This is a genomic window from Arcobacter acticola, assembly GCF_013177675.1.
Classification (GTDB): Bacteria; Campylobacterota; Campylobacteria; order Campylobacterales; family Arcobacteraceae; genus Aliarcobacter; species Aliarcobacter acticola.
The window spans coordinates 1,672,099-1,729,769 of record NZ_CP042652.1; the positions used below are offsets into that span (position 1 = coordinate 1,672,099).

Genomic DNA, 57,671 nt, shown 5'->3' on the forward strand with positions numbered 1-57,671 from the left:
AATTAATTGAATATAAAATAGTTTATACAGATCACAGAAATAACAAAGAATACCCAATCTTTCAAATAATCGCAAAAGTTAAATAAAAAATAAATATATTAAAAGGAAAAACAATGGAAGAAAAAAATAATGGATTTTTAAAAAGAGCAGATGCACATATTGCACTTGCAAATGAGCAATTAGCTCAAAAGTTAACACAAGGTGAAATAAGTGCTTCTTTTATGTATGGTTCTGCTAGATTTAGCGCATGGATGGCTGCAACTTCTTTTGAAACATCAGCAGATATGAAAGCTGAGAAACAAAAAGTTGTTGAGTATTTTATGAAAGAGTATAAACTAGCATTAGAAGAGCACTTAGATAACCATATAGAAAACTTTGATTTTTCAAATAACAAAATTTAAAATTAGGGAATATATATCTATGAAGAAAAAACAATTTGTTATATTTGGAAATCCAGTCTCTCATTCAAAATCACCACAAATGCATAATGCAGGGTTAAAATATATTAACTTTGATGGTGAATATATAAAACATCAATTAATAGATGGAAATACTATAAAAGAAGTTTTTTTACAAAACAATTATAGTGGAGCAAATATAACAGTTCCCCATAAAGAATATGCCTATGAAAATGCAGATGAAGTAAGAGGATTGGCAAAAGAGATAAAAGCTGTAAATACTTATATAAATGAAAATGGGAAAATAATAGCTTATAACACAGATGCTCCTGGATTTTTAAACGCAATAGAGAGTTTTGGTGAAGTTAAAAATGTACTACTTTTAGGAGCCGGTGGAACTGCTAAAGCAATCGCCCTAGCCTTACAATCAAAAAATATAAAAGTTACAGTATTAAATAGAAGTGAAGGGAAACTAGACTTCTTTAAAGAACACAAAATTTCATGTTTTTCATGGGAAAACTTCAAAGCAGAAAATTATGATTTGATAGTAAACTCAACAAGTGCTGGCTTAAAAGATGAAGAATTACCATGCCCAAAAGAAATACTAGAAAATATCCTAAAAAATGCATCTTTTGCTTTTGATTGTATATATGGAAAAATCACGCCATTTTTAGCACTTGCTAGAGATAATAATCTAATGACTAAAGACGGTGAGGACATGCTTTTATTCCAAGGGGTATTGGCATTTGAATATTTTACTAATACAAAAGCCGATAATAGTGTAGTTGAAGCTATGAGAAAAGGTTTAAAAGAAGAATAAAGTTTCTATAAATATCTACTTAGCTACGCAGATTATGCGTAGCCAAAAAGTGAACTTGTAGTTGTATTTTGTAGGTATGTATTTATTTGACTATTGTTATTTTGATTATTAATAGCTTTTAATATTCCATCAAAACTTTTTGTATCAACAGAAGAAGTTCCATCTTCACTTGAAGTATTAGATTTTAATACATTCATTAAAGTACTTAAATTATCTAAAGCATTTTGTTGGTTTGAAGTTAATGATGTTGTACTATCAGTACTACTTGTACTGCTACTACTATATGCCGCTTGAAGTTCTGCAATCGAAACTACACCATCTTCATTTGTATCCATTTCGTCATATACTTCACTTGAATCAGATGATGACATTTGTTGTCCACCACCACCGCCACCTTGAGGACCAACACCTGCTAGTGTTCCTACTTCTTTAGCATCAAAACCAGCTTCTTCCATGGCGCTTACAAGTTCTTCTGATGGTTCAATTCCTGCTTCTTGAAAAGCTGCAACAATACTTTTAGCATCACTCTCACTTAAATTATCAGCATCATATTCTGCTAAAATTGAAGAAATAGTTTCTGCTTGAGAAGAAGATGAAGACGTAGTTGTACTAGTACTTTCACTTCTTGATGGTACTTCAAAACCAAAAGAAGAAAGCATAGATTGAAAATCTTCTTTAGATGGCATTGTTCCATCATATTGTGACATTGCAGTCTCAATAGCAGTTGTTAATTCAGATTTACTAACTAATCCATCTAAATCGGAATCATAAGACGAAAATATATCATCGCTAACACCCATCTCTTCAATACTAAGAGCTGAATCAGCGTCAGAATCTTTTTTTGATATCATCTGTGTTGAAACGTTAGAAGAAGTTGGTTGAATAAAATTCGCCATAATTCCCATATTTGCTGTGTCTATCATGATATCTCCTTTATATAATGTAAATTATACTATTTCAAAGTAAATATAAAGTAAATGTAATTTAATTATTTAAAAGAATTGTTATCATTTTCTGGATATTTACAATATTATTATTTTATAATAGAAATTTATTATTACATGAAATTTAAAAGTAAAATTTATAATTTTTTGATTATTATAAAGCAATTAGATATAATACTGACGATTTCTAAAATAGTCATAATAAAAATATAAAAAAACTTTAAAAGTATATTTAAAAAAGGTTAAAAAATTGAAAAAGAAAAATCATATTAAAAAAATATCAGATTATGCAATTGTTGGTGGACTGGGATCATTACTTGTTGTTGGTCTTATAGGTTGTGGAGATAGTTCAAATAACAATCAAGAACAACAAAATCAAGGGCAAAGTGATGCTTTTTCAAATGCTAGTCAAAAACAAAATGCCTTTGTAGTAATAGAAGAATCAGCTGATGGTAAATATGCAATTATTGATGAATTTCCAGCTTCAAAAACTACAGTTGTTTTAAGAAAACCAGATGGAACTGAAAGAATTTTAACGCAAGAAGAAATAGATAAATTAGTTAAAGAAGAAGAGAAAAAAATTGATGCAGGAACATCACCTCTTACAAATCCAAATGCTGAAGTAAGTAGTGGAGGTATGGGTCTTGGTGGAGTATTATTATCTTCAATTGCAGGTGCAATGATTGGTTCTTGGCTTGGTAATAAACTATTTAATAATCAAAATTTCCAAAATCAAAGACAAACTCAATATAAATCGCCTCAAACTTATAGTAAATCACAAAGTTCATTTAATAAAACTCCTGCAACTACAGGATCAAACAGCTCAAGTAGTAAAAAAAGTGGTTTTTTTGGAGGGAATTCGAATTCAAATTCAAAATCTAGTTCTTCTTCATTTGGTTCAAAAAGTTCAGGATTTGGGGGATAAATGAAATTAGAAAAATTAAAACCATTAACAGATAATTATTTAGAATCAATAGGTTTTGTATGGCATACAGATTCTGATAATTCATCATACGTAAGTGATGAGATTGTAGTAATAAATGAAGATGAAGCAAATGGATATTATGAAGCTTGTAATGAGCTATATGATATGTTTGCCGAGGCTGGGCAATATGTTATTGATAATGATTTATTTCATGAAATAAATATTCCATTTAATCTAATAGAGATGATAAAAGAATCTTGGGAAAATGATGTTCATTGGCATTTATATTCAAGATTTGATTTAGCAGGTGGAATAGATGGAAAACCTATAAAATTAATTGAATTTAATGCAGATACACCAACTTCACTTTTTGAAACAGCTATTATTCAATGGGCTATGTTAAAAGCAAATGGTTTAGATGAAGCAAGTCAGTTTAATAATCTTTATGAAGCTTTAAAAGACAACTTCAAAAGAATTATTACCCTTGATACTGATGTTGAAAAGTTTGAAGAGTATTATGCAAATTTAGGATGGAAAATATTATTTTCATCAATTTCAAGCTCAAGTGAAGATATAAATACAACAAAACTTTTAGAGCATATTGCAAACGAAGCTGGATTTAATACAGATTTTGAATTTATAGAAAATGTTCAATTTAATGATGATGGTATTTTTAAAGATGAAGAGAGTTTTGAATTTTGGTTCAAACTTATTCCTTGGGAAAATATTGCTATTGAAGAGAGTGAATTAGCATTAATTTTAACAGAAATCATAAAAGAAAAAAGAGCAATTATTTTTAATCCTGCATATTCACTTATGTTTCAATCAAAAGGATTTATGAAAGTTTTATGGGATTTATATCCAAATCATCCCCTACTTTTAGAAACATCATTTGAGCCTTTAGAAAACAAAAAACAAGTTGAAAAAAGATGTTTTGGAAGAGAGGGTGCTAATACTAAAATCATAAATAGTGATGGAAGTATAGATGTGCAAACTGATGGCGATTATGAAGGTCATAAGGCAATTTATCAAGAATATGTTGAACTTCCAACGGATTCAATGGGTAATTCTTACCAAGCAGGTGTGTTTTATGCATATGAAGCTTGTGGATTAGGATTTAGACGTGGTGAAAAAATTCTAAATAATATGTCAAAATTCGTGGGTCATATTATAAAATAAACTCTTACTTTTAATAATTATTATCAAGATAGTTATATTTAAAAATATAACTATCTTACTTAAATGGGAAAAATGTTACTTTTTTCCATATTTTCATATTCTCCTAAACTATTTTTATAAATTGCTACGCTTATACTACTAATTTGTTTTATAATAGGTGATATTTCAATAATTATAATACAAGGTTTAAAAATGAGTGAAGAAGTAAAAAGAGAAAAATCTCTAACAATGACTATGTTAATGACACCAGATAAAGCTAATTTCTCTGGAAAAAATGTTCACGGTGGTGAAATTTTAAAAATGTTAGATCATGTTGCATATGCTTGTGCAGCAAGATATACAGGTATGTATGCAGTAACATTATCAGTTGACATGGTTTTATTTAAAGATCCTATTAAAATTGGTTCTCTTGTTACTTTCCATGCATCTGTTAACTACACAGGTAGAACCTCTATGGAAATTGGTATCAAAGTAATATCAGAAGATATTAAAGATCATACAATTAAAAATACAAATGTATGTTATTTTACAATGATTTCAGTTGATGAAGCTGGAAAACCAGCAGCCGTTCCAAAATTAGATTTACTTACAGAAGATGATAAAAGAAGATACAACGATGCTATTCAAAGAAGAGAAATTAGAATGTCATCAAGACATGCTAAATAAATATCTTTTATTTTCTTAAACATAAAAAAAGGGGAAGATTTTAAATCTTGCCCTTTTTTATTCTTTCTTATATATGAAATTTATTAAGCCTCTTTAGACTCAATAAATTCTTCATAACTTCCTTTAAAGTCAACGATAGTTCCACCTGGTTGGATTTCAATAATTCTATTTGCGAACGCATCTAATAGTTCCCTATCGTGAGAAACACAAATTACAGAACCAGGATAATCAAGTAATCCCTCACCTAAAGCAATAATAGCTTCAAGATCCAAGTGATTTGTAGGTTCATCTAAAACTAAGAAGTTACCTTGCTCTAACATAATTTTAGAAAGCATCATTCTATGTTTTTCTCCACCTGAACAAGAAGTTACTTTTTTCTCTTGCTCTTGACCGTTAAATAACATTCTTCCTAAACAGTTTCTAATTTCAGAAATATCAGCATCTCTATCACAATTTCTTAACCAATCATATAAAGTGAAATCACCTTCAATTAAGTCAGTTGTATTTTGTGGGAAATACGAGTTTTGAATAGTTGCACCCCATAAAACTTCACCACTATCAGCTTTTACATTTCCTTCTAATATTTCACATAAAGTAGTTTTACCAATACCATTTGTACCAATTAAAGCTATTTTATCACCTTTTTCAACTGTAAATGAAATATCATTTAATACAACTTCACCATCATAAGATTTAGAAATGTTTTTTGCTGTTAATAACTCTTTACCAACTTCTCTTTTTTGTTTAAAAATAATAGAAGGATCACGTCTACTTGATACTTGAATAGCACCAACATCAAGTTTGTCAAGTTGCTTTTGTCTAGAAGTTGCTTGTTTTGCTTTTGAAGCATTAGCACTAAATCTAGCGATGAATTTTTCTAATTCATCTTTCTCTTTTAATTTTTTACTAACATCTTTTTCATTTTGTTTAGCAAGTACTGTTGAAGCAATATACCAATCATCATAAGTTCCTGTAAATTCTCTAATTTGTTTAAAGTCAACATCTAAAATATGTGTACAAACTGCATTTAAGAAGTGTCTATCGTGAGAGATTACAACCATCGTTCCATCATGGTGTTGTAATTGGTTTTCTAACCAACCAATTGTTGCGATATCTAAATTATTCGTAGGCTCATCTAAAAATAAAACATCTGGTTTTGGATATAAAACTTGTGCAAGTAAAACTTTAAATTTATCTCCACCTGTTAATGTACTCATTAAATCTTGATGAGATGCAGCAGGAAATCCTAAATCTTCTAGTATTCTCGTAATTTTTACATCATATTCATAAGTTGGATCTTCTTCACAACAAATAATTTCAAGCTCTGCTAATCTATCATTTATTTCATCTGTAAATTCAGGACTCATATAAAGTTCTTCTTTTTCTTTTACAGCATCATGTAATTTTTTATTACCTAAAAGTACTGCATCAAAAATTGTATTATTTTCATATGCAAATTGATTTTGAGATAAAGTTCCTACTTTTTTACCATTTTGAATTTGTACTTCACCCTCAGTTGCTTCTTCTTGTCCAGATAAGATTTTTAAGAACGTAGTTTTTCCAGCACCATTAGCACCGATTAATCCATATCTTTTACCAGTATCTAATTTTACATTTATATCTTGAAATAAAACTCTTGGACCAAAAGATTTTTTAAGATTGACAGTTTGAACCATATTATAATTATCTCCATTTATTTTTTATTTTGTGTATTGATTCCGCGATTATATCAAAAAAATCATATTTAAGACTTAATTCTTCTTTTCACAACTCTTGTTCAAAAGCTAATTTCATAATATCATCTTCACTTAATGCATCATTTTTTTCATCACTAGGAGGATATTTAATCCATAATACTTTTGTTTTTAATTGATCAAGTTGATATTTAGTAAGATTTTTAATCAATGCATCTGTTACCATTTCTTTTGTTAGGCTTCCAGCATTTAGCATTTTTTTAATAACTTTTTCTAAATTCTTTTTAGTTGCTTCAAATGTTTTTTCTTCATCTGTTAAAGCGATATATTCTTGATCTAAATACTTCATAACTAAATCACCTGGATACTTATAAGTCGTCACTCCCTTATAATTGTATTTTTGGCACTTTAATCTAGGAATATAAACACCTGTAAAAACATATCCTATTACATTATTTAAACCTTCTAAATCTCTTAATGGATTATGAGAACAAATAAAATCTTCTTTGACCAAAGATGGAGCATTTTGTAGTGATGTAACATTATTATGTAAAATTATAAAACTTCCACCAACTTCTTTAGGTCCACCTTTTAATGATGTTAATTCATTTTTATGAGCTAAAAAACTTCCAGTAACTTTCTTAGGACTTCCTTCAAGAGTAGTTAATTCATTATTACTAATATCAAAATCACCTTCTATAATATTAAAATTAAGTGGCAATTTAACCAAACTTGTAAGTTTGTCAGAAAGTTTCACATCTCCATGAACATCTACTGAATTATCTTTTAAAATACTAAAATTTCTAATATCATGTTTTCTAAGCCATCTATTTATATCATCAAGAGTCGTTAAAGCAACAATTGGTTTATAAATGTGAGCAATAACTTCATTACCCTTATATCTCCAATATTTCTCCTCTTCATTATAAGAGCTTGTTACATGATTTAACCTAACATCTGTTATTAAATCCCAACCAATTTCATCAGCAATGCTATCTAAATCTGTTAAATTATTTCCATTACAAATATAATCCTGTCCAACAGAAACAGGACCTCCTGATAATCTTTCAATAAAATTATGAGAACAGTCAAAAAATGTATCTATATATTGAGGACCACCTCTTAAATTAATTAATCTATTATCAGAACAATTAAAATGCCCTTTTATAGTTCGAGGGCTTCCTTTAATTGACGTTAATTCATTAAAAGAGCAATTAAAACTTCCTTTTACTTCTTTGGGAGCATAAGATAAAGTTTTTAATTTGTTGTTAGAACAATCAAATTCTCCAGCTTCAGAAGGTCCTTCAAATAGTGAATCTAATTTATTTCTAGAACAATTAAAATCTCTAGTTACTATTTTTGGGCATCCTTCAAGGGAAGTAAGATTATTGTTACTAATATCAAAATATCCATCTACCATTTTAAATTTAACAGGTAGTTTTTTTCCATTTAATCTTTCATTTAAGTTAACATTACCTTGGACGGTAATGTATAAATCTTCAGAAATCATATAATTATTTATTGAATGTTCTTTAAGCCAAGCTTCGATTTCTCCAAGATTATTCATCTGGTACCTTTTTATTACTTTTGTTATTTTTTATTTATGATTTTATCATTTTATTTCTTAACCCTTAAATATATTTAAAATTTATTTTTTCAAACTATTTTTTATCAAACTACAAATATTGTATACCAAAAATCTTTTTATTCTCATATAATCATCTTAAGTTAGTACATAACTAGCTTACATAAAAAAGGTTTTTATCATGGAAACAAAAGTTTGGATTATTGGTTCTAGTTCTGGCATCGGTTTAGAGTTAGTTAAACTTTGCTTGCAAAGTAATCATAAAGTAATAGCAAGTTCTAGAAATGCTAAGAAATCAGAAGAACTATTACAACTAAAATCAACTTACACAAACAAACTAGAATTATTAGACATTGATGTTTCAAGTAATGAAAGTGTTACTAAATGTGTGGAGGAAGCATTTACTGTTTTTAATGATTTAGATATTTGTTTTTTCAATGCAGGGGTTTATGATTCTATGCCTCTTGAACAATGGGATATTTCAAGCTTTGAAGCAATGATAAATACAAACTACTTAGGTGCTGTTAGAATTTTAAAACCACTAGTTAGTTATTTAGAAAAACAAAAAAAAGAATCAAGAGTTATATTAAATGCAAGTTTATCAAGCTACTTTGGATTGCCTTATGGTGGAGCTTATAGCGCATCAAAAGCTGCTTTAGTAAATCTTGCACAGTCAATTCAACCTGAATTATTAAGAAAAAATATTTATTTACAAATAATAAATCATGGCTTTGTAAAAACAAGATTGACTGCAAAAAATAATTTTGATATGCCTCAATTAATGCAGCCTGAAATTGCTGCTAAAAAAATATTTGAGCAGTTTAATAAACCATATAGTTTTGAAATTTCGTTTCCTTTTATTTTGTCAAAATTTTTACGATTAATATCTCTTGTTCCGTATAAATTAAGTTTTTCAATAACAAAAAAGTTTTTAAAATGATTACAGTTAAAAATTATGTGAAATATATAACAAATTAGATTTAAATGAATAATAATAACCCAAAAAGCAATGAAATTCTTACATATGGAATATTAGGAATTCCTATTGCTTTTTTGGGATTCCCTTTATATATTTACTTACCAATTTTTTATGTTGAGTATGTAAACTTAAGCGTTGGAACTGTTGGAGTTATTTTATTAATTGCTAGATTATTAGATATGATTCTAGACCCTTTTATTGGTAGTTTTACTGATAAATACAACAAATTTAATATTATATTAGTTTCTACATTTTTTGTATTATTTGGTTTATATTTTTTAATTAAACCCATTTATTTCAACTCATTATGGCTATTTTCTTTTTCACTTATAACTTATATTTCCTATAGTTTTGTAATGATTCCTTATCTTACTTTAAATTCACAAATAAGCAATAATTCAATAAATAATACAAAACTAGCATTTTCAAGGGAAGTTTTTATAGTTTTTGGTGTTTTAATATCTTTATTATTCCCTTATATCTTTTTAGTTGCAGAGGACTCTAAAAAAAGCTTAGAGTTATTACTACATACATGTATGATTATTTTTCCTATTTTTTCAATTATATTTTATTTCAAACTAAAACATTTTGAAAATCTAAAAAGTGTTATTCCTAAAACTTCAAATAATGAATTTTTAAAATCAATAAATTTATTCTTTGAGACTTTTCCCCAACACAAAAAACTATTTTTGGCTTTTTTAATCAACAATCTAGCAAATGCACTACCTGCAACACTATTTTTATTTTTCGTAAAATATGTTTTGATTTTAGAAGAAGAAACAGGTCTTTTTTTAATTGTTTATTTCTTAAGTGCAATATTAACTTTTCCATTATGGATTAAATTATCAATAAAAATATCAAAAAAATCCACATGGATTTTATCTATGATTACAGCATGTGCAGCTTTTTCTTTTGTACCTTTTTTAGAAGAAAATGATTTCATATATTTTTTAATCATTTGTATAATAACAGGGATGAGTTTAGGTGCTGATATGGCACTGCCCTCTTCTATTCAAGCTGATGTTGCTCAAGAAAGTAAAAAAATAAATAATGATATTTCAGGTATATTATTTGGTTTTTGGGCAATGATTACGAAGTTTTCATTGGCTTTAGCAGTAGCTGTTTCATTTATTACTTTAGAGTTTACCTCTTTTGATACCCAAAATATAAATGAAAACTCAATCATGGCAATTATAATTTTATATTCAATAGTACCTATTTTTCTTAAATTAATATCTATTATTTTCTTATGTAAATATAAACTAACATAAATTAACTACAAATATCCCTTTTTTTATAATAAATTACACAATACAAAGAAGGAGTACTTGTGAAATCAATTATATTAATACTAATTATTTTTTCATCACAATTTGCAAGTTCTTCCTTTGATGTAAATACATTTGATAAGAAAAAGTTTTCAGGCCTATGGTATGAGATAGCTAGAACTTATAACTCTTTTCAAGAAAATTGTGTTGCTTCAAGTGTTGAATATATATTAGAAGATGATACTTATGATGTATTTAATAGATGCTTTGAAAATGAACTTGATGGTAAATTAATCCAATACAACGGAGATGCAAAAGTAAGTCAAATTGAAAATAATATTAGCCTAGATATGACTTATTTTTACTTATTTACATCATCTTATAAAATAATATATTTAAACAACTATAAAACAGCAATCATCACAGATGATGATTACTCTAATCTTTGGATTATGAGTAGAGTTCCATCTATAGACCAAAGTGAATTAAAAATGATTTTAAAAAAATTGGAAAATAAGATGGATACTTCTAAATTAATATTTACAAAACTAGATCCAAAAGGAAGATACAAATGAAAATAGCAGTATTAGGAGCTGGAATCAGCGGTCTGGGAAGTGCCTATATTTTAAGTTCTAAACATGAAGTAGATTTATATGAAAAAGATAATCGTTTAGGTGGACATGCAAGAACTACTACTGTAAATGACGAAGATAAGACTTTTGGAGTAGATACTGGATTTTTAGTTTTTAATGAGCCAACTTATCCACTTTTAACAAAATTATTTAAACAACTTGATGTAAAAATAGAGAACTCAGATATGAGTTTTGCTTTTTGGGATAAGATTAAAAATATAGCTTACAACGGCTCTTCTATAAAAGGAATGTTTGCACAAAAAAGAAATCTATTTTCACTTAATCATTATAAAATGATAAAAGATATCTTAGATTTTAATGAAAAAGCAAATAGCGATTTACTTTATAATAATTTAAACCTAGATAAGTCATTGGGAGAATATATAAGTTCTTATTCAAAAGCTTTTAAAGAGAGATATATTCTTCCAATGGGTGCTGCTATTTGGTCAACACCAAGCGATGAAATGAATGATTTTCCAGCAAGAACATTCTTAACTTTTTTTAAAAACCATGGACTTTTGGGTATTGATTCTCATCATCAATGGCTTACTGTTTCTAATGGAAGTATAAATTATGTAAATAAAATAAAAGAGAAGATCTCTGGAAAAATAATTTTAAACTCAAATGTTATTAAAATACAAAGAGTAGAAAATGGTGTATATTTGATTCATAAAAATGGTGAAAAAACTTTTTATGACAAAGTTGTATTAGCTATGCATGCACCTGATGCTTTAAAAATACTAGATGATGCAACAGCAAAAGAAACTGAAATATTAAGTGCGTTTAAATACAAAGAAAACAGCGCTGTTTTACATAACGATAATAATATTTTATATCCAAATAAGAAAATGTATGCAGCTTGGAATTATACAAATTCATATATCAAAAGTGATTTGGTTACTTTAACTTATTGGATAAATACCTTACAAAATTTAAAAACAAAAAAAGATTACTTTGTATCCTTAAATGAAACAAGCCATATAGAGCAAGTAATTGAAAGAATCTCATATGATCATCCACAATTCAATCGCGAAGCTATAAATATGCAAAAACGAAAAAATGAAATTAGTGGACAAAACAACACTTTTTATGCTGGAGCTTATTGGAGATATGGATTCCATGAAGATGGACTTTTATCTGCAAATGAAGTGGGAAAACTATTAGGTTGCGAGTTATGAAAAATCTTACAAAGCATAAATTTTATGAAGGAACTATTTATCATAAAAGATTTCACCCAAAAGTGCATGAATTTAAATATAACTTTTATTTATTAGATATTGATTTAAACTATTTTGAAAATCTAAAGAATAGTTTGTTTTCAATAAATAAACTAAATTTTCTAAGCTTTAAAACAAAAGATCATTTTGGAAAATCTGATGATTTTTTACAAAATGTAGATGAATTATTAGAAAAATTCAGTATTAAAAAAACTAAAAATATGAGATTTTTCACTCTTCCTAGAGTTTTAAATTTTGTTTTTAATCCAATTAGTGCACTGGTTGTTTTTGATGATAACAACCAAGCAACTCATCTTTTAGCAGAAGTTCATAACTACAACAATGGAAGAGTAGTTTATCCAATCCTTTTAGAAAAAAAAGGTAATTCATATGTAGGAAAAGTAAAAAAAGATATGTATGTTTCTCCTTTTTTTAAAACAGATGGAGTATATGAATTCCAACTAAAATATGATGAAAATAAACTATTTTTAAAAATAGATTTATTTGAAGACAATGAGTATAAATTAACAGCTATTTTTAATTCAAAAGCAAAAGACTTTAATAAAAAAAGTAGTTTAAATATATTTTTAAAATATATGTTTAGTACTTTTTTAGTAGTTACAAGAACCTATATTCAGGCTATTAGACTATTTATAAAAGGATTGAAAATTCATAGCCCAAGAGAACAAGACAAAGAAAGGAGATACTAAAATGCAAAGATTATGGAATAAATTAGCAGATAATTTTTTCTCAAAAATAAAAGTAGGAACATTAGAAGTTATCTACACAGATGGTAATAAAAAGTTATATGGCCAAAAAAAAGAAGATGAAAAAATAACAATTACAATAAAAAATAGTAAATTCTTTTATAGAGTTGCATTATATGGAGATATTGGTTTTGCAGAGAGTTATATAGATGAAGATTTTGAAACATCTGATTTAACAAAACTAATAGAACTAGCCCTTTTAAACGCAAAGTATTTGGGAACAACAAGTGAAAATGAAAAAAACAATAAATTTATAAATATAATGCCCGTTTTTAATAAAATCAAACACACTATGAGAAAAAACTCAAAAACAAACTCAAGAAAAAATATTTCTGCCCATTATGACTTGTCAAATGATTTTTATAAACTCATGCTTGATGAAACTATGATGTATTCAAGTGCTGTTTTTTCTCATAAAAATGAAGATTTATATACAGCACAAAAAAACAAATTAGAAAAACTATCAAGTAAGCTAAACCTAAAAGAAAATTCAAATGTTTTAGAGATTGGTTCAGGTTGGGGAGCAATGGCTTTACATCTAGCAAATGATAAAAAATGCAAAGTAACAACGGTTACCTTAAGTACTGAGCAAAAAAAACTATGTGAAGATAGATTTAAAGAACATAGTGTTGAAGATAGAATAGATATTTTACTAAAAGACTATAGGGATTTAAATGGAACTTTCGATGCAATTATAGCTGTTGAAATGTTTGAAGCTGTGGGGAAAGAGTACTTTCATATCTTTTTTAAAAAATGCCAAGAACTACTAAAACCAAATGGACTTTTGGTTTTACAAGTAATTACAATGCCTGATCAAAGATATAAAGATTATTCAAAAGGGACTGATTTTATTCAAAAATATATTTTCCCAGGTGGTCACCTTCCTAGTATTTCAAAAATACTTGAAGTTACAAGTAAACATACAAGATTAAATCTAAATCATCTTGAAGAGTTCACAGAAGATTATGCAAAAACACTAAACATTTGGCATGACAATTTCCAAAATAAATTAGATGATGTAAAAAAATTAGGATTTGATAACTACTTTATAAGAATGTGGAAAATGTATCTGAATTATTGCGAAGCTGCATTTATAACTAGAAATATAAATTTACATCAACTAGTGTTTACAAAAGATCAAAATATTGATTTAAATAAAGGATTAATAGCATGAAAAACTTAATTATTATATTTTTTACAACAATACTACTAACAGGATGTACAGGCATGAAAATAGAAGACTTTAATAACACAAGCCCAGAATTTATTCCACAAGAATATTTTAATGGCAAACTAAGAGCTTATGGTTTAGTAAAAGACAGAAGTGGAAAAATAACAAGAACATTTAAAGGAACAATGATTGGATCTTGGGATAAAGATGGAGTGGGAACACTTGATGAATACTTTGTTTATAATGATGGTGAAGAGATGAAAAGAGTTTGGACGCTAAGACCAACAGCAGATAAAAAATTCATAGCAACTGCAAATGATATAATAGGTGAAAGCCCAATGATTGCAAATGGGAATACAGTAATGTTGGATTATATTATGAGAATTCCTTATAATGACTCAACATTAGATATAGCTGTTCAAGATTGGCTACATTTACAAGAAGATGGTGTTATAATAAACCATTCAAAAATGAAAAAATTTGGCTTTGTAGTTGGAGAACTTGTAATTACAATCATTAAGGATTAAAAATGCCATGCAAATGTAGAGATGTGTTTTATATAAGTGAGAAAAAAAGTAAGATTCATTTTATTACTCAAATAAATGAGTTAATAGTTAAGTCATCGAAGATTTTTAAAAACCTTGGACTTGAAACCCAAAAAATTGAAAATATTGTATCTATTGAAGTGGAGAATCCAAGGGAATTTTTTGAGGAAAATTTTGATTATTTAAATACAAATTTTCATGATTTAGAAAAAGATGAAATAAAAATTTTTATTGAAAATGATGATAATAAATTAACACTTAGCAGCATATTATCTACAAAAGCACTAAATAGATATTTACATTTTATAGAAGATAAAAATTTCTTTGATATTATTGAAAACCATAGTTTAACAGCCTATTTCCAACCAATAATAGATATGCAAACAAATAAAATATTTGCCTATGAAACTCTAACTCGTGGAGTTTTACCAAATGGTGATTTAATGTATCCTGATGTCTTATTTGCAAAATCTGAAAGAAATGATATGAATTTTACACTCGATAGAATGTGTAGAGAAACAGCACTTAAAACAACAGCTGTAAAAAAAATAGATGCAAAGGTATTTATAAACTTTATTCCAACCTCTATTTATGATCCAGAGTTTTGTTTAGCTTCAACTGTAAAATGGGCAAAACAACTAGAGTTTGACCCAAAAAATATAGTTTTTGAAGTTGTTGAAACACAAAATGTAAAAGATAAAGAACATTTAAAATCTATTTTAAATTATTATAGAAAAGAAGGCTTTTTAATAGCTCTTGATGACGTAGGAGAAGGATACTCATCTTTAAATATGATTATTGACATAAAACCAGATATCATAAAAGTTGATAGAAACATTATTGATAATATAGATCAAAGTCCTATGAAACAGTCAATATATAAAGCCCTAAGAGGAATATGTGTTGATAATGGAATAAAAATATTAGCAGAAGGAGTTGAGACTCCCTATGAACTTGAAAAAGTAAAAGAAATTGGAGTAGATTATGCACAAGGTTATTATTTTGCAAAACCTAGTGCTGAAATTATTAGGGTTATTTAATAATTTCATTTATAAGCTATTTTATAGAGTATTTTAAACTTTAAAATATATGTTTTTTCATACATTTTTTGAGATTTTTTTATTATTTTTATATTACAATACTGAATATTTATTCATTAAAGAGGTAATTTTAAAATGCTCTTAAACTTAACTACAAAAAAAAGGTTGTTACTTAATTTACTACTAACTCAACTGGGATTTGCAATAATAAGTATTGTTGCAATATTAAGTGATCATGCAATCACTGCTATAATTACAGTAAATGTGGTCTTTGCCATAATTATTACTTATATAACTGTTTATTCAATGAAAAGAATTGTAGGTGGAATAGAAAGATTAAAATTATATATAGATGATCTTATGGATTTTGCTTTTTATAAAACTAATAGAATAAAAAAAGCTCAATACATAAAAAATGATGATATTGGATTTATTTTAAAAGAGTTAAATTTATATGTTGATAAATTTGATGTAATGAGAAAAAAAGATATGCATGTTTTAGGTGAAGTTGTAATTGCCTTAAATAAAGTTTCTCAAGGAATTTATACTTCAAAGATACATGCGGATTCTGAGAATTTTATGATTAGTACTCTAAAAAGAATTGTTAATGAAATGCTAGAAACTACAAACCAAAATATGGAAGAGTTAGTTAATATCATGGATAAATACACCAATCAAGATTATCGAGAGCAAATGAATATAAACCCTATTTTAAAGGGTAAAATGCTAATAACCATGAAACAAATAAATAAATTAGGAAATGAATTAAATGATAATGCTAAACTTAATTTAAAAAATGGAACCCAATTAGAAAACAACTCTATATCTATGCATAAATCTGTTGAAAACCTATCTGTAAGAGCAAATGAACAAGCAGCATCACTTGAAGAAACAGCTGCTGCTTTAGAAGAAATTACTTCAATTACAAAAAACAATAATGAAAATGCTATGAAAATGGCTGATTTAAGTAAAATGGTAAAAAACTCTGTTGTTACAGGAGAGAATTTAGCCCAACAAACAGCTTTAGCCATGGATGAAATAAATCAAAAAGTACAAGCAATAAATGAAGCCATAACAGTTATTGATCAAATTGCATTTCAAACAAATATTTTATCACTAAATGCAGCAGTTGAAGCTGCAACTGCTGGAGAAGCAGGACGAGGATTTGCAGTTGTTGCAGGTGAAGTTAGAAATCTAGCAACAAGAAGTACACAAGCTGCCCATGAAATTAAAACCTTAGTTGAAAATGCCTCATTTAAAACAAAAGAAGGTAAAAAAATCTCAGATGAAATGAGTCATGGATATAACAACTTAAATCAACTAATTTCTCAAACCATAAATATTATTCAAGATGTAAGCGTTGCCTCAAATGAACAATTATCAGGAATAGAACAAATTAATAATGCAGTATCAATACTAGATAAAGTAACCCAAGAAAATGCAAAAGAAGCTAGCTTTGTTGCAGAATTTGCAGATGAAACACTTTTAATGGCACAAGTTTTAGTAAATGATGCAAAAAGCAAAAAAGTAAAATAGGATAATATAATGGAAAAAGAAATGATTTTAGATGATTTTGCTTTTTTAGTAAGTGAAACTGATGAAAAAGGCATTATTATTTTTGCAAATGATGATTTTTGTAAAATGGCAGAATATAGTGTTGATGAATTAATAGGAAAACCTCATAATATCGTTCGTCATAAAGATATGCCAAAAGCTGCATTTAAAGACCTATGGGATACAGTAAAAAGAGATGAAGTATGGAGTGGTTATGTAAAAAATGCTACAAAATCAGGAAATTATTATTGGGTTTTTGCAACAGTTTTTCCTACAATTACTTCAGATGGTAAAAAAGGCTTTTTATCGTGTAGAAGAAAAGCTACAAGACAAGAAATTGATGAGCATGATGCTTTATATAAGACTTTGATTGCTAAAGAAAAATAAAAAAATAGAAGAAAAAGGTAAATTATCTTTTTCTTCTACTTATCTCTTTTTATACAAATAAATATCTAAAAATAATTTAAATTCACAAAAAAGAACTACAAAACAAAAGATAAAAGCTATAAAGTAATAGTATGAAAATATTTATACTTTACCCAAACCAATTATTTAAAAATGTTGCAAAGCTAAAAGACAAAAAAGTACTTTTAATTGAAGAACCACTATTTTTTACTCAATATGAATTTCATATTCAAAAGTTAGTTCTTCATAGAGCTAGTATGAAATTTTATGAAAATTATCTATTTCAAAATGGTATTGAAGTTGAATATTTTGAAGATGAATCTTATCTTGAAAGATATAAAAATCAAGAGATATTTATATATGAACTTTTTGATAATTATTTAGAAAAAAAAGTTTACAAAAACTTTTCAAATATCACAACAATAAAAAACCCAAACTTTATAAATCCAAATGACTCAAATAAATTTATGCATAACTTTTACAAAAATAGAAGAGTTGAGGAAAATATTTTTATGGAAAACGGCAAACCACTTTTTGGGAAATATAGCTTTGATAGTGAAAACAGAAAGAAACTTCCAAAAGATATAAAAATACCCCCTACTTTTTGTTTTGATAACAAATATATAAATGAGGCAAAAGAGTATTGTAAGAAGTTTAAAACTATTGGAGATATAAACGAAGATTTTTACTATCCAACTAGCTTTGATGAAGCTCAAATACAACTTGATAGTTTTATAAATGAGAAATTTGAAAACTTTGGTGATTATCAAGATGCTATTACAAAAGAGTCAAAACAATACTTTTTATTTCACTCGAATATTTCAAGTTCTTTAAATATTGGACTTATTGACCTAAATGATTTAATAGAAAAAATAATAAACGCAAATGCCCCATACAATGCAAAAGAAGGCTTTATAAGACAGATTATTGGATGGAGGGAGTTTATGCTAAAGATTTATCAAGATGATGGTGTGAAGCTTAGAAACTCTAATTTTTTTGAATTTAAAAATGAAATACCAACTAAAATACTTGAAAGCAAAAGCGGTATAACTCCCCTTGATGATTGTATAAAAAAACTAAATAATAGCTCTTATAATCACCATATAGAAAGGCTTATGATTTTAGGAAATCTATTTTTGCTACTTGAAATAAAACCAAATAGTGTTTATGAATTTTTTATGAGATATTACATTGATGCCTATGATTGGGTGATGGTTGGAAATGTTTATGGAATGAGTGGTTTTAGTGATGGTGGAAGTATTACAACAAAACCATATATTGCAAGTTCTAACTATATTTTAAAAATGAGTGACTATAAAAAAAGTGAACCTTGGTGTGAAATTGTGGATGCATTATATTGGAGATTTTTATTTAAATATTCACCTAAATTTGAGAAAAATCCAAGAATGGCAATGCAAATAAATCTACTAAAGAAAATGCCAAAAGAGAAGCTAGAAAATCATCTAAAAATAGCTGATGATTTTATAAAAAATCTTTTTATTGCAAATTGATATATTTTTAGAAGAAAGGTTTTATTTTTATTAAAATACAAATATGAAAACAGATATTTATGAAAAAATGGAAATCCTAGCTAATAGCGCAAAATATGATGTGTCTTGCTCATCAAGTGGAGTTGAAAGTACTTTTAAAAAAGGTGAAATCGGAGCCACTCACACAAGTGGAATTTGTCATACTTTCACACCCGATGGAAGATGCGTATCCTTACTTAAAGTATTACTTACAAATATTTGTATTTATGATTGTGCATATTGTATAAATCGTGTTTCAAATGACATTCCAAGAGCTGTATTTAGCCCAAGAGAACTGGCTGATATAACTATAAATTTTTATAAAAGAAACTATATAGAAGGACTTTTTTTAAGCTCAGGAATTGTAAAAACAGAAGATCATACAATGACTTTGATGCTAAAAGCTTTGAAGATTTTACGATATGAGTATAAGTTTAATGGATATATTCATGTAAAACTAATCCCTGGAAGTAGTATGGAATTAGTTGAGCAAATTGTAAAACTAGCAAATAGAGTAAGTTCTAATATAGAGCTTCCAAGTGATAAGTCTCTAAAACTTTTAGCTCCAAATAAAACAAAAGAAAAAGTACTTCAACCACTAAAATTTGCAAGGAATTTAAGTCTTGCAAAAGAGCAAAAACCAATAGGAATGAGCACTCAACTAATCATTGGAGCTACTCCTGAAAGTGATAGGGATATTTTAAAACTAAGCTCTGCACTTTATGATAAGGCTTTGCTAAAAAGGGTTTATTATAGTGCTTATATTCCTGTAAATGATAATAAAAACTTGCCCTCAATCATCACAAAACCGCCACTTTTAAGGGAGCATAGACTCTATCAAGCTGATTGGCTACTTAGGTTTTATGATTTTTCTTGGGATGAAATAGTAACAGATGAATTTCCAAATTTGGATGAAGATTTAGATCCAAAAGCTTTTTGGGCTTTAAATAATCTAAAATACTTCCCAATGGAAATAAACACAGCTTCAAAAGAAGAACTGCTAAGAATTCCAGGTATTGGAGTAAGGGGTGTGATGAAAATAATAAATGCAAGAAGATTTAAAAGACTTACTTTTAATGATTTAAAGAAACTAAAAATTTCAATAAAAAAAGCTATGTATTTTATCACTTGTAATAAAGAGTTCCAAAGACAAGTGCCTTTTTATAGGGAAAATCTAAGACTAGCTTTAATAAAACCAGAACCAAAAAAACTAATACAACCATCATTATTTGATATAAGTTCAATTACAGGTGAGTTATGATTTTACTTTATGATAGTACTTTTGAAGGGTTTTTATCTTTAATTTATGAGGTTTATTATAAAAAACTAAAACCCACAAATATATATAAAACCCTTCCAAATGAGATAATATTTGATGAAGTAAAAACTATTGAAACAAATGAAGAAAACTATAAAAAAGTATTAGAAGCCATAAAAACAAAATTTACTAAAAATATACTAGAAAAAATACTAAATATCTTTATGTGTGATTCAAAAGATTTTGAAATGGCACTTTTAGAATACATTATAATTGGTTTCAAAGATGCAAAACAATTAAACAATATCAATAATTCTTGCGTTTTTTATCTAAACAGTCTTGAAAAAGAGTTATTTAAAAATGTTCATAAGATGTATGCCTTTATTAGATTTGAAGAGCTTGAAGATGGCAGTTTATATGCAAAACTTGAGTGTAAATTTAATGTGGTATATTTTTTAGCTAAACATTTTTTAAAAAGATTTAATAATCAAAATTTCATAATCCACGATATAAGTAGAAAACTAGCTTTCATAAAAATAGATGATAACTATAGTTTACAAGAAGTAGCATTTTTTGAAGAACCAAATAAATCGCAAAATGAAGATAAATTTCAAAAACTATGGAAAAGTTTCTTTTCAGGAGTAACAATAAAAGAAAGAATAAATCCAAAACTTCAAACCCAACTTGTTCCTTTGATTTATAGAACTTATATGACTGAATTTTTCAATGAAAGAACATAAAATATATACCAAAAAAACCTATTTATTTGTATGATTAAATAAAAAGAGGAGTTATTATGGAAAAAATATCTAAAAGTCTTATTTTGATTTGTATTATGTTTTTATTCACAGCTTGTTCTTCAAAAAATCCACCTCTACAAACTGTAGAAAAAGTTGATTTAGAGAGATATCTTGGTACTTGGTATGAAATAGCAAGATATGAACATTTTTTTGAAAAAGATTGCAAAAATGTAAGTGCAAACTATTCAATTATGGATGAAGAAACTATTAAAGTAATAAATAAATGTACAAAAATCCAAACAAATGAAAAAAAAGAAGCAATGGGTAGAGCCTATGCAATAGATGAAACAAACAGTAAGCTAAAAGTTAGTTTTTTTAGACCATTTTATGGTGATTATTGGGTTTTAATTCTGGATGAAAACTATGAATATGCAGTTGTTGGTACTCCTAATAGAGAGTACTTATGGATTTTAGCAAGGGATAAAAAACTTCCACTAAAAATTCAAAATGATATTTTAGAGAAACTTCCAAGTTTAGGATTTGATATATCTAAATTACTTTGGACAATGCAGGAAAAATAATGTATTTTGAAAAAAAAGATAGTGAAAAATTAGATTTTACTAAAAAATCTAAAAAAGAAAAACAAGATTTAAGTGAACTTCAAGAAGAGGATTTAAATCGTCTAATAGAAATGGCTTGGCAAGATAGAACAACATTTGATACTATCTTTGAACTTTATGGCTTATCAGAAAATCAAGTAAAAAAGAAAATGCGAACTTTGATGAAAAGAAGCAGTTTCAAAATGTGGAGAAAAAGAGTTCAAGGAAGAGCCACAAAACATAAAAAGAAAGTTTTGCACAAAGTTTCTAGGTTTCAGGGACCTTGGTAAAATCTAAAGTAGCTAAATAAACACTCCAATATAAAATAAACTAAATATTTTAATAAATTAGACCAAATTCAGTTGTCAAGGAATACTTGACAACTGCTAGTGATGAGGGGAGATACAAAGAAATACATAATAATTAAAGTCCTAATGAAAATTCTTACAAAGATTTCCAATTACTTCATTATATTCATTATCTGTTAATTTTGCAATTTTCTCTTTGATTCTAACTTTTGAGAGTGTTCTTATTTGATTTATTAAAATATCTGAATCTTGTTTTAGATTATCCCTTGATTTAATTCTCATTCTATATGGTTGCATATCATCTATTAAATCAGTTGATAAAGGAAGTAAAATAACTGTATCCAAAATAGAATTTTCATCATCACCTGAGATAATTACAGCTGGTCTGATTTTACCAACTTCATCACCTTTTTTAGGATATAAGTTTACAATTACAATATCACCTCTATTTAATTCCATCATCAACTCCAAGTTCTGCAAATTCTAAATCTTGATGTTGTTTTAATTTATTTAACTTTGCTAGTTTTTCTTCTCTATCAATTTTATCAATTAAAGGTCTAATTTGTTTTTCATATTTTGAAGAGATAAAATATCCTAAAGTAGTATGTTTTCTTCTATCAATAATCTGAGCTATATCCATAGCTTTTATTAATGATGGTTTATTTTGAATATCTGTAACACCATAAGTTGTCATATTATATCCTTTTTAATGTTTTAATCTATAAAAATTATATCTTATATTATAAAATATAGCAAATCTAAAAATTTAATAAACAGACAAAAAACAACTACCAAAAAACCTTACTAAGTTATATATTAAATATATAAAATAAAAAAGGATGCAAAATGCTAAAAGAACTTATTTTTACAGGACTTGGTGGAGCTTTGGTTTTAAAAGATAAAATTGAAGATGAACTAAAAAAGTTAGAAGAAAAAGGAAAACTTGATACTAAAGATGTTAAAAGCTTTTTAGAGTCACTGGAACAAAAAGGTAAAGAAAGTGATGAAAAGTTCAAAGCTGAATTAAAAACACATATGAAAGAGATTATAGATGAGCTAGGGCTTGCAACTAAAGAAGATTTAGCAAAACTAAAAGAGGATTTAAAATAAAAGCTTTTTTTAAAAACTTATCTTTATACTCAATTTCAAGGGTTTATAAAGTCTTTTTATTTTTATTAACGATTTATTTGGTTATAAAAAAGAAACAAAGTTTCTTTGGAATCAAACCACTAAAGCCTAAAAAATTAAAAGATACTATTATCACATTGGGAGCAAGTTTTATAAAACTTGCACAAGTTCTAGCAACTCGTGCTGACTTTTTTTCAGCTGATTATTTGGATGAGTTAAAAGAGTTGCACGATAAACTGCCACCAATGAACAAAGATGAATTTGAAGAGATTTTTAATATTGCATTTAAAGAAGATTCGTTTAAAAGTTTTGATAAAACTCCAATAGCTTGTGCATCAATTGGACAAGTTCATATAGGAATTTTATACGATGACACAAAAGTTGCTGTGAAGCTGCGAAGAAAAGGTATTAAAAATAGAGTTAGTGCTGATATAAAAATTATAAACTTTTTTAATTTTTTATTTAATCCCCTATTTTCGCACTATACAAAAAACTCTATTGAAGCTGTAATCAAAGAGTTTTCATCGATGATTTTACAAGAAGTAAGTCTTTCTCAAGAGTTACAAAATCTTAGAAAATTCTCTCAAACTTACAAAGATAGTGGAGTTAAATTTCCTGTTCCATTTCCAACTTTATGTTGTGATGATGCTTTGGTTATGAGTTTTGAAGAGGGATATAGATTTGATGATAAAAAGAATATTCTAAAAGAGAATATTGATTTTAAAAAAATCATTGGTACACTTGTTGGGTTTTATACAACTCAAATGCTTATAAATGGATATTTTCACGCTGATCCACATCCTGGAAACTTGCTTATTACAAAAGAAGGTGAGATAATATTACTAGATTTTGGAATGGTAAAAACAGTTCCAAATAGCTCTAGAATTGCTATTATTGAGCTAATTAAAGCTGCAAATGAAAAAGATTATGAGCTATATATTAGTGCCAGCAAAAGATTAGGAACTATTGCTTATGAAGCACCAACTGGCGAATTAGCTGAGTTTACAAGTAAGATGTTTGATATTTTCTCAAATGATAATCTAAGTAGTGAATCCATGCAACAACTAGCCTTTGATGTATTAGAAGGTACAAGAAATATGCCTTTTAAACTTCCAAGTGATGCAATTTATATCTTAAGAGTTAGTGCTATTATTGAAGGGCTAGGAACAACATATATTGAAAACTTCAATGGTATAAAAGATATTTTACCAATATTGCAAGATAATCTTCCAAAAGCTTTGGGGGCAAAAGATAGTATTATAGAAACAATAATTGATGAAATAAAAGATATTCCATTTACCCTAAAAGATTTAAAATCTGTTATAAAACAAGCAAGTAAAGGTGAGCTTCAAATTGAAGTATCAAATAATCAACTAGAATTTATTTCAAAAGAGATTAAAGATTTTATTAGACCAATTATTTTATCATTCGGATTAATTTTTACATCAATATTTATGATTTTATATGATAAAGAACTAAAACAGATGGCTTTAGCTCTATTTATTGTAGCAATCATTAGACTTATTTATAAATAAAGGAATTTTTATGAAAATAGCAATTATTGGAGCTGGTTTTTCTGGCTGTAATTTATATAATAATTTAAAAGAAAAATATGAAGATATTACTATTTTTGAAAAATCAAGGGGAGTTGGAGGTCGCCTTAGTACTAAGTATATTGAAGATAAATTCATAGACCACGGAACTTCATCTTTGATTCCAATTACAGATGATTTAAAAATGTTTTGTTTAGATTTATCAAGTAATGGTGTTGTAAAAGCAAAATATGATGAGTTTATACCAAAAAATGGAATAAATGCAATTTGTAAGTTTTTAATAGATGAAAAAGATTTAATCAAAAATACAAAAATCACAAAAGCCCAAAACATAGATAACAAATGGATTTTAGAAGATGAAAATCATAATATCTATAAAGATTTTGATTTACTATTTATCACCATTCCAGCACCTCAAATACTACAAATGAAAATAGAACTTTCAAATGAATTTAAAGAAAAACTTTCTCATATAAAATATGACTCTATTTTTTCTTTAATTCTTCACTCAAATGAAGATATAAAACTAGATAAAAGTGTCTTATATGAAAATCCAGATATTCAAAATATTATAAATAACTCAAGAAAATATCAATATAAAGATTTTAGCTCATATGTAATCCACTCTACAAAAGAGTTTGCAAATTGTGTAAATGAAAAAACAAAAGAGGAAATATGCGAGATTTTTTTAACTAATTTTGATGATGACACAAAAGAACTAATAGAAAAGTTTACAATGATTCCACACCTATGGAAATATGCCTTTGCAAAAACTTCTTTAGATATGCCCTACTTTTTAAATGATGAAAAAAATCTAGGAATTTGTGGGGATTTTTTTAATCATTCAAATATGGAAGCGGCACTTTTAAGCTCTGAATTATTGGGAAACATAAAATACTTCTAAGAAATTTAGAAGTATTTTAAAAGAAGTTATTTAATAAACTCAATAGAATCATCTAAAGATTCTCCTGACTTCATCATTCGAGGCACCCAATATGAATATCAATAATATTTTGAATTTTTAGTTGTATTTCATTAAGTTGCAACACTTCAAATTTTTTCTTATGTGTAAGTGGGTTTATATATTCTAATCCATAGATTGTTTTTATCTCTTCGAGGGCTATTTGCACTGACAAATTCTTATCATGAAGTTTAATAATTCTTTCAAGTTCTTTATAAACTGTATATGCAATAAATGATATTGAGATATGAGCTTCTATTCTATGTCTTAGATAATGATGAATTGGTCTTATTTTTAAATCTGTTTTAGAAATTCTAAAGGCTCTTTCTATATGCCACAGATTTGAGTAGTTTTCAATCACTTCAGATGGACTGAGTGTTGTATTTGTGATATAACCTTTAAGACCATCCCAAAGTGCATCTTCATTAAATTTATCATAATCAATTACTACTTCAATTTCATTTTTAAGATGTAAATATTTATTATATCCTCTACTATTGATTTGATCTTTTGTAAGTCTTCCTGATTTGATTTTCTTTTCTAATCTTTTTAAACCTTTTTCTCTATTATATTTATCTTTTTTTGCTCTTTTATCTGTATATGACAACACAAGTGTATCATCACCTTTTGCAACGGTTGCAATAGCATTATTTACATCAAGATTTAAAGATAATATTTTACTTTTTGTAATATGATTTTCATTTTTGATTCTTGCACCTAAGATATATTTATAGTTATGAGTTTTTAGTTGTTCTATATTATTTTTAGATAACAATCCTGAATCAGCTATTACAATTGGTTTTTCTAAATTAAATTTCTTTTCAAACTTTTGAAGTATTGGTATAAAAGTATTTCCTTCATAGCTATTCCCCTCATAAATATCATAGCCTATTGGATAACCTTTTTCTCCCACTAAAAGTCCAAGCATTATTTGTGGAGATTGAAATTTACCATCTTTACTAAATCCAATTCTTCTTAAATCATCCTCATCTTCACTCTCAAAGTAAAGTGTTGTAACATCATAAAATAAAACAGTAATTTCACCTAATATTTTTTTTGTATGTTCAAAGGCTACTTGTTCAATCTCCTCTTTATATACAACATTAAACTTATCCATAAAGCGATATATCTTCATAATATCAATATCTATATTTCTATATCGTTTAAGATACTCAATAACTTTTAATTTACTTCCTGGATTAATAAGTCTTGTTACAACTAAATGTTTTAAAAGTTCATCATCAATAATTTTACTAAATCCAATATAATCAAACAATCTTGCGATAATAAGTTCTGGGCCAATACAAACAATACTATTTGTTGATAGATTTTTTACAAAGGTATCTATTATATTTTCACTATTATCATTTGGAAATAAATTTAATATAGGTTGTTTGGTGAGTTGTGGAATAAGTTTTAATCCCTCTTCATATAAAAGTTCTATTTCTATTTCATCTTTAGATGAACCAATAGTTTGCACTACTTTATTATTTCTTCCAATTTTTTCTATTATTTGAACACTTATACTACCACTTGCATTTCTTTTTTTACGAATAAACATACAATATTATATCGTGGGTCACCCAACTTAAAAATTAAAATACCTTAACCATGGGGTTTATTAGATATTGTTTTATGCTCTTTTTCAAAAGTGATGAAGTCAGGAAGAGTTTGCAAATTGTGTAAATGAAAAAACAAAAGAGGAAATATGCGAGATTTTTTTAACTAATTTTGATGATGACACAAAAGAACTAATAGAAAAGTTTACAATGATTCCACACCTATGGAAATATGCCTTTGCAAAAACTTCTTTAGATATGCCCTACTTTTTAAATGATGAAAAAAATCTAGGAATTTGTGGGGATTTTTTTAATCATTCAAATATGGAAGCGGCACTTTTAAGCTCTGAATTATTGGGAAACATAAAATACTTCTAAGAAATTTAGAAGTATTTTAAAAGAAGTTATTTAATAAACTCAATAGAATCATCTAAAGATTCTTTATCTGCAGATGATTGTTCATTTAATCTATATCCAAAAGGAAGTAAACAAGCTATTTGGAATTTTGAAGTATCAAGTCCTAATACTTCTTCGATATTTTCTTTTTCATAAGATTCAATAGGACAAGAATCAATACCTTTTATAGCAGCTGCTGTCATCATATTTCCTGCTGATAAATATGTTTGTCTTGCAGGCCAAGAATACATATTTTCATTACTATGACAACTATCTTCTGGATGATTAGGAAAGACTCCTGTATAAAATTCTAATTTATCAGCTGGAGAGCCTTTTTTAACAGACTTTGAATTAGATGATTGGGATTCAGAGTTTATGCTTTCAATAGCTGCCAAAAAAATAACCAAATGAGAAGAAGAACTAATTGAAATTTCTTCTGAACAAAGTGGGCTTATTTTTGTTTTTAATTCGTCATTTGAAATAACTAAAAATTTCCAAGGTTTCATACCAAAAGAAGAAGTTGATTTTTTTCCTGCTTTAAGTATGAAATTTATATCATCATCGGAAATCTTTTTTGTATTGTCAAATATCTCACATGCATGACTAAAATCTAAAACATTCATTAATATATTTTCCATAGTATTCCTTTTCAATGTAAGTTTACTAATTTACCTTCTATTCTCTTAACAAATGATAAAGATAGTCATTTTTCATATGCCATGCACCCAATCTTTTATTTGTTTTAACTATTTAATAAACTCTACAATATTTTCAAATTTTTCTCTTAATTGAGTTGATTGTTCGTTTATTCTATAACCAAATGGCACAACAACAGCTGTTTGGTATTTTGTTAAATCTAATCCTAGAACTTCATCTAATTTATCTTTTTCAAATCCTTCAATAGGACATGAATCAATACCTTTAATAGCAGCTGCTGTCATCATATTTCCTAAAGCAATATATGATTGTTTTGCAGTCCAAGAATAGATATTGTCATCACTTGATAAAGTTTGTTTTAAATGGTCAGCATATAAACCTAAATAAAAATCAAGTTTATCTTGAGGCATTTCTCTTCTTTTGAATTTTCTTTCAACTTCACCTGATGATGGTTTAACAGCATCAATAGCAGCTAGGATAATCACTAAATGAGAACAAGAAGTAACTTGAACTTGATTCCAACAAACAGGTCTGATTTTTGCTTTTAACTCTTCATTTGTAATAACTAAAAACTTCCATCCTTCCATACCAAAAGATGATGGTGATTTTCTTCCCACCTCTAAGATATAATTCATATCTTCATCAGTGATTTTTTTTGTTTCATCAAATACTTTACACGCGTGTCTAAAATCCATAGCTTCCATAAATGTTTTTTCCATATTTTTATCCTTTTATTAAATTAATTTTTCTAATTTTGAAATTTCTAAAGCATCAAGTTTGTTTTCAATTGTTTTAGCAAATGAAGCAAAATGAGCAGTAGCCATATGAGCTTCTAAAAGTTCTGCACTTTCCCAAGTTTCAATAAATGTAAAACTATTAGTATCTTCCAAATCTTTATGTAATTCATACTGAATACAACCATCATCTAAGTCATGAGTACTTTTATGAAGTGCTAATAATTCAGCATAAACTTCATCTTTAAACTGCTCTTTGATTTTTAATTTTGCAACAATAACTATTTTTGACATTATATTACCCTTTAAAATTTATTTCTAATATTTTTCTAAATTTTTCTAATTCCGCATTTAAATCTAAATCACCTTTGAAAATATCATGAACTGCATAAGTTTTTAAAGGCTTTAATCCACAAAATTGAAATGTTTTATGAACAGCAACATGAGCTTCATCCAAAGATAAACCATCAAATAAGCTATTTTTATTATCAAATGCTGAATCTGGGCAATTATAAGTTAAAGATAACATATACTTTTTATCTTGCATTAAACCACCACTTCCATAGAGTTTTGATGCATCACTTCTGCTTCTTCCATCACTTTCATAATGTACACCTTGAGTAAATGTTTCATCAATATATTTTTTTGCAATCCAAGGAAGGCTCATCCAATAAACTGGATATTGAAATAAAATATAATCAGCCCATTTGAACTTTTCTACTTCTTCTTGTATTGTATAACCTTTTTCAATATGAGTTTGTTTAACTTCAAAACCATTCTCTTCAAAAATTTATTTGCACAATCTATATAATGATTTGTTAAATCACCCTTTGCAACAACATCATAATATTGGTGACCATTTAATATTAAAACTTTTTTCATATAATTTATCCTTTATTTTTACTAAAATGCTCTTTGCTAAGAAGAGTCTATAAATTTTATTTTAAAAATTATATTCCTAATAAACTTAATTTTACTTTACCTTACTTTAGGTAAGTAATAAATATTTATTTTACTTATGCTATAATCTCCTACTTAAAAAGGAAGAAATATGTATTATATAAACGATAAAGAATACAAATGCTCAGTTGCAGTAACACTTGATATTTTTAATGATAGATGGAAACTAGCAATTATTTGGCATTTATTAGATACTGAATTAAGATTTAAAGATTTACATGAAACGATAAATGAAATTACACAAAAAACATTAACTGTTAAATTAAAAGAATTAGAAGAAAAAAATATTATTCACAGAGAAGTTTTTGCTGAAGTTCCACCAAAAGTTGTTTATAGTTTAACACCTTGTGGAAAAAGATTAAAACCAGTACTTCAAGAAATGTTTAAATGGGGAATTGATTATGTTGAAGAGTTTGGCGAAAATACAGGTGAAAATGATTGCCAAGCAGAAGCTTGCTTTAAAAATTAATTCGAAAACTTATTTAAATTAAATTATGGATAATTTTGTACTAATATTAGTAGCCATTACAATTGGTTATGGAATAAATAGGTTAAATATCTTTTCAAAAGAAGCACCTATTATTTTAAACCAATTTGTAATATATATTTCACTTCCTGCAATGGTATTATTGCAAATTCCAAAACTCACCTTTTCAGTTGATACAATTATTCCAATAGTAGTTGCATGGGCTGTTATAATCATAAGTGCTATTTTAGTTTTACTTTTATCAAGACTTTTTGCATTTTCTAGAGAAGTTACAGGTTCTCTTATGCTTGTGGCAACTTTGAGTAATTCATCTTTTTTAGGTATTCCTATTATAAATGCATATATGGGTGAAGACTCGCTTCCTTATGTACTTGTTTATGACCAATTAGGAAACTCAATTGCAGTTGCTACTTATGGTACATTTATTGCTTCTTATTACTCAAATAAAAGCAAAACTGGTTTTAAAATTATTTTTTTAAAAATATTAACATTTCCACCTTTTATATCTTTGATAGTTGCACTATTTTTAATGGGTGTTGAATTTAATGATACTATCACAAAAGTTTTAACTAATTTTGCAAATACTATAGTTCCACTAGCTCTTGTTGCTGTTGGTCTTCAATTACAATTTAGACTTCCAAAAGAAGATTTAAAACCTTTTAGCGTCGCGTTAGTCGTAAAACTTATATTAGCTCCAATAATTGCAATATTAGTTTGTAAGTTATTTGGATGGAATAATCAAGCTGCTATTGTATCAATTATGGAAGCTGGAATGGCATCTATGATTACAGCTGGAGTTATAGCTTCCATGACTGGACTTGCACCTCGTTTAAGTACAGCCATTGTTGGTTATGGTATAATTATTTCCTTCTTTACTACGGCGGTTTTATTTAAAATAATAGGATAAAAAATGAGCTCAAATGATTTTTACAAAAACTTAAAAGAAATCACAGATTTTTCAAAAATCATGGAAGATAGTAACTACAAAAAAATTCCTAATGATTGGTATGTAATCACATCTGATATAAAAAGTTCTACAAAAGCCATAGAAAATGGTATGTATAAACAAGTAAATTTTATAGCAGCTCTTACAATAATTGGAATACTAAATATAAATAGAGATGAAGATTTTCCATATGTTTTTGGAGGAGATGGAGCTAGTTTAATTATTCCTGCAAATCTGCTAGAACAGTCAAAAAAAGTTTTATTAGAAGCTTCAAAAAAAGCAAAAAGTGCTTTTGATTTAGAATTAAGAATTGGAGTTGTAAGTGTAAAAGAGATTGAAGAAAAAGACTCTTTTATTGAACTAACAAAATTTAAGATAAGCGATTCATATACTCAAGCGATCGTTAGAGGAAATGGTTTAGAACTAGCAGAAGAGTTATTAAAAAAGCAATACAACAAATATAAAGTTGAAGATAATTTTACCCATGAATATAATCCAAATTTTGAAGGATTAGAGTGTCGATGGGAAAATATAAAAACTCCAAAAGATGAAACTATTTCAGTACTGATAAAAAGTATAAATCAGAAAGATAATAATAAAATATATACAAATTGTATAAAAAGAATAGAAGAAATTGCTGGTATTCATAGTGATAGAAATCCTCTAAAAACACAAAATCAACTGAATTTATCATTTAACCCAAAAATTTTAAATGCAGAAGCTTCAATTTTTACACAAAATACGGTTTCTAAATTTTTCACTATTTCAAGACTAATGCTTGAAAATTTTTTAGGATTAATACTTATGAGATACTCAATTGGTAAATGGGGTCAATACAAAAACATAATACTTAAAACTACAGATACAGAAAAGTTTGATGATATGCTAAGAATGGTAATTTCAACCAAAAGAAATCAAACAGAAGAATTAGAAAAATATTTGGAAGAAGAGTATCAAAATAAAAATTTAGTTTATGGAATACATAAATCAGACTCTGCTTTAATGACGTGTTTAATCTTTCAAAGACATGGAAAGCACATACATTTTATAGATAGTTCAAATGGTGGATATGCACTTGCAGCAAAAGAATTGAAAAATAGATTAAAAAATCTTCAATAATACACACTCTCTAAATATAAACTAGATACAATACGCAAAAATTAATATTAGGGATCCTTATAATGTTTGAATTAACGAAAAAAGTGATAATTAGTTCTCTTCTTTTTTCTTGTGCCTTATATGCAGAAAATAAAGAAGTATCAAAAAATGAAATCGCTCAAATGGAGCAATTAGAGTTATTAAAAAGAGCTCAAATAAAAATTACAAAAGCTTATGATATTGGTAGTTTATATATATTAAATATTAATGTTCAGGGAAATGCTGATGAAATTTATTTAACAAAAGACAAAAAGCTTATACTTTCTGGTGATTTAATTGATGTAAATAGTGGGATAAAAATTACTGCACCTGCTGATTTAACAGGAGTTAGAGGTAAAGAAGCTTTTGTATATGGAAAAGGAACTGAGGAGTATTTCTTATTTACAGATCCAGAATGCCCATATTGTAAAAAATTCGAATCTTATCTTCCACAAATTGAAAATAAAGTAAAAATTAGAGTATTTTACTTCCCATTAGAATCTCATGAAAATGCAAAAGATTTATCATTATATGTTTTAAGTCAAAAAACAAGTTCTCAAAAAGTTGAAGCAATGTTTAGTGGAGCTGACAATTTAGATAAAGCAAAAAATGCAAAATATACTCAAGCAGAACTTGCTAAACTTGAAAAAACTCTAGAAGAACAAATTCAAATTGGAATGAAATTAAATGTTCAAGGAACACCTACTATTTTTGATAAAGATGGTAAAGGCGTTGTTTGGGTTAATCTATTAGAAAAATTTGGAATTCAAATAAAATAACTCCAAAGGAAGTATCTTTTTAAAGATACTTCTTTTAAGAAAATAAAAAACTAACTATAAAATAACCTGCAAAAATCAGCCATAAAAATAATATAGATGCTAAATAAATAGGCTTTAATCCAACATTTTTAAACTTATCAAAACTTGTTTGCATTCCCAAAGCTGTCATAGCAACTGTTAAAATGAAGCTATCTAAATAATTTATTGATTCAACAATTTGAAGTGACAATAAATCAAAAGAGTTAAAAGCAACTACGACTACAAACATAACAGCAAACCATGGTATTATAATCTTACTTTTTGTACCGTTATTATCAATAGTGCTATTAACTGCCGTTTTTAAAAGCCAAATACTTAGTATTATTAGAAATGGTGCTAACATCATAACTCTAATCATTTTTACAATAACAGCATTTGAAGATACACTTTCTCCTAAAGTTTCCCCTGCTCCAACCGCATGGGCAACTTCATGTAATGTTGCACCTATATATATTCCCATATTAGAATCACTTAAATTCAAAATCCCAAGTTTAAATAAAAATGGATATAAAAACATAGCAATAGTTCCAAATACAACAACAGTTGAAACTGCAATTGCACTTTTATAAGCTGGACTTTTTAAAACACTCTCAGTAGCCAATACAGCAGCAGCTCCACAAATAGCACTTCCAGCACTTGTTAAGATGGTGATTTCTCTATCAAGTTTTAAAACTTTTGTTCCGAAAAGATATCCAATAATAAAAGTACTTGAAACTATTAAAAAAGCTGTTAATACTCCTAAAATTCCTACTTCTTCTAAGTTTTGAAAAGTTAATCTAAAACCATATAAAACAATTCCTATTCTTAAAAGTGTTTTTGTACAGAATGCAACACCCTTATCAAAACTTTGAGGGAAATATTTTTTAATACTATTTGCATATAACATTCCAAATAAGATACCAATAATCAAAGGGCTAATAGCTAAATCTTTAAAAAAAGAGAACTCAGATAAAAATGTAACAAAAACTGAAATAATCAAAACAATCACAATTCCTATCATAATAAACTTCCTTTTGTTTTTTTAATATTTGAAAGTATATTCTTATGATTTTAATTTGTAAAATATATTATATTTATTATAATGATATATTTTATTAATAAGGCTAAGATATGACTTTAAAAGAATTAAACTTTTTTTATAAATTAAGTGATAACCCTCAAGTAACCCAAGTGGCTCAAGAGCTTAAAATAAGTCAATCAGCAATATCTCTAGCCATTAAATCTTTAGAGAATAAATTAGAAGAACAATTATTTGATAGAGTTGGAAAAAAACTAATACTAAATGAAAGAGGAAGATATTTCAAAGAAAAAACACTTCCACACTATTTAGCAATCATAGATAGCCAAAAACTTTTTCAAAAAAATAAACTCGCTGGAAATATGAAAATAGCTTCAAGTAAAACCATATCAAACTACTTAATGCCAGATATTTATTATGAGTTTTTATCTAAATACAGCGATGTGAAATTTGATATTTCAACTATAAACTCAACTAAAATTATTGAAAATATTTTAAACTCAAATCTAGATATAGGATTAATAGAAATAGATATAAATAACTCAAACCTAATAAAGCAAAAACTTTGTGATGATGAGCTAATAATAGTAACAAGTGATGAAAATGCACCTAAAATTGCCTTTATAGATACTATAAATAAAAAATGGATTTTAAGAGAAACAGGCTCAGGAACAAGGGAAGTTTTTATAAACTCTCTTGGAAAATATGCACAAGATATAAGCATATTTATGGAGCTTCAAGATTTTGAAGAGATTAAAACTATTTTAATAGATAATAAAGACACAATAACAGCCATATCAAAAAATGCAGTAAAAAAAGAGTTAGAAAGCAAAAAATTATTTCAAATAAAATTAAAAAATTTTGAGGTTAAAAGAGAGTTTCATATAGTTTACCATAAAGACAAATCAACAAATTTACTATTTCAGACTTTTATAGACTTTTTAAAAAGTAAGTTTAAAAACTAAAAAATATTGTAATTTAATTATTTATATGCCTCTTTTTATCCAATTTCTTGTTTAAATGATATTTAATAACCATACTTACATATATCTTTTAATATTTTATGTATATAATAAAAAATATTTTTCACTTTAGTTATACTAAAGTTTTTTAAAAATTATATATAAATTATAATATTGGATTTTAATGATTAGATTAATTTTACTAGGTGTTCTTTCAGGTGCTTTTTTTTCTAGCACATTTATTTTAAATGAAGTTATGAGTGTTTCAGGTGGTCATTGGCTTTGGTCAGCCAGCCTTAGATATTTTTTTATGATTTTATTTTTAGCTTTGATTTTATTTTTTCAAGGTGGAATACAAAGACTTATTGATATTTATAAATTATTTATGGAGAATTATCTTTTTTGGACAATAAGTGGAACTATTGGATTTGGATTTTTCTATGCATTGATTTGTTTTAGTGCTGATTTCTCACCAGCTTGGGTAATAGCTGCAACTTGGCAGTTTACTGTTGTTTCTACACTTTTTGTATTAATGTTTTTTGGTAAAAAATTTCCTAAAAAAATATGGGCTTTTTCTATAATCATATTTATAGGTGTTTGCTTAGTAAATTTATCTCATATTGATACTTTTGATATAAAAGCATTATTACTTGGTGGATTCCCTATTTTAATAGCATCTTTTTGTTATCCTATTGGAAATCAGTTAGTTTGGGAAGCTAAAAATGGTGAGCATAAAAATGTACCTAAAATAAAGTCAAAACTATTAAACAATGCTTTTAATAAAGTATTTTTACTTTCAATTGGATCACTTCCACTATGGTTTATTTTACTAGCAATTATACAACCCCAAGCACCTAGTAACTCTCAAGTAATAAATACAGCCTTAGTTGCATTACTTTCAGGTGTTTTAGCAACATCAATATTTTTATATGCAAGAAATATAGCAAAAGATTCAAATGAAATAGCTGCAATTGATGCAACACAAGCAAGTGAAGTAGCCTTCGCCTTACTTGGAGGAATGATATTTTTAGGAAATACTTCTTTAAACCTAATCTCAATTATTGGTCTTTCTTTAATAATGGTAGGTTTATTTTTATTTACAAAATATCAAAATGCTTAGACTAGCTTAACTAGTCTAACTATTTTAGTAAGCTAGAAATTTGTTGGATTTCTTCAACTAAAAGTTCAAATTCACTAATTTTCAAATCCTCAATCATATGTTTTTTAGAAGTCGTTCCATTTAATGCAACGATATTAATATGATTTAAAAATCTATAAAAAATCTCAGCAACACCTCTTTCATATTTATTTGCAAGATTTTCTAAAATATCAGATGCTAAAATATGTGGATTTGCTGTTAGTGACCAAAAACTCTCATAAATAATTCCTTTGTCAATACAAAATTCTCTGATTTCTTTATCATAAGCTGATTGAGCATAAAATCTATTTTGAACAACGCTTGGTTTTACTTTTGCGTTATTGTACAAATAAACCAAAACATCTAAATCATAACAGTTACTAATTCCTAATTGCCCTACTTCTTTTTTATCATAGAACTCTTCCATTTTTTGCCAAACTTTTTGTAGTTTAGCTCCTGGATAAACAGGAGAATGTAAAACATAAGAATCAATAAAACCAGTCTTTAGATTGTTTTTAGATCTTTCAAAAGATTTCTCAACTTGAACCTCTATCTCATCACTTTCTAAATAAGGCATATTTGTTTTATCTTGTCCATCAATTGGAGTAAATTTTGTTTGAAGAAAAATATCTTCTCTTTTTATACCCTTTTCATAAGCTTTTAAAAGTCCAAATCCTACTAAATCTTCCCTATAATGTTTTGGTTGGCAAGCTGTATCAACTCCTTTAAAACCTTGAAGTAAAGCTTCACATACTAAGTCTGTTGTATTTTCTTTTTTCCAAGCTGTTCCATAAATCATATTTGGCATTTTTATATTTTGATTTGATAAAAAAGTATTCATATTTTCTTCCTATTTTTATATGAAACTATTGTATCAAATATTCATATAAGTTTTTATATTAGTCTTCCATTCCAATTCTAAGAAATCCAGTAAAAGCAGCGTTATCAATTTTGAGTGATTTGTGAACATTTTTTTTCATCTCATTTAAAATTTTTCTATAAGAATTATAAAACTCAAAACTAGGAGTTGGTTTGTATATTAGATTTTGTAATTCAAAATATTTTATTACATTTTTTGTAGTAGTAGGTTTTATAAAATATTCTTTTTGTCTATCGTTATAGTATAAAACAACAGAGATTATAGTCCATTTTGCAAGGTTGTATTGAGCTAAAAACTCAACTAAACCCTCAAAACCATTTTTTTGATTTCCATGTAATAGCTCATAAAGTTCTATACTTAACATATCTTTTTCATAAGAACTCAGACCTGCTAACATATCACGAAATTTTAGTTTATCAAATAAAGAGACTAAAACAGATTTTTGAATAATCTTAAAAAATGCGTCAACAACTAAATTTGGATTAGAAAAATTCTCTTTTTTAAAATTCTCTTTTGTAAACTCTTCTAGTTTTGATGGATTAAATTTTTTCATAGTTGGAAAAAACTTTTCATCTTCAAAACCCTTTGGATAATGAAATAAAAACTCAGCTTCTACATCTTTTAATTTTTCTAAATTCATACTTTCTCTTTTTATTTTATAGAAATATATATTTCTACTTCATCTTCTTTTGTATACTTCTCAAAATCAAAGTTATATACTCTTTCATATTCACACTCTTTTGAAGCAAAATAATCCCAAACTTCATGCCAAGTTTCTAGTACAACTTTTGGAAATTCACCTTTTTTTGAAAATACCAAATATCTATCTTTTTCTATAGTAATTGCATTTTTTGCTTTTGTAACTTCAACACCAAGTGTATAATCATAATCAGAATTTACATCTTTTTCATATTTCTTGTAAACTCCATACATAGCCAAGTTTCTTGACTTGTTAAATGTTTTACTCTCAATATTTTCATCTACATATCTTTGCAAAAGTTTTGGTATTTGTGCTGTTGTTTCATCTAATTCTATTTTATTATTTGTTCTAGTTGTGATTCCCGCAACATAAAATTTTTCTAAATACTTTACTTTCATTTTTTCACTTTATTAGTTAATTTGTCAATTGGTTTAATTGGCTTAATTTTTTGGGATATTTATTTTATAGAAACGTAAATCTCTATTTCATCTTCTTTTGCATATTTCTCAAAATCCACTTCAAAAGATCTTTCATAATCACTATTTTTTTCAAAATAATCCCAAATCTCTTCCCATAACTCAACTACAACCATTGGAAGTTCACCTTTTTTTGTAAAAACTAAGTATTTTTTATCTTCAATTACTATTGCATTCTTTGCTTTTGTAACTTCAACACCAACAGTTATTTTGTAGTTTCCATTAACATCTGAATCATAATTGCTATAAACACCATACATAAAATCACTATTTGCTTTGTCAAAAGTTTTTTTATAAACATCATTTGCAAAATAATCTTCCCATAATTGGGCTATTTTCCCATTTTCTTCACTCATTTCTAATTCATTGTTCGTAACTGCACTAATACCTGAAATCATTAATTTTTTAATTCTTGTAACTTTCATTTGCTCTCTTTATAAATAAATCTTATTTTAAGGATTATATTAAACATTTACTAGTAGTATCTTGAAAAACATATTTATTTAGGAGATTTATGAATATTATTGATTTTGAAAACATAAATGTGGGATATGACACTAAAATCATTTTAAAAGATATTACATTAAAAATAAAAGAAAAAGAGCATTGGGCGATACTTGGAGCAAACGGAAGTGGAAAATCAACTTTGATGAAACTAATCCAATCTGAAATTCATCCAAGAAAAACAAACCCTTATAAAAAAGAGATCTTAGGAAAATCAAATTACTCGATTTTTGAACTAAAAAAAGAGTTAGGAATAATCACAAATGATTTACACAACTATTTTGCAATTAATGGCTCTTTTTTAACAGGATATATTACAGTTTTAAGTGGACATTATAGTTCTGTTGGGGTTTTTAAACATCAAGATTTTAGTGTTGAACAACATGAAAAAGCAAAAGAAACTATGAAGTATTTAGAAATAGAACATTTAGCAAATAAACTCGTTCAAGAAATGTCAACAGGAGAACTGCGAAAATGTATAGTAGCACGTGCGCTAATTCACGACCCAAAAGCTTTTATTTTAGATGAGCCAACAGTTGGACTTGATATAAAAGCTCAAATAAATTTTATAAAAATGGTTCAAAAACTATCAAAGAATTGCTCTATAATACTAGTAACTCACCACCTAGAAGAGATTTTTGAAGAAATACAAAACGTAGCTTTGATACACAATAATACTATTCATAAAAGTGGAAAAAAAGAAGATATTTTAACAAGTGCAAATCTATCTGAAATTTTTGATACAAATGTACATATCAATGTAAAAAATAATAGGTATTTTGTGGAAGAGATTTATTAGTCTCTTTCACATTTATTTAGAATAGAAAAGTACCTTATTTAATTATAGAAATGAAACAAAATAGTTATATATGATTTTGTTTATATATAACTAATGTCTTGATAGTTTAGGTTCACATTTTCCTTCTTCTGTAAATTTACCACACTCATTAACATAGTCGATTCCCCAATCAAACATATTATTTAGTATGGGTCTAAGTTTTTCTCCAATAGGAGTTAAAGAGTAAACAACACGAGGTGGAATTTCAGCAAAAGATTCTCTTTTTATGATGTTTTTTTCTTCAAGATCTCTAAGTTTTGCAGTTAGTGTTCTTTGTGTAATATTTTTAACTTCTTCATTTAGTTCTTTATATCTTTTTTCTCCATCTAGCAGATGCCATATAATTTTCATTTTCCAATTATCATTAAATATATCTTGAGCAATGTCAATAGAGCATTTATATTCTTTTTCATTTATTATATACATAGGAACTCCTTATTGATTGAAATTATAGTTAAATTAGATTAAAAACTCATTACATACAAAAAGTATCTCTTAATTACATACAATAAGTATCGTAAGGATACATTAAGTATTTTGTTTGTAAGATTTCATCTAATGTACATTAAATAAAGTTTATTTTAAGGAGTTTATATGCCAATAGCATTATTTGCTTTGACAATTAGTGCCTTTGCAATTGGAACAACAGAGTTTGTAATAGTAGGATTAATTCCAACTATAGCAAATGATTTAAATGTTTCTTTGCCAAGTGCGGGTTTATTAGTTAGTTTGTATGCTTTAGGAGTAGCAATAGGTGCTCCAGTTTTAACAGCACTTACTGGAAAATGGAATAGAAAAAATCTATTATTAGCTTTAATGCTTTTATTTACGATAGGAAATATTGTTGCTTATTACTCTCCAAATTATGAGAGTTTAATTATTGCAAGAATCCTAACAGGTCTAGCACATGGAGTATTTTTCTCAATTGGTTCTACAATAGCTACAAGTTTAGTTTCAAAAGACAAGGAAGCAAGTGCTATTGCTATTATGTTTACAGGACTTACTGTTGCTTTAGTTACAGGTGTTCCTCTAGGTACTTTTATTGGTCAAGAGTTTGGATGGAGATTTACATTTCTAGCAGTATCTGCTTTAGGTTTAATTTCACTTTTTGGAAGTTATATTTTAATTCCAAAGAATTTAAAAGAATCAATACCTACAAAGATATCACAACAAATATCCGTTTTAACCAATCCTAGATTAGTTCTAGTTTATTTAATTACTGCATTAGGTTATGGTGGAACATTTATCGCTTTTACTTATTTAGTACCCATATTAGAGCAAATTACTGGGTTTGATTCAAAAATGGTTGCAATTTTACTACTTGTATATGGTATTTCTGTTGCCATTGGGAATATTTGGGGAGGTAAATTAGCTGATAGATTAGGTCCTATTCAAGCATTATATAGAATATTTATAGGTTTAGCACTTGTGTTAGTTACTTTTTCATTTACTGCAACAAATCCTTATTTAGCAGTTGCTACGATATTAGTATGGGGAGCTTTTGCATTTGGAAATGTTCCTGGACTTCAAGTTTATGTGGTACAACTTGCTAAAGAGCATGCTCCCCATGCTGTTGATACTGCATCGGGATTAAATATCGCTGCATTTAATGTTGGAATTGCATTTGGAGCATGGAGTGGAGGATTAATCGTTGAGAATTACTCTTTAATAAATACACCATGGATTGGTGCAATTGTTGTTTTAATTGCTTTAGCATTAACATATTTTAGTGGTATGCTTGATAAAAAAGCAAAATTACAAACTAATATTATAAGGGATTAGTATGGCATTAGAAAAATTAGCACCAGAAGGATTTTCAATAGGGGTAGAATTACCCCTTGATAATGACTGGTCAAGAGATGGATTAAATAGAAGAATGGTTGACAATAGACTTCCTGGGCAACCAAATATGACTAATCATTCCCAATTAATCAAATTAGTTGATGATCTAGGTTTTAGAGTGGCATGGTTAAGAGATATTCCTTTATATGATCCAAGATTTGGAGATGCAGCACAAGTATTTGAAGCTTTTACTTATCTTGGTTTTTTAGCTTCTCACACTAAAGATATTCTTTTAGGAACTGCTGCAATTGTATTACCTTTGAGAGAACCTTGGTTAGTAAGAAAGGCTTATAATACAATGCAATCTTTAAGTAATAATAGATTTATTTTAGGTGTCGCAAGTGGAGATAGACCAATAGAGTATCCTGTATTTGACAGAAATTTTGGAAATAGAGGAAAAGATTTTAGAGAAGCTATAGATATTATAACAGGGAAGAAAGATTTATCAAAACTTCAAGCAAATGACTTACAAATTCTTCCAAAAGCAGATACAGCTAAAATGATTGTTGCAGGTCTTGCACAACAAAGTCCTCAATATATAGGAGAACATCTTCATGGTTGGCTTGCATATCCAGGAAGTCCAGAAGATCATAAAAAAAGAGTTAAACAATATCGAGAAGTGGCTTCAAAAGAAAAACCTTATATTAGTTTTATTCATTTAGATTTTAAAGTTAATGAAGATGATGCTCCCATAGTAAGACATCATTTTGGAATTAGTACAGGTAAAAATGGTTTAATTGAAGAACTAAAAGCAATGAAAGATGCTGGCGTAAATCATATAGGACTTCATTTTAGAAGAAATGAAGATAATTTAGAGGAGAGTATTAAAAAAATAGGTCTAGAAATATTGCCTTTATTCCATAAGAAAGAGACAAGGTTAGATTCCATGTTTTTCTAGAATGTTCCCCAACCTGTAGAGACGTGGTTTTTTAAGGTGTCTTGTATTTATTTGCTAATTATCTAGTAGAATTTAAGATAGTGCTTGTTTTACAGCTTCAAGTGAATGGATTAAAGTAGTATCAAAAAGTTTTACTTTTGTATCTTCTTTTTTTATCAGCATTCCGATTTCTGTACAACCTAAGATTACACCCTGTGCACCTTTTGATACTAAATTATCAATAATTCTTAGATACTCTTTTTTAGAATCATCTTTTAGAACACCTAAACATAGCTCTTCATATATGATTTTGTGAACAATATTCATATCCAATTCATTTGGTATTATAACTTCAATATTAAAGTTATTGTTTATTCTTTCTTTATAAAAATCTTGCTTCATAGTAAAAGCAGTACCTAATAAACCTATCTTTTCAATGTTTTCTTCTTGAAGTTTTTTACCAGTAGCATCAGCAATATGTAAAATGGGAATATCAATATTCTTTTTGATTTCAGGTGCAACTTTATGCATAGTATTTGTACAAATCAAAAGAAAATCAGCACTTGCATTTTGTATATTTTTTGCAGCTTCAGATAGTATAACTGCTGTTTCATCCCAATTTCCACAGTGTTGAAGTTTTTCTATTTCATCAAAATCAATACTATAAATAACTACCTTTGCACTATGTAATCCACCCAGTTGTTTTTTTATTTCTTCATTGATTAGTTTATAATATAAAGCTGTACTTTCCCAAGACATTCCACCTAGTAATCCTATAGTTTTCAATTGCTATTTCCTTTTATGTTAAGAGTTTAAAATGAAATCTTTCATATGAAAAATTTTCTATATGTTAATGATGCGCTATAATACCCCAATTTATTCTAAAGGCAAGATTATGGCATTACAAAAGTGGGAAATATTTCAAGATGAGGCAACAGATTTTTTAAACAATTATTTTAATGCTGACTTTGCGATGGAAGGTGGATTTGATTCAACAACATCCCACATAACAGTAAGAAAATCAAATCATCTAATTACAACTATTGAAGCTAAATTTGGCCCAACACAAGCTGGACAAATAGTATTAGAGCCACTTGATGGCAAGTTTGTATTTTGCGATAAAAGTAAAAATTATTCAAATTCATACACACAAGAGATAATAAAATATTTAAATTCAAATTATTCATTATTTGCAGGAACCAATACAGCATCAATTCATGTTAATATTAGTGATAGCATATTATTCAACTGGGTGAAAACAATTTATAAGGATAAAGATGTTGAATGGATAATCTCTTCGAATAAATTTAATAAATTGACTCTAAAAGATTTACTTCTTATTCCAATAAATGAAATAGAAAACCACTTTGATATTAGCCTGGTATTTAGAAGAAAAAAAACTGGAGATACACAAATTCCTGGTAAAGACATAATAGATTTCAAAGATCAATTGGATTTGATAACTAAAGACTACAAAATAAAAAAAACTGATAACAAGTATTTATTAACTACTAATTCAAGGTTATCAGATTTTAATATTGGAACTAAATATTTAGTAAGTATGACAAATGTTGATTGTCAGTATTACATAAAGAAAAAAGATATATACACCAATCCTAATGTTATGTTTCAACTAAACTTAAAAGATAATGTAGAATTTAAAGGTGCACTTTTTAAAGAAATACATAAGTTATAACTTTAAAAATCACCCATTAATTTATCTTTATTAGAAAAATAATCAGTCAAATATTCATTTTTTATTTCTGATAAAATCTCAGGAATACGAATAACATTTTCATTTGATGTGATGATAGTTTGAATACCAATTCTATTTAAGAGATTAATTGCACGATAAATACCCTCTTCATAAGTGTTTTTATTTCCATCAAAAGGGCTATCAAAAGCAACAAATTTGATAAGTCTTTTTTGAGCATATGTATCAACTAATGCAAATGAAAAGATTAAACATAAAAGTTTTTTTATAGTAGGATCATCACTTTCAACTTTTTCATTTGCAATTTTGAAGCTAAACTCTATATCATTTGAAGTATTGAAATCAATTAAAAAAGTTACCTCTTTATTTAATATTATATTTCCATATTTTGCGACATTGTATTTCAATCTATCAATAAAACGGCTAGTAATTAATGTTTTATTTTCTTCAATAACTTTTTGCAAATCGTTTTGCGCATTTTTTAAAGTTGTGGCATTTGTATCTTCTTTTTTGATTATTTCATCTAGTTCATATTTTCTTCTAATTTTACGCCCATCAATACCAAGAAGATTTGATATAATAGTTTTGTATTCTATTTCGTGAAGAGTTGAGTGTTTATATAATATAAAAGCATCACTTTGATTTGATTCATCTCTTAAAAAGTATGTAATATATGTTCTAAATTTATTTATAGAATAATTAACTTTATTTTCAAAAAAAGTTTTAGCAACACCCAGACTACTTTTTATATTAAAATCTTTTTCATCTAAAAGCATAGATTTTTCTTTAGTGATTTTTAATTCTATATTTTTACCACTTTTTATTGGTCTTTTAATAGTTATATATCTATTTGAAGAAATTTGAAGTTCTATATAAAAAATATAATCTTTAAAGTGCTCATGACCTAAAAAATGCTTATCACCTAACAAACAAAAATCTATTAATTTAAATAAACTGCTTTTCCCCACACCGTTTGCATCTGATAAGATAAAGTTTATACCATTATCAAATACTATGGTTTTAAAATTGTCATTGTTTGCATACAATTTTGATATTTTCATTTATATTTCCTCTTTTTTGAATATATTATTTTAATAATAAAAATTTACAATTCATCAAGGTTTGGCAATCCAAAACCTCGAATAGTTTTAAACTCTATTTCCAAACCCAAACTAGCAAGTATAATATCCAAAGTTTTAACAAATGTATTTCCCAACTCCCCACGCTCAACTTTTCCTAATGTTACTCTGCTGATGCCACATTTAGTGGCTAATTGTTCTTGAGTTAGTTTTTTTGCTTTTCTCAATGTTTTAATATTTTCACCAATTTCATATAATTTCAAAACTAAACTCCTTTTATTTAAAATGATAATTTTACTTATCATTTAAAGCTATTTTATTAAAAATATAAATTAACTTTATCATTTTAAAAATATTTTCTACTCTTTTTTTTATGTCCATTTTTCAATTAAATTATCAATAAATTCTGACAAATGTTCATCTTTTTTATAAGTTTTTGCTTCTTCTATAATTTTATCTCTTGCTTTTAAACATATTTCATAAAGCTCTTTAACCTCTTTTGTTGTTAAATCACAAAATTCTATACCAAATCTTAAAAGTTGTTTTTCTTTACACCATTTTTTACTCCCTAAAAGATGAAGCGCTGGAATATCATTTTTAATATACACTGTTGTAGTTACTACATCATAAGCAGGAGCTAATTTGATATTTGAAATATCATCATAAATTAAGCCAAAGTTTTTAAGATGTGCATCTCCATTTTTTAATAAAAAATTTATAACTATCATTTTAAAGAAGTTTTCTAAAGACTCTTTTTTATATTTTGGAGATACAAAAGTTTTTATAGTTTTTGCTATTTGTTCATAAGTTCCTTCGTATTTATCATCACGATTTTTCCCAAAAAGTACACACATATCTTCAAAACCTAAATAAGTATTGTCCTCTTTTATATCAAATCTTTTCATAATAAAAAGCTTTCTATCTTGTGATAAATAAAACTCAGGAACACAAATATTTGCCTTTTGAACTACTCTCATACACAAGTATTCATTAAGTGCAAGTTCTGGATAATCTTCTCCCCAAGATTTTACAATATAATCTTCAAGTTTTAAGGTAGCTTTATTTTCTATTTGAGCTAACACCTTTGGTTGAACTCCTGAAATTGGTGAATTTAAAGCAAACCTAGATACCAATTCATCAAATAGTTTTTCATTTGAAGAGTGAAGTAAATCATCTAAAACAAGAGGTTTTAACTCTACTTTTAAATCTTGTTCATAAGAGACTCTTCCTTTTATACTTGGTGACATAAGTTTTAATAAACCGAAATCATCAGTTTTTGTGAATTTTGAAAAGTGTTTTTTGATTATAGATAATAAGTAACCCTCAGGTAAGTGCATTTCAAATAGAGGATGAAGATTTTTACTATTCCAAGATTTAGTACGAACTGGCATAGTAAGTGAAATAAAATCTTTTTTATCTTCTGTTTTGTAAGAAAATATATATTCATTTTCTTCAAATGATAAAACACCTGATATTTTAGAATCAACCTTTACAGTTAAAAAATCATTCATTTCTCAAATCCTCTAAAGTAGGAAATAGACTTTTTTGTTTTATACAAAACTCATAACCCAAATAATCAAGTATTTGCATAACTTTTTTTATCCCAACATCCACGCCTCTTCCATTTTCCAATGAAGAAAGTGTCGCTCGTGAGATTTTTAAATCATCACAAATCTTTGATTGTGATATAGAGTTTTCTTTTCTATATTTTTTTATTTCTAAGCCCAGTTCTTTTAAATCCATTTTTATCACTTTTGTAAAATATATTAGACATTTTATAATTTTATTTATGTATTGTCAAATATAATAGATAATATTAGAATGTTCGTTCCATACTAGTATAATATGATAAAGGATTTTTTTCCTTATTAAAACTATCAATTAAAGGAGAAACTATGCTTGAACTAAAACCAATTGCACTACCAATATAGCCTCCACCATAATATCCTCCAACCGTACTAACAATTGGAATAATAATTCTTTCAATTAATGGTTTCTTCCAACTACTACTTATTGCTTCATTTAATTCTTTTATTTCTTCATTAAACTTTGATTTTTCTAATTCAAATCTATCTTTTCTTGTTTTCTCATCTTGATTTATTATATTTAAAGTTATTTCTTCAATCCTATTTCTATAACCTTATAATTAAAGGAGCATGTTTTTCTTTAAATTTAAGAATTTTATCTATTGATATTTTATCAACATTAGGTAAAGGCATACAAAAAGATAAAACATCTTCTCTTATTCTCTCTTTTTCAATATTTTGAGGTAAAGAATCTGTTATTGTAGTAGCATTTAAATCTGGTATTTTAGATAATTCTTCTGCTAACATTTTCATAAAAATAAAAGCTAACTCACTATTCATTTTAAACCATGGGTAGGAAAATTCTTTAGAATCAATTAATCCTAGTTCAGTTAATTCATGAGATAAATTACCAATTTTTTCAATATGTATTCTAGTTTTAGCAGTATTACGAGGAGTAAACTTTTTCGCTATTTTTAAAAATTTTGACTGAAAAATAGATAAATCATACTTAGATGGTTCTACTAGTTTAAGTAATCCTGCTGAAATCAAATTTTGAGTTAAAGGCTCTAATTCATCCTTTGAATCTTCAACTTGAGAAGGTATTATCGAAGATATACTATCCCAATACAATAATTTTTCTAAAAGCCATTTTGATTTAGGTGGGTTTATATAAGGATAATATAAAGCATTATTTTTCATTTTATTCATTTATTTTGATATTATATAGCCTATATTTTTATTTATTATATCTATAAATATTATCTAATTATAAAATTCTTTTCCCAAACTCATCAATATGCTTCTTCAACTCCAAATTATCAAGATTATCATAAATCACGACATCAAAAAAATAAGGTAAATTTGTATCTTCTTCAAGGGTGAATTTTAGTTTTGAAAGAGTATTTATATCAACATTACCTTTTATAGCAAGGTCAATATCAGATGATGGTCTATGCTTACCCAAAGCACGTGAGCCAAAAAGTATGACCTCTTTTATATTATCAAACTTTTTGAATACTTCTTTTAGGATTTCTAGTTCTTTTTGGCTAAGTCCTATCATAATTTTTTCTTTAAAACTTCTTTTAAATCATCTAAAATAGGATAATATGTATGAATAATCAACTCTTCTAGTTCATCAAGAATTTTATCATCATAAGTGTGAGATGCAAGATTTCTTTTCTCAAGAGCTTCTAGCCATAAAGTTCCATTTTCAATCAAACCATATTCAAAAGCTGTTTTTATGCTATCTCTTGGACTTTTTACTTCATATCCCTCAGCAGTTAAAAAATCTTTCATTACTTTCCAAGACAGTTCAAATGTAACTTCAAAAAACTGTATTAATCCTGCTTTTTCTATGTCATTTAAATCCTCTTTTTCAACAGTAGTTTTTAAATGCCCTAAAGATTTTTCATAATTTGTAAATCTTTGTCTACATCTTGTTAAGTTATCTTCCATTTTTTAATCCTTTTCTAAAACTTCGCTATACAGCAAAACATCATCATTTATTTCAAATAATGCAATTCTTCATAATATTGAGTTTTTAATGCTTCTTTTATATAAAGCTCACTATTTTCAATTTTAGGTAACATTTCTATTAATAAAATTTTTAAAGTAGGTAGATAATCTTTTATAATTTCCCATACCATTGATTCATCAATTCCTCGATAGTTATGAGAAACCTTATCTCTCATAGCTGATAGGTTTTTCCAATTGATTTTATTTGATGTTTTTAGCTCTTCATCTATTTTTTTATTTTCTTCACCTATTGCTATTAGTAAGTTTACACTTGCATTAAAATTTAATTGTTTATTTGCTAAATAAAACTTTTCTTCATTTTCAAAATCAGCAGAATATATAAAAATCTTTTCAATTGCTTCAAGCATTGTAAGTATGTATAATACATTTTTACTATCAAACATATATAAAATCTTTTTGTGAGTGTAGTTTAATAAGTGGATTAAATTTTTTATAATTGATTAAATCAATTTTAGCATTAAATATAATTTCTAGTTCATTTTCTAGTTTTAAATAACTTTCAAAATTCAATCTTGTTTTATCATCTTCAATATAGGCTATATCTATATCACTATTAGTTGTATTTGTTGCAGAAGAAACTGAACCAAATAATATAAAGTTTTTTAAATGATATGAAGCTTTTTTACTTTTAAGCACTTTTAATATCTCTTCTTTATTCATTTTAGTCAGATTCCTTTCTATTTTTTTATCTATTATAACACAAGAATTTATAATTTATATTCTATTAAAACTTCCGAATCAAATCCTCAAAAACAGCAGTCAATCCCTCTACTTCTTTAACAGTAGTTCTCTCACCAGTACTATGAATAGTGTCATTTATCACACCAAATTCGATAGCTTCGATTCCAAATGCTCCAAAATATCTGGCATCACTTGTTCCACCGTGTGTTGAGTGTTTTGTAGTAATTCCAAGAACTTCTTTGATTGAAGTTTCCATAGCTTTTACCACTTTTGATTCTTTATTTGTCACAAAAGGGAAAGAACCTTGTGTTGTTCTAAAATCGTATTTTAATCCTTCTAAGTTTTTATTTATAAACTCTTCTACAGATTCTCTTGTTGTATTTGTTGAGTTTCGCACGTTGAACATTAGTTTTAGTTCATTTGGTGTTACATTTGTAACTTCCATTCCACCTCTTATATCTGTGATTACCATTTTAGAAGGTGCGAAATATTCATCTCCATTATCAAGATTGTGTCCTGCTATTTGAGGTAATACATGAGCAAAGTTATGTACTGGATTTATACATTTTTCTGGATATGCTGCGTGTCCTTGTTTTCCTTTTATAGTGATATATCCATTTATACTTCCACGTCTTCCTACTTTTATCGCATCACCAAAAACCTCTTCACAAGTTGGTTCTGCTACAACTGCATAATTTGGTATAAAGTCTATTTCTCTTAGGTGTTCTAACATCTTGATAGTTCCGTAAGTTCCCTCACCTTCTTCATCACTTGTCATCAAAATACTTAGTATTCCATCAAAATTTTTTGCGTGTTTACAAGCGTACAAATATGCAGCAACTCCACTTTTCATATCTTGTGTTCCACGTGCTGTTATAACTCCATCTACGATTTCAGCTGCAAATGGATCTATTTCCCAGTTACTTCCTACAGGAACAACATCGATATGACCAGCAAAACATAGATGTTGAGAATTTTCATTGAATTTTTTATAATAAAATCTATTTTTCACTCCTTCCATATCGAATTTTATGCAAGTCCATGTATCACCTAAGTACTCTTCTATAAAGTCAAATGCTCCATCATCGTCTGGAGTAATTGATTTAAATCTTAATAATTTTTGAAATAATTCTATAATAGTCATTTTTATGTATCCTTTTTGTAACTAGAATTTTATCTAACTTAGCTTTATTTTGTTATAATAATTAAAATTTACACTTGTTATTTACAAAAAAAGGATCCTTTATGGGAAAACTAGAGAAATCATTTTATTGGCTTTGCTTTGTATTAGCTATTTATATAACCATAGGATTTAAGATTATCCCTACTGTTTTAGAAGACCAATTAGTAAAAAACTTAGATGAAAATCTTACACAAAAAACAACTCTTGAAAAAATCGAATTTAATCCATTTACTTTCAACCTAAAAATTCATAATTTTAAATTAAGTGATTCAAATAATGAGCCTACAATTTCATTTAAAGAGTTTGCAGTAGATTTTGGAGTATTAAAATCAATAGAAAATCTAAATGTAAGCTTTGAAAATGTTTCATTATTAGATGCTATAATTAACGTTATTGAAGAAAAAGATGGTCAAATAAACTTAACAAAACTTGTAAAACCTCAAGAAGAGCAAGAGGAAGTAAAAGAAGAAGATCCAAATTCAAAATTGTTAGACTTCTTAATTTCTAAAATAACTTTAGAAAATGCAAATATAAACTACATAAATCAAGAAGAAAATCCATATAGTTTGAGTTTGAAAAATATAAATTATACCCTTTATGATTTAGGAACATTCAATGATATTCTTTCTTCAAATGATTTAAAACTTAAATTAAATGACAATACAAATATCACTATTGGTGGAGCTTTTAAACTTGAGCCATTTAGAGGTTATGGAAAAATTTTAATTGAAGATTTAAGATTAAAAGAACTTTTAACTTATAAAAAAGATATATTAAATTTTGATTTAGATGAAAATGCAAATCTAAATTTACAACTAAACTATGACTTTCATTCAAATAAAGATTTCGCTTTAAATATAAATAGTGATAGATTTGAATTTAATAATATAAATTTAAAACAAAATGAAACTGATATTTTAAATCTTGCAAAATTAGATATCAAAACTTTTGTTTTTAACTTAGATAGACAAAACATCAGAATAGAAGATGTAAACTTTGATGCTCTAAAAGCAAATATGATTACAAATAAAGATGGATTAAATTTTGCAAATCTAATCAAAGAAGAAAAAAAAGATAGTGAAACAAAAGTATCTGATGAACAAGTAGCAAAAGTTGAAGAAAAAAAATCAACAGAAGATAAAACTGTTTCAAAAGAATTAGAAGTAGAAATAAAAGGCGCAGAAGTTGAAGCTTCAAAAGCGTGGAATATTAGTCTTGCTAATGTAAAAATAAACAATAGTGATTTTATTTTTGATGATAAAGTAAATAACAGTATTGCTCAAACAAAAGCTTTTAATATAAGTCTTGATAGTTTAAAAATCAAAGATTCAGATATTGATTTAAGTTCATTAAAACTAGCAAATCCAAACCTAAGTTATAATGATAATAAAAATAAATTATCAATTAACTCTAAAAATGCAAATATAAATCTTGATAAATTAACTCTTAAACAAAATATCCTAGATATCAATAAAATAGAGATTACAAAAGACAACTTTTCTTTAGATGATAAAAAAGCTAATTTTTCTTTAGCTACAAAGAAAACAGATATTGCATTAAATAGTCTAAAAATAGATAATGGTAAAACATCACTAAACTCAATTACACTTAAAACACCTGGTTTAGATTTTAATGATAACAACTCTAAAATGAGTGTTAAAACTCCAAATGTCGATATCAACGTAAATAATCTAATAGTAGATAACTCAAAAACTTCTATTGCTTCTATTGCACTAAAAATGCCAAGTATTGTATATGATGATACAAAATCTAATATGAGTGTTAAAACATCTACTGTAGATCTTGGTATAAATACCTTAACTATTCAAGATGCAAAAACTTCTATAAAATCAATAAGTTTAAAAACACCTAGTTTAGATTTTGATGATAAACAATCTAAAATGAGCGTTTCAACAGCAAAGATAGATCTTGATGTAAATGCCTTGGCAATTGAAGGCGCTAAAACTTCTATTAACTCTATAAATTTAAAAACACCTAATATAGATTTTGATGATGAAAAAGCTAAGATGAATGTTAAAACTTCTAATATAAATTTGGATTTAGATTCATTTTCTATAAATGATTCAAAGATTTTACTAAAAGAAATCACTCTATTAAAACCTTCTGTAAAGTTTGTTGATAATACTAATAATCTAAAAATTGATGCAAACAATATGGAACTTTATGTTTCTAATATCTCAAAAATAAATGATAAATTAGTAATAGATTCAGTAAAACTAATAGAGCCAGATCTTGATTTTTTAGATACAAGTAGCAATACAAAAATTGAAGCAAAAAAAATAGATCTACAAATCAAGAAACTATCAAATAGTAATGCTGGATTTAAAATCGAAAAAACAGATTTAAACAATCCAAATATTGCTATAACTCTTCCAAAAACAGCGGCTACAAAACCTAGTACAAAAGAAGTAACAAATCAAAAAGTTGTAAGTAAAAGTAAAGATGATTCAGCTCAAACAAAAATAAATATAGGACCTGTAAATATAAATAATGCAGTTTTCTCTTTTGAAGATAAAAACTTACCAGTTCCATTTAAAACTGTAGTTACAAAATTAAATGGAAAAATATCTGAATTTAAAAATACAGAATCAAGTACAAGTACACTAAATGTAAATGGTACTGTTGATAAATATGGTGTTGCAAAAATTACGGGAATCGTACATCCAAATAATATCAAAGTATTAACAGATATAAATATGATTTTTAACAATATTGCAATGTCAAACTTCACTCCATATACTGGAAAATTTGTTGGGAGAGAAATAAAAAGTGGTAAGTTAGATATGGATTTAAAATATAACATTGAAAAATCAAATCTTGATGCTAAAAACAATATCACTATTTCTAAATTAGAATTAGGAAACTCAGTTCAAAGTCCTGATGCTGTTTCTTTACCTTTGGATGTAGCAGTAACACTTCTTAAAAATTCACAAGGAATTATCGATATTAAACTTCCTGTTTCTGGAAATGTAGATGACCCTACGTTCTCAATAGGTTCAATAGTATGGAATGCATTTATAAACCTTATGACAAAGGCTGTAACAGCTCCTTTTTCACTTCTTGGAGCAATATTCAACTTTAGTCCAGATGAAATAGATAGCGTTGATTTTAATTTAGCACATGATGAGATAACTCCTATTCAAAAAGAGACTCTAGATAAAATAGCACAGATTTTAACAGCTAAACCTGAATTAGCAATCAAAATATCAGCTTCTTATGATAACCAAAAAGAAGAGTATGCATTAAAAGAGAAAAAATATTTAGAAGATAATCCAAAAGATATTAATCTAAAAAAAGAAGAGCTTGAAAAAGAAGTACTAAAAGAAAAAGCAGAATTAAAAGAGCTTGAACAAATAGCAAAAAATAGAATATTAAATATCAAAAATTATTTAATTAAAGAGAAAAAAATAGACACTAAACAAATCATTATAACAGATAAAATGGAAACGTCTAGTGCATCTGTTAAAATTGATATAGAAACAATCAAATAAATATTATAATATTTACTTATATATAAAGAATAATATTGACTTATTATTCTTTATGTGATAATATCCTTTAAAGTTTTTTAAGGATAAAAAATCATGAATAAAATATTACCTATAATTTTAATTGTAATAATGACTTTTGTAGCTTATGGTGTATATAAACAAGCAAATAAAAGCATAAAAACAAAAAGAATTGAATGCCAATCAAAAACAACTACCTTTGAAAAAATAAATATTGAACAACCATTAAAAGAAGCTGTTAATTTATTAAAATCAAATAACTATACTATCAAATCATCAATTGAATACTCTAAATTTATGAAAAGTAATTTAGTAAATATTCTTACAAAAGAACAAGCTGATGAAAAACTAGAAAAAATCATAAAAGGCTATATAGAGACAAGTGCTCAAACAAATAGTGATGATAAAAAGCTATTAATAGATTACTATATTTATGAAAATGACAAAGAAGACAAGGGTAAAAAAAATAACGATGCTAAATCATATGCGGGATATTTAGTATTTGAATTTAAATATGACAATAAATTAGTATATAAGATTCAATCTGATTATATGAATTTAGATGGAAATGATATAGAAGATAGAATGAATTGTGCGATGAAATCGTTTACTTCATTAAATAAATAAAAGGAAAAAAGAAATGAAACAAAAAGTTTTTAAAGAAAAATATCATATATTTGAAATCGAATATAAAAAAAGTGAGCTTCAATATAAAAGTGTAGATGAAATTATTTCAGCACTTCAAGTGAAAATAGATGCACATCCTGTTATAGCTTTTATAGCTATTTTTGATCAATACAAACACACTTCATCATTAAAAGATGGAGAAATTAATCCAAATATAAAAGCTGCAAAAAATATAGTATTTTGTTTTGGAAAAGAGATACCAACTCCTGAAGTTTTAGCAGTAAGACCAAGAAGTATTGGTGTTTGTGAATTAGAAGATTCATTTGTAGTAAACTTTTTAGAAGCACCAAATGACACTGCAAATAAAACTATGGAAGATTTTGTAAAATCTCTTATATAAATATCTTAGATAATTAAGCTTTTATAGCTTAATTACCTTCGCTCCAAATCCACCACTACTAGGATGAGCATCTTCAAAACCTCTAACTTTTGGATGTTTTTTCAAATACTCTTTAACTGCAAATGCTAGTTTTCCAGTACCAATTCCATGATAAACTAAAACCTCTTCAAATCCTGATAATAAAGCATCAGATAAAAATTTATCAAGATTTTCAAGTGCTTCTTCTGCTCTTTGTCCATGTAAATCAAGTTTGATACTTGCAGATTCTGGTCGTTGGATTGTCACTGTTGCTTTTTTTGTAGGAATTTTTGGAGGTGGAGGATTTCCACTTCTACTTAAATCAGCAAGTACAACTTGTACTTTCATACCCATATCATTTTCAATAAAAGCTTTTGTACCTTTTATTGAAACAATTACGCCTTTTGTGTTTCTGTATTTTACCCTATCCCCTACATTTAGAACAACTGGCTCTTGAATTTTTTCTGTTTTAATCTCAACTGCTTTTTTATGGGCAATATTTAAATGTTGGTGAGATTCACTAACTAATTTTGCTTTTATAGCTTTTTTAGCTTCATCTCTTGCATCGTTGTACTCTTTGTGTAGTTTTGATTTTTCTGAATAAATATGCTCATCTAATTTTTCTTTTTGATCTTTTAGATTTCCTGATATTCTTTGCATATTTGCAATTTCTTCATCAAGTTTTGCAATTTTTTGTTTATATTCTCTCTCTAATGAACTACTTCGTTCGATTAACTCGTTTAGTTTATCTTTATCATCTCCATAAACCTCTTTTGCTCTATTTACAACATTTTGAGGTATTCCATATCTAGAAGCTGTTTCAAAAGCATAAGATCGTCCAATAGTTCCTTGTAAGAACTCATAAGTTGGTCTTCTGTTTTCTTCATCATATAAAGCTGCTATTAACTCTACATCTTCATTTGAAGCCATTAAAGCTGCCAGTCTTTTATGGTGAGTTGTGATGATAACTTTGATATCTCTTTGAATTAATTCTTCAATTATTACTTTAAATAAACTAGCAGCTTCATCTGAATCTGTTCCTAGTTCTATTTCATCAACTCCTACGATCGCATTTTTACTTCCAAAAAGTTTTGAAAACTCAACCATACGACCTGCAAAAGTAGAAATATCATTTTTTACACTTTGAGGATCATCTAAAACTGCATTTATTGATTTAAAATTTGTAACTGTTGTATCATGATGCGCTTTGTATGGAATCAAATATTTTGATAGAAAAACAGCTGTTAAAATAGATTTTAACATCATTGTTTTTCCCCCTGCATTAACCCCTGTTATCATAACAACTGATTTCGTAAAATCAATACTTATAGGTTTTGCATTATGCAATGCTGGATGACAAAAATCAACTAGTCTATTTACATTGTTTTTTGAAGGAAGTATAAAATTCTTATCATTTATTTTTGAGAAAAATAGTCTTGATTGATAGTGATCAAATCTATCAAACTCTTTATTTATAAATTTCAAAAATAATAAATTCTTCTCAAAAAGTGAAGATATCTCTTTACAGATTTTATATAAAATCTCTTCTTGTTTGTTTTTTAAATCACTTTGTTTTTGTTTTAAATCACTAATACTATGAGGTACAACATAAAAAAATCCAGAATTAGATCTATTTATAACTGATCCACTTAATACATGATTGAAACCACCTCTTACCAATAAAGATTCTTCACTATTTATATAATGAACTTGTGAATCAACCAAATATGTTCTAATCTTTGGAGAGTTAATAATCTTGTATAAATTTTGTTTTATAGCTTCTTTATTTTTTGAAATAGCGTATTTGATATTGTCAAAAGATTCATTTACTCCATCTTTTAAATTTGCTTTATCATCAAAGTATTCGCAAATCTTTACTATTTCATTTGGTATAGTAATCTTATCAATCCACTCTGCTAGTTTTCCATCGAAACTAAATTTTTTTAGATATCTAAAATAGTTTATTATTTTAATAAATTCAAAAATATCATCCATTTTTAAAATACCCTGCTTTTGAATATGCATCAAAGCAGAATCTAAATTTTCAATCTTATTGGGTGCTTTTATGTCAAATTTTGACAA

Annotated in this window: 64 protein-coding genes and 2 pseudogenes (2 of these 66 only partly in view); 38 read left to right on the forward strand and 28 right to left on the reverse strand. The window is 26.8% G+C overall.

Annotation, left to right across the window (positions count from 1 at the left end; all coding sequences use genetic code 11):
* The 3 genes in view from AACT_RS08545 to AACT_RS08555 are tightly spaced (at most 27 nt apart) and all read left to right on the forward strand, a layout consistent with a single transcriptional unit that may run on beyond the window.
* A protein-coding gene (locus AACT_RS08545; RefSeq protein WP_172126393.1) for a class I SAM-dependent methyltransferase crosses the window boundary here: on the forward strand, positions 1–86 show its 3' end. Its footprint begins 526 nt before the window's first position; the window shows 86 of its 612 coding nt (coding positions 527–612); its start codon lies off the left edge, out of view; it ends in the stop codon at positions 84–86.
* A gap of 27 nt (positions 87–113) precedes the next feature.
* Entirely contained in the window at positions 114–401 is a 288-nt protein-coding gene (locus AACT_RS08550) for a DUF3144 domain-containing protein (RefSeq protein ID WP_172126394.1), read from the forward strand.
* 19 nt (positions 402–420) lie between these two features.
* Positions 421–1,218 (forward strand): shikimate dehydrogenase, encoded by a 798-nt coding sequence (locus AACT_RS08555; protein ID WP_172126395.1) that lies wholly within the window; start codon positions 421–423, stop codon positions 1,216–1,218.
* Positions 1,219–1,250: 32 nt separating this feature from the next.
* Here AACT_RS08555 and AACT_RS08560 read toward each other — a convergent pair whose 3' ends face one another.
* Positions 1,251–2,141: a hypothetical protein gene (locus tag AACT_RS08560; RefSeq protein WP_172126396.1), complete on the reverse strand. Its 891-nt coding sequence runs from the start codon at positions 2,139–2,141 to the stop codon at positions 1,251–1,253.
* 271 nt (positions 2,142–2,412) lie between these two features.
* Here AACT_RS08560 and AACT_RS08565 point away from each other — a divergent pair, with 271 nt between their 5' ends.
* From AACT_RS08565 to AACT_RS08575, 3 genes are all read left to right on the forward strand, one after another.
* A complete protein-coding gene (locus tag AACT_RS08565; RefSeq protein ID WP_172126397.1) occupies positions 2,413–3,087 on the forward strand; it encodes a UPF0323 family lipoprotein in 675 nt (224 codons plus the stop codon).
* Positions 3,088–4,266 (forward strand): glutathionylspermidine synthase family protein, encoded by a 1,179-nt coding sequence (locus tag AACT_RS08570; RefSeq protein ID WP_172126398.1) that lies wholly within the window; start codon positions 3,088–3,090, stop codon positions 4,264–4,266.
* A 192-nt stretch (positions 4,267–4,458) separates the two neighbouring features.
* Positions 4,459–4,932 carry an acyl-CoA thioesterase gene (locus AACT_RS08575; protein ID WP_172126399.1) on the forward strand — a complete coding sequence of 158 codons (474 nt, stop codon included), beginning with the start codon at positions 4,459–4,461 and terminating at the stop codon, positions 4,930–4,932.
* Between the two features lie 83 nt (positions 4,933–5,015).
* Here the strand turns inward: AACT_RS08575 and AACT_RS08580 are convergent, their stop codons facing one another.
* Positions 5,016–6,608, reverse strand: a complete 1,593-nt coding sequence (locus AACT_RS08580) for an ABC-F family ATP-binding cassette domain-containing protein (RefSeq protein ID WP_172126400.1) — start codon at positions 6,606–6,608, stop codon at positions 5,016–5,018.
* An 88-nt stretch (positions 6,609–6,696) separates the two neighbouring features.
* Entirely contained in the window at positions 6,697–8,193 is a 1,497-nt protein-coding gene (locus AACT_RS08585; protein ID WP_172126401.1) for a hypothetical protein, read from the reverse strand.
* Positions 8,194–8,392: 199 nt separating this feature from the next.
* On the opposite strand from AACT_RS08585, the gene AACT_RS08590 reads away from it, so the two are divergent.
* The 15 genes and pseudogenes from AACT_RS08590 to AACT_RS08660 all read left to right on the forward strand — a co-directional run bounded on the left by AACT_RS08590 (position 8,393) and on the right by AACT_RS08660 (position 22,205).
* Positions 8,393–9,151 (forward strand): SDR family NAD(P)-dependent oxidoreductase, encoded by a 759-nt coding sequence (locus AACT_RS08590; protein ID WP_172126402.1) that lies wholly within the window; start codon positions 8,393–8,395, stop codon positions 9,149–9,151.
* A gap of 44 nt (positions 9,152–9,195) precedes the next feature.
* Positions 9,196–10,461: an MFS transporter gene (locus tag AACT_RS08595; protein WP_172126403.1), complete on the forward strand. Its 1,266-nt coding sequence runs from the start codon at positions 9,196–9,198 to the stop codon at positions 10,459–10,461.
* 59 nt (positions 10,462–10,520) lie between these two features.
* Positions 10,521–11,033: a lipocalin family protein gene (locus AACT_RS08600; RefSeq protein WP_228720464.1), complete on the forward strand. Its 513-nt coding sequence runs from the start codon at positions 10,521–10,523 to the stop codon at positions 11,031–11,033.
* A complete protein-coding gene (locus tag AACT_RS08605; RefSeq protein ID WP_172126404.1) occupies positions 11,030–12,268 on the forward strand; it encodes an NAD(P)/FAD-dependent oxidoreductase in 1,239 nt (412 codons plus the stop codon). The genes AACT_RS08600 and AACT_RS08605 overlap by 4 nt, the downstream gene beginning before the upstream one ends.
* Positions 12,265–13,017, forward strand: coding sequence for a DUF1365 domain-containing protein (locus tag AACT_RS08610; RefSeq protein ID WP_172126405.1), 753 nt, complete (start codon positions 12,265–12,267; stop codon positions 13,015–13,017). The genes AACT_RS08605 and AACT_RS08610 overlap by 4 nt, the downstream gene beginning before the upstream one ends.
* Before the next feature lies 1 nt (position 13,018).
* Positions 13,019–14,248, forward strand: a complete 1,230-nt coding sequence (locus AACT_RS08615) for an SAM-dependent methyltransferase (protein ID WP_172126406.1) — start codon at positions 13,019–13,021, stop codon at positions 14,246–14,248.
* Positions 14,245–14,772, forward strand: a complete 528-nt coding sequence (locus AACT_RS08620) for a DUF3833 domain-containing protein (protein WP_172126407.1) — start codon at positions 14,245–14,247, stop codon at positions 14,770–14,772. The genes AACT_RS08615 and AACT_RS08620 overlap by 4 nt, the downstream gene beginning before the upstream one ends.
* Before the next feature lie 2 nt (positions 14,773–14,774).
* Positions 14,775–15,830 carry an EAL domain-containing protein gene (locus tag AACT_RS08625; protein WP_172126408.1) on the forward strand — a complete coding sequence of 352 codons (1,056 nt, stop codon included), beginning with the start codon at positions 14,775–14,777 and terminating at the stop codon, positions 15,828–15,830.
* A gap of 780 nt (positions 15,831–16,610) precedes the next feature.
* Positions 16,611–17,366, forward strand: a pseudogene (locus AACT_RS15725) (methyl-accepting chemotaxis protein); the annotation flags it as partial.
* Positions 17,367–17,375: 9 nt separating this feature from the next.
* Positions 17,376–17,771 (forward strand): PAS domain-containing protein, encoded by a 396-nt coding sequence (locus AACT_RS08635; RefSeq protein WP_172126410.1) that lies wholly within the window; start codon positions 17,376–17,378, stop codon positions 17,769–17,771.
* A 131-nt stretch (positions 17,772–17,902) separates the two neighbouring features.
* On the forward strand, positions 17,903–19,300 hold the full coding sequence (locus tag AACT_RS08640; RefSeq protein WP_172126411.1) for a cryptochrome/photolyase family protein: 1,398 nt from the start codon (positions 17,903–17,905) through the stop codon (positions 19,298–19,300).
* A gap of 43 nt (positions 19,301–19,343) precedes the next feature.
* Positions 19,344–20,579, forward strand: coding sequence for a putative DNA modification/repair radical SAM protein (locus AACT_RS08645; RefSeq protein ID WP_172126412.1), 1,236 nt, complete (start codon positions 19,344–19,346; stop codon positions 20,577–20,579).
* Complete coding sequence (locus tag AACT_RS08650) at positions 20,576–21,316, forward strand: TIGR03915 family putative DNA repair protein (protein WP_172126413.1); 741 nt, start codon at positions 20,576–20,578, stop codon at positions 21,314–21,316. The genes AACT_RS08645 and AACT_RS08650 overlap by 4 nt, the downstream gene beginning before the upstream one ends.
* Positions 21,317–21,372: 56 nt before the next feature.
* Positions 21,373–21,897 (forward strand): lipocalin family protein, encoded by a 525-nt coding sequence (locus AACT_RS08655; RefSeq protein ID WP_172126414.1) that lies wholly within the window; start codon positions 21,373–21,375, stop codon positions 21,895–21,897.
* Positions 21,897–22,205: a TIGR03643 family protein gene (locus tag AACT_RS08660; RefSeq protein WP_172126415.1), complete on the forward strand. Its 309-nt coding sequence runs from the start codon at positions 21,897–21,899 to the stop codon at positions 22,203–22,205. Before AACT_RS08655 ends, AACT_RS08660 begins: the two co-directional genes overlap by 1 nt.
* Before the next feature lie 141 nt (positions 22,206–22,346).
* Here AACT_RS08660 and AACT_RS08665 read toward each other — a convergent pair whose 3' ends face one another.
* Both AACT_RS08665 and AACT_RS08670 read right to left on the reverse strand, forming a co-directional pair.
* The gene (locus tag AACT_RS08665) at positions 22,347–22,682 is read right to left on the reverse strand and encodes a type II toxin-antitoxin system PemK/MazF family toxin (protein WP_172126416.1); all 336 of its coding nucleotides are present in this window, start codon (positions 22,680–22,682) and stop codon (positions 22,347–22,349) included.
* Positions 22,669–22,917, reverse strand: a complete 249-nt coding sequence (locus AACT_RS08670; protein ID WP_172126417.1) for a hypothetical protein — start codon at positions 22,915–22,917, stop codon at positions 22,669–22,671. The genes AACT_RS08665 and AACT_RS08670 overlap by 14 nt, the downstream gene beginning before the upstream one ends.
* A 152-nt stretch (positions 22,918–23,069) precedes the next feature.
* On the opposite strand from AACT_RS08670, the gene AACT_RS08675 reads away from it, so the two are divergent.
* The 3 genes from AACT_RS08675 (at position 23,070) to AACT_RS08685 (ending at position 25,808) form a co-directional block, all read left to right on the forward strand.
* Entirely contained in the window at positions 23,070–23,333 is a 264-nt protein-coding gene (locus AACT_RS08675) for a hypothetical protein (RefSeq protein WP_172126418.1), read from the forward strand.
* 71 nt (positions 23,334–23,404) lie between these two features.
* Complete coding sequence (locus AACT_RS08680; RefSeq protein WP_272953576.1) at positions 23,405–24,886, forward strand: ABC1 kinase family protein; 1,482 nt, start codon at positions 23,405–23,407, stop codon at positions 24,884–24,886.
* Positions 24,887–24,896: 10 nt separating this feature from the next.
* Positions 24,897–25,808 (forward strand): NAD(P)-binding protein, encoded by a 912-nt coding sequence (locus AACT_RS08685; protein WP_172126419.1) that lies wholly within the window; start codon positions 24,897–24,899, stop codon positions 25,806–25,808.
* Between the two features lie 73 nt (positions 25,809–25,881).
* On the opposite strand, the gene AACT_RS08690 is transcribed toward AACT_RS08685, so the two are convergent.
* The gene (locus AACT_RS08690) at positions 25,882–27,426 is read right to left on the reverse strand and encodes an IS1634 family transposase (protein WP_172126420.1); all 1,545 of its coding nucleotides are present in this window, start codon (positions 27,424–27,426) and stop codon (positions 25,882–25,884) included.
* Positions 27,427–27,634: 208 nt separating this feature from the next.
* On the opposite strand from AACT_RS08690, the gene AACT_RS08695 reads away from it, so the two are divergent.
* A complete protein-coding gene (locus AACT_RS08695) occupies positions 27,635–27,802 on the forward strand; it encodes a hypothetical protein (RefSeq protein ID WP_172126421.1) in 168 nt (55 codons plus the stop codon).
* 26 nt (positions 27,803–27,828) lie between these two features.
* Here the strand turns inward: AACT_RS08695 and AACT_RS08700 are convergent, their stop codons facing one another.
* The 4 genes and pseudogenes from AACT_RS08700 to AACT_RS08715 all read right to left on the reverse strand — a co-directional run bounded on the left by AACT_RS08700 (position 27,829) and on the right by AACT_RS08715 (position 30,093).
* Positions 27,829–28,458: an NAD(P)H-dependent oxidoreductase gene (locus AACT_RS08700; RefSeq protein WP_172126422.1), complete on the reverse strand. Its 630-nt coding sequence runs from the start codon at positions 28,456–28,458 to the stop codon at positions 27,829–27,831.
* 108 nt (positions 28,459–28,566) lie between these two features.
* The gene (locus tag AACT_RS08705; RefSeq protein ID WP_172126423.1) at positions 28,567–29,196 is read right to left on the reverse strand and encodes an NAD(P)H-dependent oxidoreductase; all 630 of its coding nucleotides are present in this window, start codon (positions 29,194–29,196) and stop codon (positions 28,567–28,569) included.
* Between the two features lie 15 nt (positions 29,197–29,211).
* Complete coding sequence (locus AACT_RS08710; RefSeq protein ID WP_172126424.1) at positions 29,212–29,505, reverse strand: putative quinol monooxygenase; 294 nt, start codon at positions 29,503–29,505, stop codon at positions 29,212–29,214.
* Between the two features lie 4 nt (positions 29,506–29,509).
* Positions 29,510–30,093: pseudogene (locus AACT_RS08715) on the reverse strand (NAD(P)H-dependent oxidoreductase).
* Positions 30,094–30,262: 169 nt separating this feature from the next.
* Here AACT_RS08715 and AACT_RS08720 point away from each other — a divergent pair.
* The 4 genes from AACT_RS08720 to AACT_RS08735 all read left to right on the forward strand — a co-directional run bounded on the left by AACT_RS08720 (position 30,263) and on the right by AACT_RS08735 (position 33,520).
* Positions 30,263–30,640, forward strand: a complete 378-nt coding sequence (locus tag AACT_RS08720) for a winged helix-turn-helix transcriptional regulator (RefSeq protein ID WP_172126425.1) — start codon at positions 30,263–30,265, stop codon at positions 30,638–30,640.
* A 25-nt stretch (positions 30,641–30,665) separates the two neighbouring features.
* Positions 30,666–31,565, forward strand: coding sequence for an AEC family transporter (locus tag AACT_RS08725; RefSeq protein WP_172126426.1), 900 nt, complete (start codon positions 30,666–30,668; stop codon positions 31,563–31,565).
* Between the two features lie 3 nt (positions 31,566–31,568).
* Positions 31,569–32,723 (forward strand): DUF3095 domain-containing protein, encoded by a 1,155-nt coding sequence (locus tag AACT_RS08730; RefSeq protein WP_172126427.1) that lies wholly within the window; start codon positions 31,569–31,571, stop codon positions 32,721–32,723.
* Between the two features lie 62 nt (positions 32,724–32,785).
* Positions 32,786–33,520, forward strand: coding sequence for a DsbC family protein (locus AACT_RS08735; RefSeq protein ID WP_172126428.1), 735 nt, complete (start codon positions 32,786–32,788; stop codon positions 33,518–33,520).
* 34 nt (positions 33,521–33,554) lie between these two features.
* Here the strand turns inward: AACT_RS08735 and AACT_RS08740 are convergent, their stop codons facing one another.
* Positions 33,555–34,559, reverse strand: coding sequence for a YeiH family protein (locus AACT_RS08740; RefSeq protein WP_172126429.1), 1,005 nt, complete (start codon positions 34,557–34,559; stop codon positions 33,555–33,557).
* Positions 34,560–34,669: 110 nt separating this feature from the next.
* On the opposite strand from AACT_RS08740, the gene AACT_RS08745 reads away from it, so the two are divergent.
* Together AACT_RS08745 and AACT_RS08750 are read left to right on the forward strand one after the other, a co-directional pair.
* On the forward strand, positions 34,670–35,542 hold the full coding sequence (locus tag AACT_RS08745) for a LysR substrate-binding domain-containing protein (RefSeq protein WP_172126430.1): 873 nt from the start codon (positions 34,670–34,672) through the stop codon (positions 35,540–35,542).
* Positions 35,543–35,723: 181 nt separating this feature from the next.
* On the forward strand, positions 35,724–36,659 hold the full coding sequence (locus tag AACT_RS08750; protein WP_172126431.1) for a DMT family transporter: 936 nt from the start codon (positions 35,724–35,726) through the stop codon (positions 36,657–36,659).
* A 19-nt stretch (positions 36,660–36,678) separates the two neighbouring features.
* Here the strand turns inward: AACT_RS08750 and AACT_RS08755 are convergent, their stop codons facing one another.
* From AACT_RS08755 to AACT_RS08770, 4 genes are read right to left on the reverse strand one after another with little or no spacing between them, the layout of a single operon-like run.
* A complete protein-coding gene (locus AACT_RS08755; protein WP_228720466.1) occupies positions 36,679–37,518 on the reverse strand; it encodes an aldo/keto reductase family protein in 840 nt (279 codons plus the stop codon).
* A gap of 58 nt (positions 37,519–37,576) precedes the next feature.
* The gene (locus tag AACT_RS08760) at positions 37,577–38,197 is read right to left on the reverse strand and encodes a hypothetical protein (protein WP_172126432.1); all 621 of its coding nucleotides are present in this window, start codon (positions 38,195–38,197) and stop codon (positions 37,577–37,579) included.
* Positions 38,198–38,208: 11 nt separating this feature from the next.
* Positions 38,209–38,655 carry a GyrI-like domain-containing protein gene (locus tag AACT_RS08765; protein ID WP_172126433.1) on the reverse strand — a complete coding sequence of 149 codons (447 nt, stop codon included), beginning with the start codon at positions 38,653–38,655 and terminating at the stop codon, positions 38,209–38,211.
* A gap of 59 nt (positions 38,656–38,714) precedes the next feature.
* Positions 38,715–39,158: a GyrI-like domain-containing protein gene (locus AACT_RS08770; RefSeq protein ID WP_172126434.1), complete on the reverse strand. Its 444-nt coding sequence runs from the start codon at positions 39,156–39,158 to the stop codon at positions 38,715–38,717.
* An 89-nt stretch (positions 39,159–39,247) separates the two neighbouring features.
* Between AACT_RS08770 and AACT_RS08775 the strand changes: the two genes are divergently transcribed.
* Positions 39,248–40,036, forward strand: coding sequence for an ABC transporter ATP-binding protein (locus AACT_RS08775; RefSeq protein ID WP_172126435.1), 789 nt, complete (start codon positions 39,248–39,250; stop codon positions 40,034–40,036).
* Positions 40,037–40,126: 90 nt separating this feature from the next.
* Here the strand turns inward: AACT_RS08775 and AACT_RS08780 are convergent, their stop codons facing one another.
* Positions 40,127–40,501 (reverse strand): winged helix-turn-helix transcriptional regulator, encoded by a 375-nt coding sequence (locus AACT_RS08780; protein WP_172126436.1) that lies wholly within the window; start codon positions 40,499–40,501, stop codon positions 40,127–40,129.
* 168 nt (positions 40,502–40,669) lie between these two features.
* Here AACT_RS08780 and AACT_RS08785 point away from each other — a divergent pair, with 168 nt between their 5' ends.
* Both AACT_RS08785 and AACT_RS08790 read left to right on the forward strand, forming a co-directional pair.
* On the forward strand, positions 40,670–41,857 hold the full coding sequence (locus AACT_RS08785; RefSeq protein ID WP_172126437.1) for an MFS transporter: 1,188 nt from the start codon (positions 40,670–40,672) through the stop codon (positions 41,855–41,857).
* A 1-nt stretch (position 41,858) separates the two neighbouring features.
* The gene (locus AACT_RS08790) at positions 41,859–42,815 is read left to right on the forward strand and encodes an LLM class flavin-dependent oxidoreductase (RefSeq protein WP_172126438.1); all 957 of its coding nucleotides are present in this window, start codon (positions 41,859–41,861) and stop codon (positions 42,813–42,815) included.
* Between the two features lie 72 nt (positions 42,816–42,887).
* On the opposite strand, the gene AACT_RS08795 is transcribed toward AACT_RS08790, so the two are convergent.
* The gene (locus AACT_RS08795; RefSeq protein WP_172126439.1) at positions 42,888–43,580 is read right to left on the reverse strand and encodes an aspartate/glutamate racemase family protein; all 693 of its coding nucleotides are present in this window, start codon (positions 43,578–43,580) and stop codon (positions 42,888–42,890) included.
* Between the two features lie 109 nt (positions 43,581–43,689).
* Here AACT_RS08795 and AACT_RS08800 point away from each other — a divergent pair, with 109 nt between their 5' ends.
* On the forward strand, positions 43,690–44,490 hold the full coding sequence (locus AACT_RS08800) for a PDDEXK family nuclease (protein WP_172126440.1): 801 nt from the start codon (positions 43,690–43,692) through the stop codon (positions 44,488–44,490).
* 2 nt (positions 44,491–44,492) lie between these two features.
* Here the strand turns inward: AACT_RS08800 and AACT_RS08805 are convergent, their stop codons facing one another.
* The 10 genes from AACT_RS08805 to dapE all read right to left on the reverse strand — a co-directional run bounded on the left by AACT_RS08805 (position 44,493) and on the right by dapE (position 50,975).
* Positions 44,493–45,569 (reverse strand): AAA family ATPase, encoded by a 1,077-nt coding sequence (locus tag AACT_RS08805; RefSeq protein ID WP_172126441.1) that lies wholly within the window; start codon positions 45,567–45,569, stop codon positions 44,493–44,495.
* A gap of 44 nt (positions 45,570–45,613) precedes the next feature.
* The gene (locus AACT_RS08810) at positions 45,614–45,850 is read right to left on the reverse strand and encodes a helix-turn-helix domain-containing protein (protein ID WP_216658189.1); all 237 of its coding nucleotides are present in this window, start codon (positions 45,848–45,850) and stop codon (positions 45,614–45,616) included.
* A gap of 108 nt (positions 45,851–45,958) precedes the next feature.
* Positions 45,959–47,098: a type II toxin-antitoxin system HipA family toxin gene (locus tag AACT_RS08815; protein ID WP_172126443.1), complete on the reverse strand. Its 1,140-nt coding sequence runs from the start codon at positions 47,096–47,098 to the stop codon at positions 45,959–45,961.
* Positions 47,091–47,330: a helix-turn-helix domain-containing protein gene (locus AACT_RS08820; protein WP_079578877.1), complete on the reverse strand. Its 240-nt coding sequence runs from the start codon at positions 47,328–47,330 to the stop codon at positions 47,091–47,093. Before AACT_RS08820 ends, AACT_RS08815 begins: the two co-directional genes overlap by 8 nt.
* Positions 47,331–47,719: 389 nt before the next feature.
* Positions 47,720–48,313, reverse strand: a complete 594-nt coding sequence (locus AACT_RS08825; RefSeq protein WP_172126444.1) for a hypothetical protein — start codon at positions 48,311–48,313, stop codon at positions 47,720–47,722.
* A gap of 67 nt (positions 48,314–48,380) precedes the next feature.
* Entirely contained in the window at positions 48,381–48,674 is a 294-nt protein-coding gene (locus AACT_RS08830; protein WP_172126445.1) for a nucleotidyltransferase family protein, read from the reverse strand.
* Complete coding sequence (locus tag AACT_RS08835; RefSeq protein WP_172126446.1) at positions 48,671–49,069, reverse strand: nucleotidyltransferase substrate binding protein; 399 nt, start codon at positions 49,067–49,069, stop codon at positions 48,671–48,673. Before AACT_RS08835 ends, AACT_RS08830 begins: the two co-directional genes overlap by 4 nt.
* A gap of 47 nt (positions 49,070–49,116) precedes the next feature.
* The gene (locus AACT_RS08840) at positions 49,117–49,533 is read right to left on the reverse strand and encodes a HepT-like ribonuclease domain-containing protein (protein ID WP_172126447.1); all 417 of its coding nucleotides are present in this window, start codon (positions 49,531–49,533) and stop codon (positions 49,117–49,119) included.
* The gene (locus tag AACT_RS08845) at positions 49,526–49,810 is read right to left on the reverse strand and encodes a nucleotidyltransferase family protein (protein WP_172126448.1); all 285 of its coding nucleotides are present in this window, start codon (positions 49,808–49,810) and stop codon (positions 49,526–49,528) included. Before AACT_RS08845 ends, AACT_RS08840 begins: the two co-directional genes overlap by 8 nt.
* A gap of 64 nt (positions 49,811–49,874) precedes the next feature.
* Positions 49,875–50,975 (reverse strand): succinyl-diaminopimelate desuccinylase, encoded by a 1,101-nt coding sequence (gene dapE / locus AACT_RS08850; protein ID WP_172126449.1) that lies wholly within the window; start codon positions 50,973–50,975, stop codon positions 49,875–49,877.
* 101 nt (positions 50,976–51,076) lie between these two features.
* Between dapE and AACT_RS08855 the strand changes: the two genes are divergently transcribed.
* The 3 genes from AACT_RS08855 (at position 51,077) to AACT_RS08865 (ending at position 55,571) form a co-directional block, all read left to right on the forward strand.
* Entirely contained in the window at positions 51,077–54,526 is a 3,450-nt protein-coding gene (locus AACT_RS08855; RefSeq protein WP_172126450.1) for a DUF748 domain-containing protein, read from the forward strand.
* Positions 54,527–54,619: 93 nt separating this feature from the next.
* On the forward strand, positions 54,620–55,171 hold the full coding sequence (locus tag AACT_RS08860; RefSeq protein ID WP_172126451.1) for a hypothetical protein: 552 nt from the start codon (positions 54,620–54,622) through the stop codon (positions 55,169–55,171).
* A gap of 13 nt (positions 55,172–55,184) precedes the next feature.
* Positions 55,185–55,571, forward strand: coding sequence for a DUF6858 family protein (locus AACT_RS08865; protein ID WP_172126452.1), 387 nt, complete (start codon positions 55,185–55,187; stop codon positions 55,569–55,571).
* A 21-nt stretch (positions 55,572–55,592) separates the two neighbouring features.
* Here AACT_RS08865 and AACT_RS08870 read toward each other — a convergent pair whose 3' ends face one another.
* On the reverse strand, positions 55,593–57,671 hold the 3' portion of the coding sequence (locus AACT_RS08870; RefSeq protein WP_172126453.1) for an endonuclease MutS2. The gene runs 126 nt beyond the window's last position; 2,079 of the gene's 2,205 nt are visible here — the last part of the coding sequence; its start codon lies off the right edge, out of view — the gene reads right to left on this strand; it ends in the stop codon at positions 55,593–55,595.

Excerpts from the sequence above, each read along its gene's own strand:
- AACT_RS08550 (WP_172126394.1), top strand. The coding sequence starts at position 114 with ATGGAAGAAAAAAATAATGGATTTTTAAAAAGAGCAGATGCACATATT.
- AACT_RS08555 (WP_172126395.1), top strand. The coding sequence starts at position 421 with ATGAAGAAAAAACAATTTGTTATATTTGGAAATCCAGTCTCTCATTCA.
- AACT_RS08560 (WP_172126396.1), bottom strand. The coding sequence starts at position 2,141 with ATGATAGACACAGCAAATATGGGAATTATGGCGAATTTTATTCAACCA.
- AACT_RS08570 (WP_172126398.1), top strand. The coding sequence starts at position 3,088 with ATGAAATTAGAAAAATTAAAACCATTAACAGATAATTATTTAGAATCA.
- AACT_RS08575 (WP_172126399.1), top strand. The coding sequence starts at position 4,459 with ATGAGTGAAGAAGTAAAAAGAGAAAAATCTCTAACAATGACTATGTTA.
- AACT_RS08580 (WP_172126400.1), bottom strand. The coding sequence starts at position 6,608 with ATGGTTCAAACTGTCAATCTTAAAAAATCTTTTGGTCCAAGAGTTTTA.
- AACT_RS08585 (WP_172126401.1), bottom strand. The coding sequence starts at position 8,193 with ATGAATAATCTTGGAGAAATCGAAGCTTGGCTTAAAGAACATTCAATA.
- AACT_RS08590 (WP_172126402.1), top strand. The coding sequence starts at position 8,393 with ATGGAAACAAAAGTTTGGATTATTGGTTCTAGTTCTGGCATCGGTTTA.
- AACT_RS08595 (WP_172126403.1), top strand. The coding sequence starts at position 9,196 with ATGAATAATAATAACCCAAAAAGCAATGAAATTCTTACATATGGAATA.
- AACT_RS08605 (WP_172126404.1), top strand. The coding sequence starts at position 11,030 with ATGAAAATAGCAGTATTAGGAGCTGGAATCAGCGGTCTGGGAAGTGCC.
- AACT_RS08610 (WP_172126405.1), top strand. The coding sequence starts at position 12,265 with ATGAAAAATCTTACAAAGCATAAATTTTATGAAGGAACTATTTATCAT.
- AACT_RS08615 (WP_172126406.1), top strand. The coding sequence starts at position 13,019 with ATGCAAAGATTATGGAATAAATTAGCAGATAATTTTTTCTCAAAAATA.
- AACT_RS08620 (WP_172126407.1), top strand. The coding sequence starts at position 14,245 with ATGAAAAACTTAATTATTATATTTTTTACAACAATACTACTAACAGGA.
- AACT_RS08625 (WP_172126408.1), top strand. The coding sequence starts at position 14,775 with ATGCCATGCAAATGTAGAGATGTGTTTTATATAAGTGAGAAAAAAAGT.
- AACT_RS08635 (WP_172126410.1), top strand. The coding sequence starts at position 17,376 with ATGGAAAAAGAAATGATTTTAGATGATTTTGCTTTTTTAGTAAGTGAA.
- AACT_RS08640 (WP_172126411.1), top strand. The coding sequence starts at position 17,903 with ATGAAAATATTTATACTTTACCCAAACCAATTATTTAAAAATGTTGCA.
- AACT_RS08645 (WP_172126412.1), top strand. The coding sequence starts at position 19,344 with ATGAAAACAGATATTTATGAAAAAATGGAAATCCTAGCTAATAGCGCA.
- AACT_RS08650 (WP_172126413.1), top strand. The coding sequence starts at position 20,576 with ATGATTTTACTTTATGATAGTACTTTTGAAGGGTTTTTATCTTTAATT.
- AACT_RS08655 (WP_172126414.1), top strand. The coding sequence starts at position 21,373 with ATGGAAAAAATATCTAAAAGTCTTATTTTGATTTGTATTATGTTTTTA.
- AACT_RS08660 (WP_172126415.1), top strand. The coding sequence starts at position 21,897 with ATGTATTTTGAAAAAAAAGATAGTGAAAAATTAGATTTTACTAAAAAA.
- AACT_RS08665 (WP_172126416.1), bottom strand. The coding sequence starts at position 22,682 with ATGGAATTAAATAGAGGTGATATTGTAATTGTAAACTTATATCCTAAA.
- AACT_RS08670 (WP_172126417.1), bottom strand. The coding sequence starts at position 22,917 with ATGACAACTTATGGTGTTACAGATATTCAAAATAAACCATCATTAATA.
- AACT_RS08675 (WP_172126418.1), top strand. The coding sequence starts at position 23,070 with ATGCTAAAAGAACTTATTTTTACAGGACTTGGTGGAGCTTTGGTTTTA.
- AACT_RS08685 (WP_172126419.1), top strand. The coding sequence starts at position 24,897 with ATGAAAATAGCAATTATTGGAGCTGGTTTTTCTGGCTGTAATTTATAT.
- AACT_RS08690 (WP_172126420.1), bottom strand. The coding sequence starts at position 27,426 with ATGTTTATTCGTAAAAAAAGAAATGCAAGTGGTAGTATAAGTGTTCAA.
- AACT_RS08695 (WP_172126421.1), top strand. The coding sequence starts at position 27,635 with ATGATTCCACACCTATGGAAATATGCCTTTGCAAAAACTTCTTTAGAT.
- AACT_RS08700 (WP_172126422.1), bottom strand. The coding sequence starts at position 28,458 with ATGGAAAATATATTAATGAATGTTTTAGATTTTAGTCATGCATGTGAG.
- AACT_RS08705 (WP_172126423.1), bottom strand. The coding sequence starts at position 29,196 with ATGGAAAAAACATTTATGGAAGCTATGGATTTTAGACACGCGTGTAAA.
- AACT_RS08710 (WP_172126424.1), bottom strand. The coding sequence starts at position 29,505 with ATGTCAAAAATAGTTATTGTTGCAAAATTAAAAATCAAAGAGCAGTTT.
- AACT_RS08720 (WP_172126425.1), top strand. The coding sequence starts at position 30,263 with ATGTATTATATAAACGATAAAGAATACAAATGCTCAGTTGCAGTAACA.
- AACT_RS08725 (WP_172126426.1), top strand. The coding sequence starts at position 30,666 with ATGGATAATTTTGTACTAATATTAGTAGCCATTACAATTGGTTATGGA.
- AACT_RS08730 (WP_172126427.1), top strand. The coding sequence starts at position 31,569 with ATGAGCTCAAATGATTTTTACAAAAACTTAAAAGAAATCACAGATTTT.
- AACT_RS08735 (WP_172126428.1), top strand. The coding sequence starts at position 32,786 with ATGTTTGAATTAACGAAAAAAGTGATAATTAGTTCTCTTCTTTTTTCT.
- AACT_RS08740 (WP_172126429.1), bottom strand. The coding sequence starts at position 34,559 with ATGATAGGAATTGTGATTGTTTTGATTATTTCAGTTTTTGTTACATTT.
- AACT_RS08745 (WP_172126430.1), top strand. The coding sequence starts at position 34,670 with ATGACTTTAAAAGAATTAAACTTTTTTTATAAATTAAGTGATAACCCT.
- AACT_RS08750 (WP_172126431.1), top strand. The coding sequence starts at position 35,724 with ATGATTAGATTAATTTTACTAGGTGTTCTTTCAGGTGCTTTTTTTTCT.
- AACT_RS08755 (WP_228720466.1), bottom strand. The coding sequence starts at position 37,518 with ATGAATACTTTTTTATCAAATCAAAATATAAAAATGCCAAATATGATT.
- AACT_RS08760 (WP_172126432.1), bottom strand. The coding sequence starts at position 38,197 with ATGAATTTAGAAAAATTAAAAGATGTAGAAGCTGAGTTTTTATTTCAT.
- AACT_RS08765 (WP_172126433.1), bottom strand. The coding sequence starts at position 38,655 with ATGAAAGTAAAGTATTTAGAAAAATTTTATGTTGCGGGAATCACAACT.
- AACT_RS08770 (WP_172126434.1), bottom strand. The coding sequence starts at position 39,158 with ATGAAAGTTACAAGAATTAAAAAATTAATGATTTCAGGTATTAGTGCA.
- AACT_RS08775 (WP_172126435.1), top strand. The coding sequence starts at position 39,248 with ATGAATATTATTGATTTTGAAAACATAAATGTGGGATATGACACTAAA.
- AACT_RS08780 (WP_172126436.1), bottom strand. The coding sequence starts at position 40,501 with ATGTATATAATAAATGAAAAAGAATATAAATGCTCTATTGACATTGCT.
- AACT_RS08785 (WP_172126437.1), top strand. The coding sequence starts at position 40,670 with ATGCCAATAGCATTATTTGCTTTGACAATTAGTGCCTTTGCAATTGGA.
- AACT_RS08790 (WP_172126438.1), top strand. The coding sequence starts at position 41,859 with ATGGCATTAGAAAAATTAGCACCAGAAGGATTTTCAATAGGGGTAGAA.
- AACT_RS08800 (WP_172126440.1), top strand. The coding sequence starts at position 43,690 with ATGGCATTACAAAAGTGGGAAATATTTCAAGATGAGGCAACAGATTTT.
- AACT_RS08805 (WP_172126441.1), bottom strand. The coding sequence starts at position 45,569 with ATGAAAATATCAAAATTGTATGCAAACAATGACAATTTTAAAACCATA.
- AACT_RS08815 (WP_172126443.1), bottom strand. The coding sequence starts at position 47,098 with ATGAATGATTTTTTAACTGTAAAGGTTGATTCTAAAATATCAGGTGTT.
- AACT_RS08820 (WP_079578877.1), bottom strand. The coding sequence starts at position 47,330 with ATGGATTTAAAAGAACTGGGCTTAGAAATAAAAAAATATAGAAAAGAA.
- AACT_RS08825 (WP_172126444.1), bottom strand. The coding sequence starts at position 48,313 with ATGAAAAATAATGCTTTATATTATCCTTATATAAACCCACCTAAATCA.
- AACT_RS08830 (WP_172126445.1), bottom strand. The coding sequence starts at position 48,674 with ATGATAGGACTTAGCCAAAAAGAACTAGAAATCCTAAAAGAAGTATTC.
- AACT_RS08835 (WP_172126446.1), bottom strand. The coding sequence starts at position 49,069 with ATGGAAGATAACTTAACAAGATGTAGACAAAGATTTACAAATTATGAA.
- AACT_RS08840 (WP_172126447.1), bottom strand. The coding sequence starts at position 49,533 with ATGTTTGATAGTAAAAATGTATTATACATACTTACAATGCTTGAAGCA.
- AACT_RS08845 (WP_172126448.1), bottom strand. The coding sequence starts at position 49,810 with ATGAATAAAGAAGAGATATTAAAAGTGCTTAAAAGTAAAAAAGCTTCA.
- dapE (WP_172126449.1), bottom strand. The coding sequence starts at position 50,975 with ATGACTATTATAGAATTATTTCAAAAATTATTAAGATTTAAATCAATT.
- AACT_RS08855 (WP_172126450.1), top strand. The coding sequence starts at position 51,077 with ATGGGAAAACTAGAGAAATCATTTTATTGGCTTTGCTTTGTATTAGCT.
- AACT_RS08860 (WP_172126451.1), top strand. The coding sequence starts at position 54,620 with ATGAATAAAATATTACCTATAATTTTAATTGTAATAATGACTTTTGTA.
- AACT_RS08865 (WP_172126452.1), top strand. The coding sequence starts at position 55,185 with ATGAAACAAAAAGTTTTTAAAGAAAAATATCATATATTTGAAATCGAA.